Origin of the sequence: Pantoea rwandensis (assembly GCF_000759475.1) — a bacterium.
Classification (GTDB): domain Bacteria; phylum Pseudomonadota; class Gammaproteobacteria; order Enterobacterales; family Enterobacteriaceae; genus Pantoea; species Pantoea rwandensis_B.
Genome location: NZ_CP009454.1, coordinates 748,673 through 805,825 on the forward strand (window position 1 = coordinate 748,673; position 57,153 = coordinate 805,825).

The window sequence follows — 57,153 nt, forward strand, 5'->3', positions numbered from 1 at the left end:
GCCGCTCTCCGGCTGGCTGGTGTCTCGCTTCGGTTGGGAGTGGCCGTTCTTTGTGCTGGGTGGCATTGGCGTGCTGGCGGTGTTTGTGTGGGGTTGGTATATGCGCAGCCCAAAACAGCATCCGCATGTGTCAGCCGCAGAGTTGAAATATATTGAGGAGGGGGGTGCGCTGGTGGATATCGATTCAGCGCAAACGCTGAAAGCCCGCCCACCGCTGAGCAAAGCGATGTTCAAGACCTTGCTCAGCAATCGCATGCTGTGGTGCGCCTATATCGGGCAGTACTGCATCATTGCGCTCAGCTACTTCTTTATCACCTGGTTCCCGATTTACCTGGTGCAGGCACGCGGCATGAACATCATGGAAGCGGGCTTTGCCACCATTGCACCGGCGCTGTTTGGCTTCCTTGGTGGCATCAGCGGCGGTTACATCTCTGACAAATTGCTGGCTAACGGCTGGAGCCTGTCGTGGGCGCGCAAAACGCCCTATATCGTCGGCATGCTGATGGCCGCCTCGCTGATTCTGGCAGCCGTGATCCCGACCAATGCCGGCATTATCGCCATTATGTCGTTTGCCTTCTTTGGCAAAGGCGTAGCGGCGGGCGCGGGAACCTGGACGATTGTTAGCGATACCGCACCGAAAGAAGCGGTGGGTCTGGCGGGCGCGATCTTTAATGGTATCGGGAATATGGCCGGATTTATCACGCCACTGCTGTTTGGCATCATCGTTGGTGTGACCGGTAGCTACAGTATTGGATTGGTGTTCGTTGGCGCGCATTGCATTGTCGCGGCGCTGCTGTTCCTGCTGGTCATGGGCCCGATTGAACGTGTCGGCGACGAGCAGGATTCGTCTGCAACATCCTACGAAACTCAGGGGAAACAAGATGGGATCAAAGCCGTTTAACGTGCTGCTGAAAGGGCCGCTGTTGCCGCAGCGGCTGCAGGATAATCTCGACGCGCATTTCACTACCTCGCGCCTGTGGCAGCAGGAAGACCAGGCGGCCTGGCTGGCAGAACACGGTGCCAGCATCGATGCACTGGTGACCAGCGGTAATGCGCTAATGGGTGCCAATGCAGAATTGCTGGCGCGTTTGCCCAATCTGAAAGTGATTTGCAGTAATGGTGTCGGCTACGACGCCATTGATATCGCGGCTGCCGAAGCGCGTGGCATTGTGGTGACTAACACGCCAGGCGTGCTCAACAGTTGCGTGGCCGATACCGGCATGGCGCTGCTGCTGGATGTGGCGCGCCGCATCAGCGCATCGGATCGTTATGTGCGCGCCGGTAACTGGCAAGCGAAAGGACGTTATCCGCTGACAACGAAAGTCGGCGGGAAAGTGTGCGGAATTGTGGGGCTAGGCGGTATTGGTAAACAGTTGGCGAAGCGCGCGCAGGCGTTTGATATGGAAGTGCATTTTTACAACCCGCGCTCGCGCCCGGATGTGCCTTACACGCGACATGACTCGCTGCTATCACTGGCAAAGCAGGCGGATTTCCTGGTATTGACGCTGCCGGGTGGCGCATCGACGCATCACCTGGTCAATGCTGAGGTGCTGCGTGCGCTGGGGCCACAAGGTTTTTTGATTAACATTGCGCGCGGCAGCGTGGTGGATGAGCAGGCGTTGATTGCGGCGCTGGAAGTCGGTGAGATTGCGGGTGCCGGTTTGGATGTGTTCGAGCACGAACCGGCGGTGCCTGCCGCACTGCTAAAGCGTGATGATGTGGTGATCACTCCGCATCTCGCCAGCAGCACCCATGAAACCATGGCCGCGATGGCGGATCTGGTGTTTGAAAACCTGCTGGCGTTCTCGCAGGGTGAAGCGGTATTGACGCGGGTGGTATAGCTTCTGCTGCATGATAAATAGCGCCGTTACCGATGCATACAGGCAAACGTAGCGGCTGCACAATGCTAAGTTGCTCACAGTTCATATGAAGTTTTCTTGAATCTCAAAATAATTTTGTAATCTCGCTAGAATACTTCATAATATGTTAAATATTGCACTTTGATATTGTGCATTTCGGCGTTAACTTGCCTGCCTGATTTAATTTTCAGGCAGGGAAGCATATGAAGGGTGCAATTAGACATTTTCGGGATGATTGGCTTGAGCAATTTTTTATTTATGCCTTACCACACAGGTGCCTCCCCAAAACAATTGAATCCGCGCTCGCGCGTAAGCTCGATATCATCAATGCCGCTAAAACGCATCGTGACCTGCGCTCGCCGCCCGGAAATCGTTTTGAAGCCCTGAAGCCTCCTTTGCTGGGGTATTACTCCATCCGCGTTAATGAGCAATATCGACTCATATTTCGCTGGATGAATGGCGAAGCCAGCGATCTTTATCTCGATCCGCATTCTTATAAAAACCACCGATAACCACTGCTTGTGGTCGAAAATTACCAGCAAAGAGACACAAAAATGAATCAGGCAAAACGTAAGCCCACCAGTGTTGGTGATGTGCTGCAGTATGAGTTCCTCGAACCCCTTCATCTCAAAGTGAATGATTTAGCTGAGATGCTGAATGTGCACAGGAACACCGCCAGTGCGATGGTCAATAACAATCGCAAACTGACTACAGAAATGGCATACCGTTTAGCGGCCGTTTTTGATACTTCCGTTGATTTCTGGCTCAACCTCCAGCGTTATCAGGACCAATGGGAAGTTGAAAATGATGCCCGCACGCAGGAAGAGTTAAGCCGTGTCATCCCGCTAAGCACTTTTATGGCACAGCGCGGTATGCAGGTTGCCTGACGAGTTATAACCCTAAACCCATACAGAAAAGCGTAGCGGCGCAATTTATTGCGTATCTGTCAGCAGCTCTGCGGCTGTAAACACGTACGATGAATCGTGCCGCCACCGCTCGCTGAGTTTTTTGTCCATCCATCTCCTGAACGGTCGCTCGAGATATGAGCGATAAATCACACCGCGAAAGATCGCACAAATCACTCCTGAAGAATATTTGCTCAGCTGCCGATACCTCTCCTTACCATCCACTGATATTAAGGAGCGATATCGTGATAAAGCTGATTAACGTTGACGAACTGCGGCAGGGAATGTTCATCCACAAACTCGAGGTTTGGTGGCTCAAGGACAAACGCATTCGCAACCAAATGCTGATCACCGATAAACGCCAGATCGCGATGATCCGCAACGAAGGGATCCAGCAAATCTGGATCGATCTCGATAAGTCGGTGCAGGCACCTGCAAAGCCTGCGCCGAAGAAAGCCATTCCGCAAACCCCCTTTTTTAAAGAGCTGGACCAGGCGCAAACCATCTTTAATCAGGGCAAGCCGCAGGTACTGGCGATGTTTAACGAAGCCCGTATGGGGCAGGGGCTGGATCTCGACTATACGATGGATCTGGTGGACGATATTGCCGGGTCGATTACCCGTGAACCGACGGCACTGCTTAGCGTGGCGCGGCTGAAAAATCACGACGATTACACCTATTTGCACTCCATGGCAGTGTGCGGTTTGATGATCTCGTTGGGTAAAAAAATGGGGCTTGATGAGCACCAGCAGCGGCGTGTAGGCATGGGCGGATTGCTCCATGATGTGGGGAAATCGGCGGTGCCGCTTGAAATCCTCAACAAACCCGGCAAGCTCACTGAAGAAGAGTTTACCGTTATGCGTCAGCACCCGATTGTTGGTGCGCAGATGCTCATGGAGGCCGATGCGGGCGAAGACCTGCTGGATATCGCGCTGCATCATCATGAGAAATTTGACGGTAGTGGTTATCCGCATGGCCAGAAAGGGGAAGAGATTTCGCTGTTTTCCCGCATGGCCGCGGTGTGCGATGTCTATGATGCTGTCACCTCTAATCGTCCTTACCGCAAAGGCTGGACGCCCGCCGAAGCGATGCACAACATGCTGAGCTGGCGCGGCCATTTCGATAACACGCTATTGCACGCCTTTGTGCGCACCATTGGCATTTATCCAGTGGGATCGCTGGTGCGACTCGCGTCTGGGCGCGTAGCGCTGGTGGTGCAGGCTGGCGAAAAATCATTGCTGAAACCCAAAGTGCATGTGTTCTGGTCTTTACACGCGCAACGTGAAGTGAAACCGGAAGAGCTGGATCTCGGGGATTCGTTTTGCACCGACAGTATCACGGGGGCCGAAGACAATAGCCTGTGGCAGAACATCGACCTCAATCGTATCTGGGCACTGGAAACCGCCTAATTCGACTGCATTTTTATACTTTCTTTACGCCGGATTCCCGCCTTTTTACCCCTTCTTTATGCCGCGCCGCGCATGCTTGCAGCACTACCAAATCCTCTGGAGGTTGCTGTGAGCGTGGGCGTGATTACCGGCATCGTGCTGGTGTTTATCTTGTTGGGCTACCTGATTTATGCCCTGCTTAATGCGGAGGCATTCTGATGGCTGCGAATGCGTTTTTACTGATTGCGGTGTTCCTGCTGGTGCTGATGGTGCTGGCACAACCGCTGGGACGTTTTCTTGCGGTGCTGGTGGCCGACAAACCGCTGCTGCCACGAACCGAGCGGGCGCTGTGGCGGCTGGCGGGCGTAGAAAACGGCGCGATGCGCTGGCCGCACTATCTGCTGGCGATTCTGCTGTTCAATGCGCTGGGTTTCTTGTTGCTACTGGCAATTTTGATGCTGCAAGGATCGTTGCCACTGAACCCGCAACACCTGCCTAATCTGAGCTGGGATCTGGCGCTGAACACCGCCATCAGTTTTGTCACTAACACCAACTGGCAAGCCTACGCCGGCGAAAGCACGGTGAGCTACTTTAGCCAGATGGCGGGCCTCACGGTGCAAAACTTCTTGTCGGCGGCGACCGGTATCGCGGTGGCCTTTGCGCTGATTCGTGGGTTTGCCAATCGCTCACTGGCTACGCTGGGTAACGCCTGGCGCGACCTGACGCGCATCACCGTCTATGTATTATTACCGATCAGCCTGTTGATGGCGCTGTTCTTCGTTTATCAGGGCAGCATCCAGACGTTTGAGCCATACCACGCACTCACCACGCTGGAAGGGGCACAGCAAACGCTGCCGCTCGGTCCGGTGGCCTCGCAGGAAGCGATTAAAATGCTGGGCACTAACGGTGGGGGCTTCTTCAACGTTAACTCGGCCCATCCGTTTGAGAACCCGACCGCGCTGACCAACTTTGTGCAGATGCTGAGTATCTTCCTGCTCCCCGCTGCGCTGTGTTTCACCTTTGGTCAGCATCTGGGCGACCGTCGTCAGGGCCATATGCTGCTGTGGGCGATGACCATCATGTTTGTGCTGGCAGTGGTGACCGTGATGTGGGCGGAGCTGCGCGGCAACCCGCACTTCCTGACGTTGGGGGCGGACAGCGCCATCAACATGGAAGGCAAAGAGACGCGCTTTGGCATCCTCAACTCCAGCCTGTTTGCGGTAATCACCACCGCTGCGTCGTGTGGCGCGGTGAACGCCATGCATGATTCCTTCACCGCGCTCGGCGGAATGGTGCCGATGTGGCTGATGCAGCTGGGAGAAGTGGTGTTCGGCGGCGTAGGTGCTGGGTTGTACGGCATGCTGCTGTTTGTGCTGCTCGGCGTATTTATTGCCGGTCTGATGATTGGTCGCACACCTGAGTACATGGGTAAAAAGATCGACGTGTGGGAGATGAAAATGACCGCACTGGCGATTCTGGTGACGCCGACCCTGGTGCTACTGGGAACTGCACTGGCAATGATGACCGATGCAGGCCGCGCTGGTATGGCTAACCCCGGCATTCACGGCTTCAGTGAAGTGCTGTATGCCGTCTCATCGGCGGCGAACAACAACGGCAGTGCCTTTGCCGGCTTAAGCGCTAACACGCCGTTCTGGAACCTGTTACTGGCCTTCTGCATGTTGATCGGGCGCTTCGGCATCATCATCCCGGTGATGGCGATTGCCGGTTCGCTGGCGGTGAAGAAAATCCAGCCGGTGGGCAACGGTACGCTGCCGACCCACGGCCCACTGTTTATCGCGCTGCTGATTGGCACCGTGTTGCTGGTGGGGGCGTTGACCTTTATCCCCGCGCTGGCGCTCGGCCCAGTGGCGGAACATCTGCAATTAATTCAGGGATAACGGAATCATGAGTCGTCAACAACTGGCGCTGTTTGATGCGGCGTTAACGCGCACCGCCATGTTCGATGCGGTGAAAAAACTCGACCCGCGCGTGCAGTTTCGCAATCCGGTGATGTTCCTGGTGTGGCTGGGCAGCGTGCTGACCTCGCTGCTGGCTATCGGGATGCTCACCGGCCATCTGAGCGGCAACGCCGGATTTACCGCTGGGGTTGCCATCTGGCTGTGGTTCACCGTGCTGTTTGCCAACTTCGCCGAAGCGCTGGCGGAAGGGCGCAGTAAGGCGCAGGCCAACAGTCTGAAAGGCATCAGCAAAACCAGCGATGCGAAAAAACTGGCTGAGCCGCGCCACGGTGCCCAGTGGCACAACGTGGCGGCCGACACGCTGCGAAAAGGCGATGTGGTGCTGGTGGAAGCCGGTGACATCATCCCGTGCGACGGTGAAGTGCTGGAGGGCGGTGCTTCAGTGGATGAAAGTGCGATTACCGGTGAATCGGCTCCGGTGATCCGCGAATCCGGCGGCGATTTTTCGTCGGTCACCGGCGGTACGCGCATTCTTTCCGACTGGCTGGTGATTCAGTGCAGCGTCAATCCGGGCGAAACCTTCCTTGATCGCATGATCGCCATGGTGGAGGGCGCCAAACGCCGTAAAACACCCAACGAAATTGCGCTAACCATTTTGCTGGTGTCGCTGACCATCGTGTTCCTGCTGGCAACCGCAACCTTGTGGCCGTTCTCCGCTTATGGCGGCACGCCAGTGAGCGTGACGGTGCTGGTGGCATTGCTGGTGTGCCTGATTCCGACCACCATCGGCGGCTTGCTGTCGGCGATCGGCGTGGCGGGGATGAGCCGCATGCTCGGCGCTAACGTTATCGCCACCAGCGGTCGTGCAGTGGAAGCGGCGGGCGACGTGGATGTGTTGATGCTGGATAAGACCGGCACCATCACGCTGGGTAACCGCCAGGCGACGCAGTTTATGCCCGCGCCCGGCGTTACCGAACAGCAGTTAGCGGACGCCGCGCAGTTGGCCTCGCTGGCGGATGAAACCCCGGAAGGGCGCAGTATCGTGGTGCTGGCGAAGCAAAAATTTAACCTGCGCGAACGCGATCTCAGCAGTATGGGGGCCAGCTTTATTCCGTTCTCAGCACAAACGCGCATGAGCGGCGTCAATGTGCAAGACCGCCTGATCCGTAAAGGCGCAGTTGATGCCGTTCGTCGCCATATCGAAGCCAATCACGGTCGTTTCCCCGCTGAAGTTAACGCCAGCGTGGAAGAAGTGGCGCGTGCCGGGGGCACACCGCTGGTGGTGGCCGAAGGGGCGCAGGTGCTGGGCGTGGTGGCACTGAAAGATATTGTGAAAGGCGGTATCAAAGAGCGCTTCGCTGAACTGCGCAAGATGGGTATCAAAACCGTGATGATCACCGGGGATAACCCCCTGACGGCGGCGGCGATTGCGGCAGAAGCGGGCGTGGATGATTTTCTTTCGGAAGCGACACCGGAAGCCAAGCTAGCGTTGATTCGCCAGTATCAGGCAGAAGGGCGCCTGGTGGCGATGACGGGTGACGGCACCAACGATGCCCCTGCACTGGCACAGGCCGATGTAGCGGTGGCCATGAACTCGGGTACGCAGGCGGCGAAAGAGGCTGGGAACATGGTCGATCTCGACTCCAACCCGACCAAACTGCTGGAAGTGGTGCACATCGGTAAACAGATGCTGATGACGCGCGGTTCGCTGACCACCTTCAGTATTGCCAACGACGTGGCGAAGTATTTCGCCATCATTCCGGCCGCTTTTGCCGCGACCTATCCGCAGCTCAATATGCTGAACGTGATGGCGCTGCACTCGCCGAACTCGGCGATTCTGTCGGCGGTGATCTTTAACGCGCTGGTGATTGTGTTCCTGATCCCGCTGGCACTGAAGGGCGTGAGTTATCGCCCAATGAGTGCTGCTGCCCTGTTGCGCCGCAATCTGTGGATTTACGGTGTGGGCGGACTTGTGGTGCCGTTTATTGGTATTAAAGCCATCGACCTGCTGCTGACGCTGTTTGGCCTGGTTTAAGGAGAAGAGAAATGAGTCAGTTACGTCCGGCTATTGTATTGTTAATACTGCTGACGCTGTTAACCGGCGCGGTTTATCCGTTGCTGACCACGGGTTTGGCGCAGTGGTGGTTCCCGTCTCAGGCCAACGGTTCGTTGATTGAGCAAGATGGCGTGGTGCGCGGCTCCGATCAAATCGGGCAAGCCTTTAGCCAGCCGGGACACTTTTGGGGCCGCCCGTCGGCCACCGGCGATACGCCTTACAACGCGTTGGCTTCCAGCGGTAGCAATCTGGCGGCGAGTAATCCGGCGCTGGATAAAGCCGTGGCGGAACGCGTGGCTGCGCTGCGTGCAGCCAATCCACAGGCTCCTGCTGCGGTACCGGTTGAGCTGGTGACGGCATCGGCGAGTGGACTTGATCCGGATATTTCGCCGGAAGCCGCACTTTGGCAGGCACCCCGTATCGCTGCGGCACGCAATATGGCGGTGAAGGATGTGGAAGCGTTGATTGCCCGCAACACCGAACGCCCGCTGCTGCCATTTATCGGTGAAGAGACGGTGAACGTGCTGCGACTGAATATGGCGCTGGATGCGTTGCAGGGATAAGACCCGGTACGCATCAAGGCGTCATTAATACGGTGCGGTTTATAACGAGGTGCGCATCAATGCGTCATTGAATACGTTGCTGTTTATGATGAGGTGCGCATCATTGCGGCATTGAATACGATGCGTTTTTTGACCAGGTGCGCATCAATGCGCGCCCTATAGTTTTTAGGACCGTCATTGATGGCGACCGTTTTGATGAGCGCGCCGATGACGACAACGCGATTTGTCGCACGTTGGTATGACGGATAACGAATGAACGATGAAATCACCCGCCCGGACCCCGATGCGCTGTTGCTCAATCACAGTGACAGCCATCGCGGTAAGCTGAAAATCTACTTCGGTGCCTGTGCGGGCGTGGGCAAAACCTTCGCCATGCTGCAGGAAGCACAGCGCTTACGTGCGCAAGGCCTTGATGTGCTGGCGGGGGTGGTGGAAACCCATGGACGTGAAGAAACCGCTGCGCTGCTCAACGGCCTGGCGGTTTTGCCACGTCGCGCGACTGGGCGTTCACGGCACGCTGAATTCGACCTCGATGCGGCACTGGCACGCCACCCGGCAGTGATTCTGATGGACGAGTTGGCGCACACCAACGTACAGGGTTCGCGTCATCCCAAACGTTGGCAGGACATCGAAGAGTTGCTGGAAGCGGGCATCGACGTGATCACCACCGTCAACGTGCAGCATCTGGAAAGCCTCAACGATGTGGTTGGCGGTGTGACCGGTATTCAGGTGCGCGAAACCGTACCCGATCCGTTTTTCGATAGCGCCGATGAGGTGGTGCTGGTGGATCTGCCACCGGACGATCTGCGTCAACGGCTGAAAGAGGGCAAAGTCTACGTCGGCGATCGTGCTGAACGCGCGATTGAAAACTTCTTCCGCAAAGGCAACTTGTTTGCCCTACGCGAACTGGCGCTGCGCCGTACCGCTGATCGTGTTGACGATCAGATGCGTGCCTGGCGCGATCAGCAAGGCCGCGACAAAGTGTGGCACACGCGCGACGCTATTTTGCTGTGCATCGGTGATGACACCGGCAGCGAAAAATTGGTGCGCACCGCAGCGCGTTTAGCCGCCCGTCTCGGCAGCGAATGGCATGCGGTGTATGTAGAAACCCCGCGCCTCAATCGCCTGCCGGAAGCGCGTCGTCGCGCTATTCTGCGCACCCTGCAACTGGCACAAGAACTGGGTGCGGAAACGGCCACGCTTTCCGATCCCGATGAAGCCCGTGCCGTGCTGCGTTACGCACGTGAGCACAATCTCGGCAAAATTGTCACCGGACGCCAGCCACAGCGACGCTGGCGGCGCGACAGCTTTGCTCAGCGTTTGGGGCAGCTCGGCCCAGACCTCGATTTACTGGTGGTGGCACTGGACGAGCCGGTGCGCGACGCACCGCATCCGCTGGGCGGTAAACCGGCCAACAGTGATAAGTGGCGGCTGCATCTGCGCGGCTGCCTGATGGCGATTGCGCTGTGCATTCTGGTGACGACCGTGGGTCGCTGGCTGCTGGTGGAGTTCGATCCGGCCAACGGCGTGATGATTTATCTGTTAGCCGTGGTGTTAGTCGCGCTGCGCTTTGGTCGCTGGCCTTCGGTGTTTGCCACGGTGATCAACATCCTGGCCTTTGACCTGTTCTTTGTTGCCCCCACCGGCACCGTGGCGGTATCGGATTTGCAGTATCTGGTGACCTTCGCGGTGATGCTGGCGGTAGGAGTGATCGTCGGGAACCTGACAGCAGGCGTGCGCTATCAGGCTAAAGTGGCGCGCTATCGTGAACAGCGTGCGCGCCATCTGTATGAGATGGCAAAATCGCTCGGCAGCGCGCTCACGCCGCAGGATATCGCCGCCACTAGCCAGCGAGTGATTGATGTCACCTTGCAGGCACGCAGCCAGCTACTGCTGCCGGATGAGCAGGGCGAGTTACAGGCAGTGGGTGAGAGCGGTATTGGTACGCCGCCCGATCTCGGCATCGCCAAATGGAGCTTTAGCAAAGCGCAACCCGCGGGTGCAGGCACCGATACCTTGCCTGCGGTGCCGTATCAAATTCTGCCGTTGAAAAGCGGGAATCACTGCCGGGGTTTATTGGTGGTTGAGCCAGAGAATCTGCGCCAACTGATGATTCCCGAACAGCAGCGTCTGGTGGAAACCTTCACGGTGTTGATCGCCAACGCACTGGAGCGCATGGCGCTGTCGCAGAGTGAAGCGGCCTCACGGCTGGCGGCAGAGCGTGAGCAACTGCGTAATGCCCTGCTATCGGCACTTTCACACGACCTGCGAACCCCGCTGACGGTGCTGTTCGGTCAGGCGGAAATGCTGATGCTGGATTTGGCCGGTGAGGACTCAAAATATGTCGGGCAGGCCAATCAGATTCGCGAGCAGACGTTAAGCACCATTCGGCTGGTGAGCAATATGCTGGATATGGCGCGTATTCAGTCCGGCGGTCTTAACCTGCGCGAAGAGTGGGTGGCGCTGGATGAAGTGATTGGCGGCGCGCTGAGCAGTATGGGGCCGTCGCTAACAGGACACGATTTTGCACTCGATTTGCCGCCGGAATTGGTGCTGATCAAAGGCGACAGCGCGATGTTAGAGCGCGTGTTCACCAACCTGATTGAGAACAGCCTCAAATATGCCGGTAACGCCGCGCAGCATGGCATTCGCGCCTGGCGTGATAAAGAGCGGCTGGAGATTGCGGTGTGGGACAACGGTCCGGGCATCGCCGTTGAGAACATGACGCGTATTTTCGACAAGTTTGCGCGCGGTGATAAGGAGTCGGCTGTGCCCGGTGTCGGGCTGGGTTTGGCCATCAGCAAAACCATAATTGAATCCCATCGCGGACGCATCTGGGCGGAAAATCGACCGGAAGGGGGCGCAGAGTTTCGCTTGTCACTACCGCTGCCAGCGGCCCCTGAAATTTCTGAAGAACCGCTGAAATAACTTCACACAAGTTCGGTTATAATCGACCACTTGTCTGTTGATTAATGGGAAATTATGGAACGTTTTATCGAGAACCTGATGTATTCATCGCGCTGGTTGCTGGCACCGGTTTACATTGGACTTTCGCTGGGGCTGCTGGCGCTGACCGTTAAATTTTTCCAGGAAATTTTTCACCTGTTGCCCAACATTCTCAGCATTGCTGAGAACGATCTGATTCTGCTGCTGCTGTCGTTGGTCGACATGACGCTGGTCGGCGGCTTGCTGGTGATGGTGATGCTCTCTGGCTATGAAAACTTTGTGTCCAAGCTGGATATTGATGAGAACAAAGAGAAGCTGAGCTGGCTGGGCAAGATGGATTCCGGCTCGTTGAAGAACAAAGTCGCGGCCTCGATTGTGGCGATTTCATCGATCCATCTGCTGCGTATCTTTATGGATGCGCGCAATGTCGATGACAGCAAGCTGATGTGGTACGTGATTATCCACCTGACCTTTGTGCTGTCGGCCTTTGTGATGGGCTGGCTGGATAATATGTCGAAGGTGGAGAAGAAGTAGTTTCGTGTGCCGGGTGCGCATCAATGCGCACCTTACGAAAAACCCGCACAATTCTCGAAAATCTTCACACTATGAAAAATTCGCATAATTCCCGAAAATCTGCCCCCTATTAGAAATCAGCATCATCCCCGAAAATCTGCACCCTGGTAAAATCAGCATCATTCCGCGTAGGGGCGCCATTCAAGGCACGCTGGTCAAACACCGCAATGATATTACGCCCTGGTTAATCACGGCGAAGCTATTTCACCCTGTTCAAACACCGCAATGATATTGCGACCTGGTCAATCACCGAACCGGCTGTGCCCCGGCCAGTTTTGGCATCACTTCCCTGATCATCGCGAAAAAATGCCGCATTCTGGCGGGATAATAACTGGCCCACGGATAGGTGAGCCATACCGGTAGCGGCGGTGCTTGCCATTCGGGTACGAGCTGAATCAGATGCCCTTCCGCCAAATCTTCCTGCACCACCCACGAAGAGATAATCGCGGCGCCCATGCCCGTCAGGGCGGCTTTGCGGACGGCATATAAACTGTCACTGGCGAGACGGGGCGCAATCGCCAGGTTCATCGGCTGAGCATCACTCAGCCGCTGTAGCGCCAGCTCGTTGCGATAAAAGCTGGTTAATGCCAGCCAGGGCAAGTCGGGGAGTTGGGTGACGTCCTCCACGGGCGGATATTGCGCCAGCAGTGAGGGCGCCGCCACCACAAAGCGTGGGACCTCAGCCAGCAGAATCGCCACCAGCGAAGGATCGTTCACCACGCCAACCTGAATCGCGCAGTCAACATTTTCGCTGATGAAATCTGGCGTGCGATCATTGAGCATCCACTCCACTGTCAGGCGCGGATAGCGCTGCAGATACGCCACCAGTGGGTCAATCAGTTGGTCCTGGCCAAAAGCGTGCGGCGCCCGCACGCGCAGCGTACCGATTGGATCGTCGTTGGAACCGGTGAGCTCATCTTCCAGCGCATGCCAGGTTGCCAGCAACTGTCGCGCCTGGGCATAGCAGCGCTCACCATCATCGGTGAGTTTCAGTGCGTGGGTGGTACGCAGAATCAGCTTGAGACCCAGTCGCTGTTCCAGCGCCTGCAAACGGCGGCTAATGGTGGGCTGTGTGGTGCCCAACTGTGCCGCCGCCGCTGACAGCGATCCACTTTCAACAATGCGGATAAAGGTCTGCATCAATTCAATGCGGTCAATACTGGTTGGATTGCTCATACGTACCACGCATAACAGTTCTGTTATTGATGAGTCTACCGCGTATGGCAGAGTCGCGCTTTAATAAGCGCACTTTCACGGGGGAATTCACTATGTCAGCCATTTCGCAATCTACTGCATTGCCAGCTGAAAAACTGCCAGCGCCGCTGGTGTTCACGCTTGCTGCAGGTGCCGGGCTTAGCGTGGCATCGATTTACTACAGCCAGCCGATGCTGGATATCATCAGCAAACAATTTAACGTCGGTATCGGCAGCGTCGGCATGGTGCCAATGCTGACCCAGGCGGGATATGCACTCGGTATTCTGCTGCTGGCACCGCTCGGTGACCGCCATGACCGCCGCACCATTATTCTGATAAAGGGCCTGATGCTGGTCGCCGCGCTGTTGCTGTGTGGCTTCTCTGGCGGCATTAACGCGTTACTGATCGCCAGCTTTGTCACCGGCTTAACCGCTACCGTGGCGCAGGACATCGTGCCTGCTTCGGCAGCACTCGCGCCAGAACGCAGTCGCGGTAAAACCGTTGGCACAGTGATGACCGGCTTGCTGGTCGGTATTCTGCTGTCACGCGTGGTGAGCGGTGTGGTGGCGGAATATCTGGGCTGGCGCACCATGTACATGGTGGCGGCGGTTGCCGTGCTGATGATTAGCCTGGCGCTGTGGCGTGTGTTGCCGCGCTTCAAACCGGGCACCTTTGTCAGCTATCCGCGTCTGCTGCTGTCGCTGGCACACTTGTGGCAGCATCACCAGACGCTGCGCCGTGCGGCGATAGCACAGGGTTTGCTGTCAGTGGCCTTCAGCGCTTTCTGGTCAACGCTGGCACTGATGCTGAGTGAACGCTTCCATTTTGATAGTGCAATAGCGGGGGCATTTGGTCTGGCGGGTGCAGCGGGTGCGCTGGCGGCGCCGTTGGCGGGAAGCGTGGCGGATCGCATCGGCCCTGCACGTGTCACCCAGTATGGTGCCACGCTGGTGATGGTGTCCTTTGCGCTGATGTTCCTGCTGCCACTGTTGCCGGTTCCGGCTCAGATCGGCCTGATCATCATCAGCACCATCGGCTTCGATTTGGGCGTGCAGGCCACGCTGGTGGCGCATCAGACATTGGTCTACAGCCTGGCGCCAGAAGCGCGTAGCCGACTAAATGCGCTGATGTTTACCGTGGTATTTATCGGCATGGCGACCGGTGCGGCACTCGGAAGCCTGGCGCTGGCGCACTTTGGCTGGACCGGCGTGGTGGCGCTCTCCACACTTGCCGCTGCGCTTGCGTTAATGATTCGTCTGGCGAGTCGTCACTTGAAAAACTGATCGTCAATCCTGTGCCAGGCTTAAGGGAGAATATTATTTAAAAACGGAGCGTTATGAACTTCCTGGCCTGGACCGCCGCCACCGGTGGTCTGTTACTTCTGATGTCACTGGCTTCCGGTTGGATACACCGTGGGCCAGTGACTTCGTTTGGGCTTTACCTGCTTGCGGGCATCTTATGTGGCCCGTGGGTCTTCAATCTGCTGCAAATCGACATCATCGGGCACGCCAATCTTGCCGCCCACCTCACCGAAATCGCCATGGCAGCCTCGCTGTTTATCACCGGGCTCAAGTTACGTCTCCCGCTTAACGCACATGCCTGGCGTGTCGGCGTGCGATTGGCCTTCCCCGCGATGTTGCTTACCGTAGGCGGTATGACGCTGCTGGTGCATTGGATGACCGGCTTCGACTGGGCGCTGTCACTGGCATTTGGTGCCATCGTCGCACCGACCGACCCGGTACTGGCCAGCCTGATATCGGTCAACGATGCGCGTGATGATGATGCACTGCGCGTGGCACTTTCCAGCGAAGCCGGGATGAATGATGGTTCCGCTTTGCCGTTGCTGATGTTGGCGCTGCTGTTGCTGGCACCTGAAAGCATGGATATCAGCCATTGGGGCACATGGGCGTTAAAAGACGTGCTGTGGGCTATCGCGGGCGGGCTGGGTATCGGTTATTTACTGGGACGTTTGATCGGGCAATTAGCAACCCAACTGCGCAGCGCCCACGAGGATATTGCCCCCAACGATTTTCTCGCACTGGCCCTGATTGCGCTGAGTTATGCAGCGGCGCAAGCCGTGGATGCTTCTGGCTTCCTCGCCACCTTTGCGGCGGGCGTGGGGCTTCGACGCGCTGAATTGCGCGTGGTGAAGCACTATCCGCAAGAGGAGTTGTCAGAAGAAGAGCAATATCTGCCCGCCGAGGCACGCGTCAATCCTAATCAGCGACTATCGCATGGCGGTAGTGGCATGGTGAAATCGGTCGGTTTGGTGATCGGCGATGCGCTGTCATTTGGTGATACCATCGAGCGCTTGTTGGCCGCAGGCATGATGGTGGTGCTGGGTATCACGCTAGCGCAGCACTGGAATCTCACCGGTATTGGCTTAGCGCTGCTGCTGTTTGTGGTCGTGCGTCCGCTGGCGGTGTGGATCACCACCTGGCGCTGCGAAATTCCCCTGATGCGCCGCCTGCTGATTGGCTGGTTAGGGATTCGCGGCATCGGCAGTATTAATTACATCGCTTATGCCTGGGTGCACGGCATGCGTGGCCCGCAGGCAGAGCAAATGGTGGATATGGCGTTGACGTTAGTGGTGTGCAGCATCGTGCTGCACGGCATCACGGTGACGCCGTTATTAAACTGGCGTGCCGCCCGTCAGGCGGCGCGTGCGCAACATCATCAAAAGTGATTTTCTGGAAATTACTGGAGTCTGTTATGAAAGCCATATTGATCGCCCTTGTTGGGCTCTCGCTTTCCGCCCCTGTCTTCGCCGCCGACGGTGATAACACCAGCGAAGAGAATGTGTATGCCAGCCAGCTGTGCCATCTGGTGAGCACGGAAAAAAAGACCAGCGATCTGGATACCTATACCGCGAAGATGAAGTCTCAGCTGGCCGCCAGCCAGTCTTCTTCGGCGATGGATAAGCCTGAATTTAATGAAGAAACTGCGCAGGAAGTGATCAGCGCCTGGATGGAACTGGGCGAGGATGAGCGTGCGCAGCTGCGCCATAATCAGCAGCAGTGTGAGCAAACTGTGATGACCCAATTCCAGCAACAGGATTAAAAGTTTTTATCGCCAGAATACGCGCCTTTTCTGGCGCGTTTTTTAATGGATCTTTTGTACAAAATGCGTACATAATCGCCAGCGTTGAAATCAGACACGCATCACATAACGAGACGCAGCCCACAAGGCTGACATGTTTTTTTCAATACTGGCTACTGGGCATGAAACTTACACGGCGTCACTTTTTGTTGGCAACCGGGGCAACCGCGCTCTCGATGACCACAGGCAAACTGTTTGCCCGTGATGACATCATCCCATTGTGGCCTGACGATCCGCCGGGCGGCGGCGGGCCGTCTGGACTATTAAAAGTCAGCATGAACGGCTCCTGGACAAATATCGTTTCTCCAGCCATTCAACGTTTCCGGCCTGAAAATCCTAATGGCGAAGCGGTGATTGTGGCGGCTGGCGGCGGCTACCGCTTTATCGGCATGGGGCGCGAAGCCTGGCCCGTTGCGCGTTGGTTGAATGCCAATGGCTATACCGTTTATGTGCTGAGTTACCGCTTGCCAGGAGAAAAGTGGCAGGCGGGCAACCTCGCGCCGCTGCAGGATGCGCAGCGCGCTATTCGTCTGGTGCGTTCGATGGAACGTAAAGTGCACTTGCTCGGCTTCTCTGCCGGCGGACATCTGCTGGGTATGGCGGCGGCGCGCCCCGATTTCACCACCTATCCTGCGCAGGACCCGCTTGACCAGATCCGCCCAACGGCCGATAGCGTTGGCCTGATCTACCCGGTCATCACCCTTGAAGCGCCGTATCAGAACACCAAGACGCATCTGATGATGGTAGGCGATCACGCGACGCCAACCCAGGAAGCGAACTGGTCAGTGCAGAATTATGTCACCCGACAATATCCACCGACGTTCCTCGCCCAGGCGGAAGATGATCACACCTCCAATCCCCATAACACTGAAATGATGCGCGATGCCTGCCGTCGTATGCAGGTGCCGGTCGAGTTGATTGAACTCAGCAGTGGCGGGCACGGGTTTGGTCTGGGTAAAGCGGGTTCGCCTGCCGCGCTGTGGGATCAGGCGTATGTACGTTGGCTGGATCTGCACAGTTAATCGGGATTGGGTCGTCATGAATGGCAACCCTACGACGAGTTTTTGCGGTTTTCGTAGGGTGCGCATTCATGCGCATCAGGCATATATACGCATCAGGTCAAATTAAAATAGCGATCCGGCTGATGCGGTTCCGGCAGCGGGAAATCGTTATTCATCGCCTTCAAATTACGCTCGATATTGACGCACAGCGCATCCAGCGGCAGATGATTAGGCGCAGTGCCGAACGGATCTTCCAACTCTTCTGCCAGTGACTCCAGCGACAGGAAAGTGTAGGAAATAAACACCGACACCAGCGGCGTCATCAGATGCAAATCCGCCACCAGCGCAAACGGCAGCAGGGTACAGAACAGATACACGGTGCGGTGCAGAATCAAACTGTAGGCAAACGGAATCGGCGTGCTGGCCAGACGATCGCAGCCTCCCAGATATGCCGACAGCAGATTGAGATTCTCATCAATACTCTGCCAGACAATATCCGATACCAACCCATCATCGCGCCGCTGCGCCAACCACTCGCCCATACATAACAGCGTCTGCGAGGTCGGCATAGGATGGCCCAGCACCGCGCGTTGCCATTTTTCCGGCAGCAAACGCGTTAAGTCAGCCTGCGCATCGGTTTTGCGCAGTCGGTGTTTCAAGGCCCAACTGAATGCCAGCTGCAATCCAATAAACTCCTGCACCTGTTCTTCACTGACGCCACGAATCGTTTTTATCTGACGCAGCAGCGAGCGCTGGGCGATGTGCATATTGCCCCACAGCGTGCGTGCCTCAATAAAGCGTGCATAGCTGGCGTTGTTGCGGAAGCCGAGAAACACCGCGATCGACACACCAATCAAGCTGAACGGTGCCGTGGTGAGGTGAATGCCGAACGTGGAATACCAGGGATAACCGATGATGGCTATCACCGACATCAGCAGGTTGAGTGACAGGCGAAATACAATGCTTACCAGTACCGAGCCATGCCAGTCGAACAGCCGGAGGAACCAGTGTTGATGAGGACGTACGATCATTTTTGCGATGGTGTTTTTTTATGATTTAGTCAGCACAGGTTACGCCCGTCATTGCCGTATAAGCAATGCGAAAGTCAGGTATTTTCACCACAAATACAGACTCTGTAAGCTGATTTTATCTTTATAAATCAATCTTCTAAAAACAGTTTGAACAAGTTGTAAAATTCTTTGCGTTATCTCTTCGCGGCCCCTTTCTCTAAAGTTCATTCCAGCAGCACAACACCCAAATTTAAAAACACTTTAGAGGAATACATCATGTCTAAACTTGACCTGCTCGACCCACAGAACTCTACTCTGATCTTTATCGACCACCAGCCGCAGATGGCCTTCGGCGTCGCCAATATTGATCGCCAGCAGCTCAAAAATAACACCGTCGCTTTGGCAAAAGCGGGCAAAGTTTTCGACGTGCCGGTGATTTATACTTCTGTAGAGACCGAAAGCTTCAGCGGCTACATCTGGCCAGAACTGCTGGCCGTGCATCCGGAATCCAAGCCGATTGAGCGTACTTCCATGAACTCATGGGAAGATGCCAAATTCGTCGAAGCGGTGAAGAAAACCGGTCGTAAGAAGCTGATTATCTCTGCGCTGTGGACGGAAGTGTGTCTGACTTTCCCGGCCCTGATGGCACTGAAAGAGGGCTTTGAAGTGTACGTGGTGACCGATACTTCAGGCGGCACCAGCGTCGATGCCCACGAGCGTTCGATTCAGCGCATGGTGCAGGCCGGTGCGGTGCCAGTGACCTGGCAGCAAGTATTGTTGGAGTACCAGCGCGACTGGTCACGCAAAGAAACCTACGATGCGGTGATGGATCTGGTGCGTGAGCACAGCGGCGCATACGGCATGGGCGTGGATTACGCCTACACCATGGTGCACAAAGCACCACAGCGTCAGGCTTGAGTTACGACTGGCGCGGCAGGCTGATTTTCAACGCATCGATAAACAGCCGCAGCGCCATCGACTGATGCTGGTTGGGCGGGAACCACAAGGCCATCCCCGCCGACTGCACCCGCCAGTCGGCGAGCAGTTCCACTAACAGACCCGATTGCAGCGCCGCTTCGGCGTAAAGCGAGGGTACATAAGCAATGCCCAATCCGCTGATGGCCGCGCTGGTCATCAGCGCGTTATTGTCCAGCGTAATCAAGCCCGGCACATCGATCTCACTGCTCTCTCCCGCCTTTGCATACTCCCAGCGATAGCGCTTGCCGCTTGGCAGCCGGTGGCGAATGCACTGCTGCTGCAGCAAATCCTGTGGCTGCTGCACCGGCGGGTGTGAGGCCAAATATTCGGGGGAAGCGACGGTGATAAAGTGCAATGGACCACCCAGCGTAATCGCCACCATATCCTGCGGCACATCTTCCATTAACCGAATGCCGGCATCGAAACCGGCTGCGGTGATATCCACCAGTTCACCTTGCGCGGCTAGATCGAGCTGGATATTGGGATACTCGGCGCAAAATCCCGGCACTACCTTTTCCAGCAGGATACTAATTGCCGCATCGCTGGCGCTGATGCGCAAGGTACCTGCGTGCTGCTGGCGGCGAGCGCTGACATCGTGCAGCACTTCATCCATTTCATTCAGGAGTGGAGCGAGGCGATCGATAAGCTGTTGCCCGGCATCGGTGAGCGATACGCTGCGGGTCGTGCGCTGAAAAAGCTGTACCCCCAGATTCTGCTCCAGCGTTTTCACCAGATGGCTGAGTGAAGAGCGCTTCAGGCCGAGCATCTCAGCGGCGCGACGGAAGCTGCGTTGCTCACCCAGGGTTTTGATGGCCTGCAATTCATGCCAGGAAGGTCTTCTCATTGGTGGATTTTCCTCACCAGGTCATGCGCGATTAGGGAGACGATAGCCACCAGTAAAGCGAACTATCATCGGGTTTTCAACCGGAGGACGACAAAATGAAAACCTGGTTAATTACCGGTGCCAGCAGTGGGCTGGGCCGTTTGATGAGTGAAGATTTACTGGCGCGTGGCGATCGCGTGCTGGCCTGCGTGCGCCGCACTGAGGCAATGGCAGATCTGCAAGCGCGATACGGTGAGCAGTTACAGGTCATGATGCTGGATTTGGCGAACACTGCCAGCATTGCGCCAGCCATCGCGCAGGCATTTGCCAGCGTTGAACGCGTCGATGTGGTGGTGAGCAATGCCGCCTATGGTCTGTTTGGTGCTGCGGAAGAGCTGAGCGATGCGCAGATTGATCGCCAGATCGCCACCAATCTCACGGGCTCCATTCAGCTGATTCGTGCCGTGATTCCATTGTTGCGCCAGCAGGGCGGCGGTCGCATCGCGCAGGTTTCCTCTGAAGGTGGGCAGGTGGCTTATCCCAACTTCAGCCTTTATCACGCCAGCAAGTGGGGCATTGAAGGATTTGTTGAAGCAGTACGGCAGGAAGTGGCCAGCTTTGGCATCGATTTCCTGCTGGTGGAGCCGGGGCCAACCGCCACTAATTTCGGTGCCGGGCTGGATATCGCCGAGCCGCTGGATGCTTATCACGACTCAGCTTCAGGTCAGCTGCGTCGCGCGATCTTGTCGGGTGATTTCGCGATTAAGGGAGATGCCGCAAAATCTGTCACCGCCATGATCGCCACACTGGATCAGCCTGCCATGCCACTGCGCTTAGCGCTGGGCAGCACAGCGTATGACAATATTGAGGCCGCACTGGAACGGCGCCTGGCTGAGTTACGCGCGCAAAAAGCCGCCGCGTACGGGGCGGATGTTTAACCCAGCAGTTTCTGCAATACGGTAATGTGGCTCTGCTGATCGAGTTTGGTGGCGGTCAGCAGCGTCACTTTTTGCTTTTCCATCCGCTGTTTCAGCTCGGCGAGCGCTGCGTTTTGTTGCAACTCGGCACGATACTGCTTTTCGAAATGGGCGAAATCAATGGTTTCGCTGTGTAGCGCTTGACGTAATTCGGCAGAAGGCGCGATCGCCTTCAACCACTCATCGTACTGCAGATCGGCTTTTTTCATGCCGCGCGGCCACAGCCGATCCACCAAAATCCTGTAGCCGTCCTGCTCACTGATCTCGTCGTAGACCCGTTTCACATCAACCATGATTGCCCCCCTGTAACCGCACATTGTAGCAGGCAGGGAATGCGCATCGCTGCCACACTTAGCGCACATTCCAGCTATGCACCGACAGTAGCGGCGCAATGTATTGCGCACCTGCCGCGATAATTGATGAACATCTTGATAAGGAGAACAGCAATCATGCAAGCGATGATCCTGAAACAGCCCGGTGGTTTAGCGCATTTGCAACTGGCGGATCTGCCCGATCCGGGTAAACCCGCCGCCGGGGAGATCCGCGTGGCGATCCACGCGACGTCACTCAACTTCCACGACCTGCTGGTGGCTGATGGATCGATTCCCACCGAGCAGGATCGCATCATGATGGCGGACGGCGCGGGTGTGGTCGAAGAGGTCGGGGCAGGCGTCACGGAATTTAAGCCCGGTGACCACGTGGTGTCCTGCTTTTTCCCGCAGTGGCAGGACGGTTTACCCTTTGCTCAAGTCGGCAATTTCACCCAGACACCCGGCGATGGTGCAGACGGCTTTGCCGCCGAAGTGGTGGTGCGTCCGGCCCATCACTTTACGCTCGCCCCACGTGGCTGGCGCCATGCCGAAGCGGCAACCATCACCACGTCCGGCCTGACGGCGTGGCGCGCATTGGTAGGGGATGCACAAATCAAAGCGGGCGATACCATCGTCACGCTCGGCACCGGCGGCGTGTCGATCACTGCACTGCAAATTGCCAAAGCGATGGGCGCACGGGTGATTGTCACCTCCTCGTCAGATGAGAAGCTGGCAAGGGCACTGGCGCTCGGTGCCGATGCGGGCATCAACTATCGCAGCACGCCAGAGTGGGGAAAAGCCGTTCAACAGCTGACGGATGGCAAGGGGGCAGATGTGGTGATTGAACTCGGTGGGCCGGGCACCATGGCGCAGTCGATTGAGGCAGTGCGCGTCGGCGGTCATATTGCGCTGATTGGCGTACTGACCGGGCGCGAAGGGGTGATCCCCACCTCGCTGTTAATGGCAAAACAGGCACGTATTCAGGGCCTGATTGTCGGGCATCGCCGTCAGCAGCAGGACTTTGTGCGGGCGTTAGAGCAAACCGGTATTCGCCCCGTGATCAGCGACAGCTACGGTACCTTGAGCGACCTGCCTGCGGCATTTAAACATCAGCAGTCAGCAGGGCATTTCGGCAAGATTACGGTGGAGTGGTAATAAGGTGAGCCTGTTTCCTCTATGAAGAAACAGGCGTCAGCACATCAGTAGTAATCACCGTGGCGGTAATCCCATGATGGGAAGATATCTGACAGCAGCGCCATGATTTTATCGACATCCAGACCTTTACGAATCAGCACCGGGCACGGCGTGATTTTACGTTCGCCGTTTTGCTGCGGGATCAGACGACCTTCGCTATCCACCATCGACACCATCACACCCTGCTCGTAGCGCACTTTATTTTCGTCGTTAGGCTGAATGGATTTCACGTAGTCATTGGCTTCAATAATTAAATCAGCACGTGCTTCAATACGTTCGCCAATACCTTCAACCAGACCACGGTTTCCCTGACCCGATGGGTTGGCGGAGCTGGCAAAGGAGAATTTCCCGTGGTCTTCCCACAGCGCTTTCGCAATATTTTCACCGGGACGGCCAAATTTAATCACGAAGCAGCTGGTCTGGCGTCCATCCATCATCAGTTCTTTAGAGCCGTCTGCCGGAATACGCGCCAGCGCCTCTTCGCGCCACGGTAAAATACAGCCCAGCAGGATATCTTGATCCCAATGTTGCTGATAAAGCTGGTCAATTTCCGGCGTCAGTTGAGCCAGTGAACGCAGTTGTTCCAGCGAGCCACAGAGCACCACGCCAGGCTTGTTGCGCTTGCGCTGCTTGGCTTCAAACTTGCGTTCCAGCCCGGCTTTATCAGAGGTCATGATGATGTAGCCGACTTTCGTTGGGCTCACAATCATGCCGCCGTCTTGTGACAGAATGTCGATGGCTTCAGGTTGTAACCCGCCATTCCACGTTATTTGTTTACCGCTCATGGATCTACCCTACCTGCGTATCAATAGATGACGTGCAGGAATATTACCTGCAATGAAATTAAGGAGTTAATTAACCGGATATTAAGTCGGGATTAATTATTTTTGCAAAATCATGCTGGCGATAATAGTACGATATTTAAAGGCTTTGCAACTGATGAAAATAACGATGGAATGTATAGGGTTAATTTAAAATAACACGCGGGAATTGTAGTGTTATTTAAACAGGGCGCTGAATAATCCTTTCAGCGCCAGGGTTAATTAAAATATCAGGGCGTGTGCCACGCCGCGTAGCGCGATGCCAAGAATAATGCCCGGCACGGCGAAACGGAACAGACGCGGGAAACGGCTCGACAGACCCAGGAAGATGCCAATGCCTGGCAGGTCAAAGGTCTGAATCAACCAACCCGCCGAGGCATTAATGTTATGCGCGCTGTAGAGTCCCTTCTCCACCAATCCCGCCACCACGCCGTAATACGCAGTACCGCCTGCCAGACATTTGGTCAGGGCAGGCAGAATGTAGACTTCAGAGATGTTGAGCCTATCCAGCAGCGGAGAAACCAGCCGGGTGAGCATCTCAATGCCACCGGATTCTTTCAAAATGCCGACCACCGAAAGAGACAGAATCAGCATCGGCAGTGAGCCCAGCGCCAGGCGAATCGCATCCGCACCCGCACTGTTGATGATGGCAATCAGCCCCATCTTGCTTTCATTATTCGCAACGGCTTCATCTTCATTGAGCAGCGCCGCATCAGAAAGTTTGCGGCCAAAGAAGTGGTAAGTGGCCGCTGCGGCCAGCACGCCGCCGCAGATGGAGATCAGCAGTGCCGCAGTCCAGTTCAGTCCTGCGGGAATCAACGGATAAAATGCGTTGGCTTGCCCCATAGCAAACAGCATCGCCAGCGTGGCCGCCATATGGCGGTCGGAGGTGCCGCGTTTTTCCATAATCGCTAATGCCGCTAACGGCGCAGCGAAACTGACAAAGTTCAGCTGGATCAGGGCAAATAACGCCAGTCCGGTAATACCCAAAGGTTTTAATAACGGAGTGGAATGACGAACCACAAAATCCAGCACGCCTTTAACTTCCAGATATTTCATGATGAATAACATCACCACCATGATAGGAATAAGCGTGTACAACGCGACATCCACCGAGGCTTTGCCCGCAGACATAATAATGCTGATGATATTCATGTGGATGCCTGAACCTCGAACCACGGCTTAATACCGATAAACATGCTGCTCCCCTTGCCTTAAAAAACGCATAAAAATGCCAGCGCGAAGGGCGCTAGCTAAGGGATAAATAGTATCCCGGTGGCGTAAGCTTGAGTAGTGAAGAAATTAAATTTTATCTTGCAGGAAATGGCAGGGTGAAATAACCGTGCGCCGACGTTTGTGCGGCGCACGGAAATATTATTCGACGTTTATTCGCTTATCTGACGAATATTACGCGCGGTACTCTGCAATAATTTAAATGCATCATAACGGTGCTGATGCAGTGGCGAAACTGACGGCTCCGGATGCCAGCGCTTTTCATCGGTAGTCATGTTGGCCATCGCCGAGGTGACGTCGGAATACACGCCACTGGCGGCAGCGGCAAGAATCGCTGAACCCAGTAATACCGGCTCAGGGCAGTGGGTGGATTGCACAGGAAGCTGGCAGCTGTCCGCCAGCAGTTGGCGTACCAACGAGTGTTGCCCCGCGCCGCCGCTGATGACAATCGACTGCGTGACAATGCCTTTGCTGGTTTGCGCCTCAATGATTTGGCGCAGGCCGTAGCCGAGGCTGCACAAGCCAGCGATATACAGTGCGATCAGGCTGGCTTCGTCATTATCCATGCCCAAACCGCAAATCACCGCTCGCGCGTAAGGGTCGCCAAAGGGGGCGCGATTACCCGCAAATTCCGGCACGATATGCAGACCTTCGACTAAATCCACCGTTGCTGATTCACCGCGAGCGTGCTGCAAAGCCTGTTCCGCGAGGTACACCGGCAGTGAAAGGCCAGCGGTATCGGCGGCCTGCTGTGCCCTTGCAGCCGCTGGATGCATCTCCAGCAGGCGATCGATGGCGGCGCCCGCCGCGCTTTGTCCACCTTCACTCAACCATAAACCCGGCACCATCGCCGAGTAATACGGGCCCCACACACCTGGCACAAATGCGGCCTCACGCGTGGGTGTCATGGTGCAGGATGAGGTGCCAAATACGTAGGCGAGTTTGTCTTCCGGGCTGCCATCTGCGCCCAACGTACCGACGCCACCTGCATGGGCATCGATTAACCCAGCGGCCACTGGCGTGCCTGCGGGTAAACCGAAGTCGGCGGCGGCCTGAGTGGTTAAACCGCTTCCACATGGCGTGCCAGGCTCGACGATGCGTTGCCCAATGCGCGCAAACTTTTCCTGGGCGAATTCCGGTAAACCAATGGCGTGGAAGTAGTCGCTATCCCAGCGCTGTTCATGCGCCAGATAGTTCCATTTACAGGTGACGGTGCAGGACGAACGGGTACTATCGCCCGACGCGCGCCAGCTCAGGTAATCGGTCAGGTCAAAGAAGTGAGCGGCGGCCTGGAACGTCTGCGGGTTGTATGTTTTCAGCCACAATAGCTTTGGCATCTCCATCTCCGGTGAGATGCGTCCGCCCACATAGTCGAGCACCGGATGTTTCGTCGCGTTGATGGCATCGGCCTGCTGCGTCGCGCGATGATCCATCCACACAATGATATTGCGCTCCGCCTCGCCATCCGGGCTAACGGGCAACGGTTGCCCCTGTTCATCGATCACCACCAGCGAGCAGGTGGCATCGAAGCCAATGCCCGCCACCGCAGCGGGATCGATAGCGGCAGTGGCCACCGCCTCGCGCACGCAGCGGCTGACCGCCTGCCAAATCTCATTGGCGGATTGCTCCACCACATGACCGTGGGCGCGGAAGGTGGTGATGGACTGCTTTGCATGACCGAGCAGATTTCCCGCGCGGTCAAACACGCCCGCACGAGCGCTGGCCGAACCCACATCGACACCAATCAAATATTTTTCGTTACTCATGCTGCTGCACCTCGGCTGGTTACAGGTCAACGCTGTTGGGGAGGATAACGATATCGCGCACCGTGACACCCGGCGAACGCGTCACCATAAACAGCACCGATTCCGCTACTTCAATGGGCTGCATCAGGCTGCCATTGGCCAGCGCGTCCTCCAGCTTCTCCTGCGGCCAGTCATCGAGCAGGGCAGTGACCACCGGCCCCGGCAGCACTGCACCGACGCGCACACCATGCTGCGCCACCTGACGACGGGTTGAATGCACAAAAGCCTGCACCGCAAATTTGGATGCGGTGTAGATCGGTTCCCAGACCACTGGCACCACGCCCGCAATCGAACTGGTGAAAATGATGTCACCCGATTTCTGCGCGATCAGATGCGGCAGCACCGAACGCACACAGCGAAAGGCCGCGCTGGTGTTGAGTTTCAGTACGCGATCCCAGATATCGGGATCGCCTTCCGCCACCGGTCCGCCAATGTAGGCACCGGCATTGGCGTGGAAAATATCCAGGCGGCCCGCCAGCTTGAGAATGTCATCGAGAATCCCGTCAACCTGTTTGCCGTCCATCAGGTCAATCTGCAGCGGCAGCGCCTGTGGGCCCAGTTCCGCCACCAGCTGCTGCAACTTGTCGCCGTCGCGATCGATCAGGACGACTTTCGCCCCGGCCTGCAGCAGCACTTTGCTGCATTCCAGACCAATACCGGAGGCAGCGCCCGTAATGGCGGCGACTTTTCCGTTGAGAGGGTTATGCATGGAGAAGAGGTTCGAGTTCATCTTATAATCCTTTATCAATGGCGTTTTAGGTGGAGCTCAATCGATGGAGCTCAATCGATGAAGCACAACTATCACCCCGACTTTTAACCAGCAACAAAAAGTGCAATAAAGGGATGGGTTCTGTGACGGGGATCGGCAAAAACAAGAAAACCACCATTTATGACCTCGCGGAACTCACGGGGGTTTCGGCAAGCGCGGTGAGCGCGATTTTAAGCGGCAACTGGAAGAAGCGGCGCATCAGTGCCAGCACTGCCGAGAAAGTGAGCCGGATTGCGCAAGAGCAGGGCTATGCGCTAAATCGACAGGCCAGCATGCTGCGTACTACGCGCTCGAAAACCATCGGGATGATCGTGCCCAAATACGACAACCGTTATTTTGGCTCAATCGTGGAACGTTTTGAGCAGATGGCGCGCGATCGCGGCCTGTTCCCGGTGATTACCTGCACGCAGCGCGATCCGGACCTGGAACTGGAAGCGGCGCGCACCATGCTCTCCTGGCAGGTGGATTACATGGTAGTGACCGGGGCAACTGATCCGGATCGTATTACTACACTCTGTCAGGACGCGGGCGTACCCTCGCTGAATCTTGATCTGCCCGGTTCGCTGGCCCCTTCAGTGATTTCGGATAACTTCAATGGCGCATTGAGCCTGACGCGCAGCCTGCTGGAAAAGCGCCCGCAGCCGCTGATTTTTATCGGTGGGCGTGCCAGCGATCACAACAGTAAAGAGCGGCTGCGCGGCTTTTTGGCGGCACATCAGGAACGAGGCATTTCTGTGCCGGAGGAGAATTTGCTGCTGTGTGGCTATGAGCCGGAAAAAGCGCAAACGGCGTTGAAAAATCACTTTCAGCAGCATGTAACGGGGCAATTTGGTCTGTTTGTGAACTCGACCATTTCGCTGGAAGGGGTGGTGCAGTTTCTGCGTGCTGAGGATCTGTTATCTGATGATAAACATCCGGCGATTGGCTGTTTCGACTGGGATCCGTTCGTCGCGCTGCTGTGTAAAGACATCAGCATGGTGAAACAGGATGTGGCAGGCATGATGGAAACGGTGTTCCGCCTGATGGAGAGCGGCGAGCAGGAAGTGACAGTTGTAGAAGTGCCGGTGCTGCAGATGCAGTAAAAAGGGCGGCAAATGCCGCCCCATTCATCAACGCATAGTGACAAACTCTTCCGCCGCCGTCGGGTGAATCGCCACGGTGTTGTCGAAATCTTTCTTGGTAGCGCCCATCTTCAGTGCCACTGCGAAGCCTTGCAGCATCTCATCCATACCGTTGCCGATACCGTGAATGCCGACAATCTTCTCCTCCGGGCCGACACACACTAGCTTCATGCGGCACGGCTGGCGATGCTGCGTGACAGCGGTGTACATCGCGGTGAAGGAAGATTTATACACTTTCACCTGGTCGTCGCCGTACTGCTCACGTGCCTGGGGTTCGGTCAAACCAACGGTACCAATCGGTGGATGGGTGAATACCACGGTTGGCACATTGCTGTAATCCAGGTGCTCGTCGGGCTTGTTGTTGAACAGGCGTTCTGACAGACGACGCCCTGCGGCGACGGCCACTGGCGTCAACTCCACAGCACCGGTGTTGTCACCGACCGCATAAATGCCTTTCACGTTGGTGTTCTGGAACTTATCAACGTTGATATAGCCTTTCTCGTTCAGCGCCACGCCGGTCACGGAGAGGTTGAGATTATCGGTAGCCGGTTCGCGACCAATCGCCCACACCAGGCAATCGACGGTTTGCTCATGACCGCTTTCCAGTTGCAGCGTCAGGCTGCCGTCAGCGTTCTTGATCACCGCTTTTGGAATCGACTCGGTATGCAGCGTTGGGCCTTCGGCCTGCATCACTTCTACCAGCGTATCGACAATCAGCGGATCGAAGCTGCGCAGCGGCGCGTGTTTGCGCACAAACAGATGGGTTTCGGCACCCAGTGCGTTGACCACACCGGCCAACTCCACCGCGATATACCCTGCGCCCACCACCGCAACACGCTTCGGCAGCGCATCCAGCTCAAAGAAGCCGTCAGAGTCGATACCGTATTCCGCGCCAGGCACTTGCGGATGGCTTGGACGGCCGCCGGTGGCGATCAGGATGTGATCGGCCGTGATGGTTTCGCCGTTCACTTCCACGGTATTAGCATCAATAAAGCGGGCGAAGCCTTTAATCACTTCAACGTTGTTTTTACCCAGCACGTTATCGTACGAGGTGTGGATGCGATCGATATAGGCGCTGCGGTTTTTCACCAGCACTGACCAGTCAAAGTGGTTCACGGTGGTATCGAAACCGTAGTCCGGGCCGTACAGGTGGATGGCTTCGGCAATCTGTGCCGCATGCCACATCACCTTTTTCGGTACGCAGCCGACGTTGACACAGGTGCCGCCCAGCTCTTTGGCTTCAATCAGCGCGCACTTCTGGCCATGCATCGCCGCACGGTTAATCGAGGCGATACCGCCACTGCCGCCGCCGATGGCGAGGTAGTCAAAATGTCTGGTCATCCGGAATGTCCATCTGTTGGAAGAAAATTGGCATAGAGTGTAACGCTGCTTGTGCAAGCCGCGCAAAGGTTCGGCCTATGATTATGATAGGGTTAAATCTAGGTTCCGCTTACATGGAAGACATTATGCATCTGACTTTTCTCGGCACCGGCGCGGGTGCGCCGAGCCTGCAACGTAACGTCACGGCGATTGCACTGACGCTATCGAAACGGGGCGACACCTGGCTGTTCGACTGCGGTGAAGCCACTCAGCACCAGTTTATGCGCTCTGCACTCAAGCCGAGCAAGCTGGAAAAAATCTTTATCACCCATCTGCACGGTGACCACATTTTTGGCTTGCCGGGCTTGCTCACCAGCCGTTCGATGGCCGGGCTGCTGGAGCCGATGACCATTTACGGTCCAAAAGGCATCAAACTGTTTGTCGAGACGGCGCTCAGTCTCAGTGGCTCTTACACCGGCTTCCCGCTGGAGATCGTAGAGATTGAAGCGGGCGAAGTGCTGGATGATGGCGAGTTCCGCGTCATTGCTTATCCAATGAATCATGTGGTCGAGTGCTATGGCTATCGCATTGAGCAGCATGACAAGCCGGGCTTTCTTGATGCGCCACGACTGAAAGCAGAGGGCGTGCCGCGTGGGCCCTGGTATCAGGATTTGAAAGAGGGCAAATGCATCCGGCTAGAAGATGGGCGTGAGATTAACGGCGCGGCGTATCTCGGCCCGGCGACCAGGGGCAAAGTGGTGGCGATATTCGGTGATACCGGTCCGACCGAAGTGGCGCTTGAGCTGGCGGCTGGTGCGGATGTGATGGTGCACGAAACCACGCTGGAAGCCGCAATGGCCGAAAAAGCCAATGGTCGCGGCCACTCCACCACGATTCAGGCTGCCGAAGTAGCAAAACTGGCGGGGGCGAAACGCATGATTGCCACGCACTTCAGTTCGCGTTATTTATCGAGCGATCGGGAGAGACTGCTGGCGGAGTGCCAGTCGGTGTTTGCGGCGACCGAGCTGGCACGGGATTTCGCGGTGTTCGAGATTTAGTGCTGCAATGCCGGATAGGTGAAGAACAGCAGGTGCGTCATGTTGAACAGGAAGTGGACGCCGGTGGCGATCCACACGCGCCCGCTCCAGTGCCACGCCAGGCCGTAAATCAATCCGGCCAGAGTCGCGAAGACCACTAACATCATGCCGCCAGGGAAATGCGCCAGTCCAAACAGCACTGACGCAATCAACAGCGCCGCCACGCCACCGATTTTCTGGCGCAGGCGCTGTTGCACATAGCCGCGGAAGAACGCCTCTTCTGCCAGCGAGACAAAGAACAGGTTTGCCAGCATAAAGCTGCCGAGCCAGTCCGGCCAGTGTGGCTCAATCGCCAGTCCACCCAGCAGCACGGCGACGTACAGCAGCAGCGGGATCGCCGCCAGTAACAGCAGCCACAGAATTTTGTGTGGCGCAGGAAACTTCTGCGTACGGAACAGCGTAGGCAATGCAGCCAGCAGCACAAAGGGAATCAGCGCTTTATCAAAGTTGTAGTAGAAGCTGAACGGCACACTGTTGGGGCCAACCTGCATCTCCTCGATCTGGCGCGGGTTGTTAAAGCCCGGCAACAGGTGCAGGAACAGGCCACCGGCGATCAGCACCAGCAGCGCTTCGCTGATGAGCAACACGGCACGGTTGGTGGGATTCTCCACCCGCACCCACGCCAGCAAAGCGATAGCACCTAAAATGGCGAGAGCAGGCCAGTCCAGCACATCCTGGAACAGGCCCATTATCGTCGCCAATAACAGCAGTAGTACGGCAAGGCGTTTGGCAGGCGACAGCACAGTGAGTGCGCCAGCCAGAATGATCCACATAAAGAGTGTCCTTAGAAGGGCAACGGCAAAGGGCGGCCGGGGAGCCGCACCCGACAAGCCGGTTATTCTGGAACGATCTGCGTCACGCTGTAGTGACCAGTACCCGCCGGCACCAGCTTCTTATGCAGCCACGGCAACAGTTCTTCCATCTGCGCTTTCAGTTTCCACGGCGGGTTAATCACGATCATGCCGGAGGCGGTCATACCGCGTTGATCGCTATCAGGACGCACCGCCAGTTCAATCTGCAGAATGTTGCGGATGTTGCTGGCTTCGAGGTCTTTAATCATGTGTTTGATTTGCTGGCGCAGCACCACTGGATACCACAGCGCATACACACCGGTGGCAAAGCGTTTGTAACCTTCCTGAATGCCTTTCACCACGTCCTGATAATCGCTTTTCATTTCGTACGGCGGATCGATCAGAATCAGACCACGGCGGCTCTGCGGAGGCAATTTGGCTTTTAACTGCTGATAGCCGTCGCCACGCGCTACGCGTGCGCGCGCATCTTTACTGAATTCAGAACGCAACAGCGGATAGTCGCTGGAGTGCAGTTCGGTCAGCTCCAGCTTGTCCTCTTCACGCAGCAGGTAGCGGGCGATCAGCGGTGAGCCTGGATAGTAGCGCAAGGTGCCATGCGGGTTAAGGTTGCGAACGGCCGTCAGATAAGGCTTCAGCAGTTCTGGCGCGTCCGGCTGCTGCCAGATGCGCGCAATGCCTTCCAGATATTCACCGGTACGCTCGGCGTGCTCTCCGCTCAGCTGGTAACGTCCGGCACCGGCGTGGGTATCCAGATAGAGGAAAGGTTTTTCCTTCTCCATCAGAGCGGTGAGGATCAGGCTTTCAACGGTATGTTTGAGCACGTCGGCATGGTTGCCGGCATGAAAACTGTGGCGATAACTCAGCATAAAAAAGAGGGGTCCGCGGTTGGATCAAAGGAGATAAAAACATCGTGTGTGGCGCGATTATAGCCGCGCTGCGTAAAAATTGCTGACGTTTCGGCGCTCGCGCTTTTTTCTTTACCGGTCCATTCTCAGTAGCATTGATTTTCACGTTCACTGACCGCATGTTAGAAAGATTGCGTCGCGCCTTTGCGCGCCACCCCCACTCCATGAAGAAAGGACTGCGCTTATGACCAATCCGTTACTCACCCCTTACACGCTTCCGCCGTTTTCCGCGATCAAACCTGAGCACGTGGTTCCTGCTGTGACTGAAGCGCTGAACAACTGCCGCGCTGAAGTTGAACGCGTTGTAGCACAGGGTGCACCTTACACTTGGGACAATTTAGTGCAGCCACTGGCGGAAGTGGATGACCACTTAAGCCGCATTTTCTCACCGGTGAGCCATCTCAACTCGGTGAAGAACAGCCCGGAACTGCGTGAAGCTTACGAGCAAACGCTGCCGCTGCTGTCCGAATACAGCACCTGGGTAGGCCAGCATGAAGGCCTGTATCAGGCTTATCGCGATCTGAAACAGGGCGACAACTATGCCGCGCTGGATATCGCCCAGAAGAAAGCGGTGGATAACGCACTGCGTGATTTTGAGTTGTCCGGTATCGGTCTCGATAAAGAAAAACAGAAACGCTATGGCGAAATCGCGGCGCGTCTGTCTGAACTCGGTTCGACTTACAGCAACAACGTGCTCGACGCCACTATGGGCTGGAGCAAGCTGATCACCGACGAAGCGGATCTGGCGGGCATGCCGGAAAGTGCGCTGGCGGCGGCGAAAGCGCAGGCCGAAGCCAAAGAGCAGGAAGGCTGGTTGCTGACGCTGGATATCCCAAGCTACCTGCCGGTGATGACCTACTGCGACAACGCGGCGCTGCGTGAAGAGATGTACCGCGCTTATTCAACGCGTGCTTCTGAGCAGGGTCCAAATGCCGGTAAATGGGATAACGGCCCGATCATGGGCGAAGAGCTGGCATTGCGTCACGAGCTGGCACAGCTGCTCGGTTTTGACTCCTTCGCGCATAAATCACTGGCCACCAAAATGGCGGAAAATCCGGCGCAGGTGATCGACTTCCTGACCGACCTCGCTAAACGTGCGCGTCCGCAAGGTGAGAAAGAGTTAGCCCAGCTGCGCGCCTTCGCCAAAAAAGAGTATGGCGTTGACGAGATGAATCCCTGGGATCTCACTTACTACGGTGAAAAACAAAAACAGCATCTGTACACCATCAGCGATGAGCAACTGCGTCCGTACTTCCCGGAAGAGCGTGCGGTGAGCGGTCTGTTCGAAGTGGTGAAACGCATTTATGGCATTACAGCCAAAGAGCGTAAAGACGTCGATGTTTACCACCCAGACGTGCGCTTCTTCGACCTGTTCGATGAAAGCGGCGAGCTGCGCGGCAGTTTCTATCTTGACCTGTATGCGCGTGAGCACAAGCGTGGCGGGGCGTGGATGGACGATTGCGTCGGTCAGATGCGTAAAGCCGACGGCAGCTTGCAGAAGCCAGTGGCGTACCTCACCTGTAACTTCAACCGTCCGGTACAGGGCAAACCTGCGCTGTTTACCCACGATGAAGTCACCACCTTGTTCCATGAGTTTGGGCACGGCTTGCACCACATGCTGACGCGCATCGAAGCACCGGGCGTATCTGGCATCAGCGGTGTACCGTGGGATGCGGTCGAGCTGCCAAGCCAGTTTATGGAAAACTGGTGCTGGGAGCCGGACGCGCTGGCGTTTATCTCCGGCCACTACGAGACCGGCGAACCGTTGCCGAAAGATCTGCTGGATAAGATGCTGGCGGCGAAGAACTATCAGGCGGCGCTGTTTATCCTGCGTCAGCTGGAGTTCGGCCTGTTCGATTTCCGTATGCACACCGAATTCAATCCGGAAAAAGGCGCGCAGATCCTCGAAACCCTGCGTGAAGTGAAGAAGCAGGTTGCAGTGGTGCCAAGCCCGGAGTGGGGCCGTTTCCCGCATGCGTTTAGCCACGTCTTCGCTGGCGGTTATGCCGCAGGTTACTACAGCTACCTGTGGGCAGATGTGCTGGCAGCGGATGCTTACTCACGCTTTGAAGAAGAGGGTATCTTCAACCGTGAAACCGGCCAGTCGTTCCTCGACAACATCCTGACGCGTGGCGGTTCCGAAGAGCCAATGGAGCTGTTCAAACGCTTCCGTGGCCGTGAACCACAGCTGGACGCGATGCTGGAACACTACGGAATTCAGGGATAAGCCTGCTTGTGAAAATCGGTTTAATCGATGAATCAGGCGCCGGAGACGGCGCCTTATTACATCTGGCGCAGCGCTGGGGCTTACAGCATGACGATCAGGCCGTAATGGCACTGGTGCTGACGCCGGAGCGCCTCGAGCTGCGCAAACAGGATGAGCCTAAACTGGGCGGCATCTTTGTGGATTTTGTCACCGGTGCCATGGCGCATCGCCGCAAGTTTGGTGGCGGTCGCGGCGAGGCGGTGGCGAAAGCGGTGGGCATTAAAGGTGGCTATTTGCCGGACGTGATCGACGCGACGGCAGGATTGGGGCGCGATGCCTTTGTGCTGGCAGCGCTGGGTTGCCGGGTGCGCATGCTGGAACGCCATCCGGTGGTTGCGGCTCTGCTGGATGATGGTTTGCGTCGTGGCTATGAAGATGCGGAGATCGGCGGCTGGCTGCGCGAACGGCTGACGCTGCTGCATGTGGTGAGTCAGCAGGCGTTGAGTGATATCACGCCCGCGCCAGATGTGGTGTATCTCGATCCGATGTATCCCCATCGTCAAAAGAGCGCGATGGTGAAGAAGGAGATGCGGGTGTTTCAGTCGCTGGTCGGTGCCGATGATGACGCCGATGCGCTGCTGGAACCCGCTCGCCGTCTGGCGAAGAAACGTATTGTGGTGAAACGCCCGGATTACGCGCCGCCGTTAGCGGGCGTGGCAACCCAATCGGCGGTGGTCACCAAAAGCCATCGCTTTGATATTTATCCGCCGTTGGTATGAGTCTGCCTGCTGGCGTCGCGACGTGATTATCGCGCGGGGTTTAAAGACGCGCGATGCATTACGCCACTACCAAAAAAACAGGGCCATTACTGGCCCTGTTTTTATTCGTCTTCTTCGTCACGCAGCGGCACAATCAGCATATCAATATGTACCGTGTTGATCAGCTGGCGCGCGGATGACATCAGCTTGCTCCAGAAATCCTGATGGTGGCCACAGACCACTAAATCCACTTCATATTTCTTAATCGCATCCACCAGCACCTGGCCAAGATCGCCACTGCCGCTCAGGGTTTCACTGATCGGATAACCGGCGTTGGTAGAAAGCTCTTTCAGCGCGGTGTGCGTCTCTTCAGAAATGCGTTTCTGCATGTCGCCCAGATTGACGTCAATCAGCCCGGTGTAAAGGTCTGAGTAATTCACATCAACGTGGATCAGCGAGATTCTTGCATCATAAGGACGGGCCAGAGAAACGGCTTTATCAACCAGCAACTGGCTTTCCGGGGAAAGGTCTACTGCAATCAGGATATGTTTATAAGCCATGATAAAACTCCTTCTCAAGATTCTGGGGCTACCTGAATTCCCGCCGCTTGGCGAACGAAATCCTTTGCGCGAAACAGCGATGAAGCGCCACCAACCACAATTTATGCCCTGCAGGCGTTATGTTGTTATGTGTTGAGTATAGCCAGAGTTGTTAACAAATGCTGCAATCCACGGCTCGCTTGTGAGGAAGATCAAGCGCTATCGCAATTTTCATTCGCGGCGAACGAAAATCATCGCTGGAAAAAAATTGAACAGATCTCCTACACTGAAAATGAGTGCCACTGCCGTCTGGGTAACGCGCTCGGGTTCGCATAACAACAATGCAATTCGATTCATCTGTGGCTGGTTAATTTCCCGTGGGGCGTCTACAGCATTTCCCCGCTGCCTTCGACGTCATTGCGGCTCCAGCTGGGAGGGGAACATGATCAGCACTATCGCGCTTTTTTGGGCTCTGTGTGTGGTTTGTCTGGTGAATATGGCGCGCTACTTCTCTTCTTTGCGCTCGCTATTGGCTGTGCTGCGCGGTTGCGATCCGCTGCTGTATCAATATGTGGATGGGGCGGGTTTCTTCACGTCTCATGGTCAGCCGAGCAAGCAGGTGCGACTGGTGCGTTATATCTGGGATAAACGCTATCGCGATCATCACGACGACGAATTTATTCGCCGCTGCGAGCGCGTGCGCAGGCAGTTTGTCTTGACCAGCGGGCTCTGTTTTTTGGTGGTGGTGAGTCTGGTTGGCCTGGCGATCTGGCATTAAATAGCGGCAATAAAAAAGGGCGACCTGTGTTGAACAGTCGCCCTCTTGTTTGCCGTTGACGGCTTAGATAATTTTCAGCGCGATCCAGTAGAGCGAACCTGACAGCACAATACACACCGGCAGGGTGAACACCCACGCCATGGCGATGTTTTTGATAGTACGGCTCTGTAATCCACCACCATCAACCAGCATGGTTCCGGCAACCGATGACGACAGAATATGCGTGGTCGAAACCGGCATTCCGGTATAGCTCGCGACACCAATCGACACGGCCGCAGTGACCTGCGCTGACATGCCCTGCGCATAGGTCATGCCTTTTTTACCGATTTTCTCACCGATGGTGGTCGCCACGCGACGCCAGCCAATCATGGTGCCAATGCCCAGCGCTAACGCCACGGCCATAATGATCCAGATCGGTGCGTACTCTACGGTGCCCAGCAGATCGCCCTTCAGCTTGTTGAGGAAGCGCTTATCGTCCGGGGTGGTCTCTGGCAGCTTCGCCGCTTTATCGGCCGTGTCCGAGACGCACATCAGCAGGCGACGCATCTGACTGCGCTGATCAACCGTCAGTTGGTCATAGCTGTTCAGATTGGTCAGCAAGAGTTGGGCACGATTAATAGCCTGCAGCGCACGGCTGCTATCGCAATGGAACTCATGCGGACCGCCCACAGATTCTTCCGGCGTTGGCACCGCTGGTGGCGCCATCTGGACGATATGCGTGAGTGAATCGCTATGCTGCTGGTAATACTGCTCCAGATGATTGACCGCATCGCGCGTCCGGGTGATGTCATAACCCGAAGCGTTCATGTTGACCACGAAACCAGCGGGTGCCACACCAATCAGCACGAGCATAATCAAGCCAATGCCTTTCTGACCATCGTTCGCACCGTGAGAGTAGCTCACGCCAATTGCCGAGACGATCAAGGCGATACGCGTCCAAAACGGTGGCTTCTTCTTGCCATCGATCTTTTCACGGTCAGCCGGTGTCATATGGATGCGCGAACGTTTAGGGGTTCCGCTCCAGTAACGACGCAGGATGAAAATCAATGAACCCGCAATCACCAGACCGACAATCGGTGACAGAATCAGAGACAGGAAAATATTGATCACTTTCGGCAGGTTAAGCGCATCAACCACCGAGGTGCCGGTCATCAGTGCATTGGTGAGACCAATACCGATAATCGCGCCGATCAAGGTGTGAGAACTGGATGCCGGCAAGCCCAGATACCAGGTGCCAAGGTTCCAGATAATGGCTGCCAGCAGCATGGAGAACACCATGGCGAGGCCGTGTGCAGAACCTACATTCAGCAGTAAATCCGTTGGCAGCATATGCACGATGGCATAGGCCACGCTTAAACCACCCAGCAAAACGCCTAAGAAGTTGAAAACACCCGCCATCACAACCGCCAATTGCGCCCGCATCGCGCGGGTATAAATGACTGTAGCGACTGCGTTAGCAGTGTCGTGGAAACCGTTGATTGCCTCATAGAACAAGACAAACAGCAGAGCTAATACCAAAAACAGGCCGGTACTGAGGTCAAGACCAGCGAACAGATGTAGCATAAACGTTACGCCATTTTTTGGAGGACATGAACGCGGCGCATTATCGGCGACAACCCGCATGATGTGAAAGGAAAATATAGCCCTTTTTTGTCTTAAAATTGCCACAAACCCGGTCAGATAAGGTAAAAAGACTGAAAAATAAGCGAGTTACAATATGACACATTTACGGCATTTTTTTGACGCTGGCGCGAAATGCCGCAGATCTCTACAATCACCGCCTTTCAATTATGTGGATTAATCACTGTGGACAAGTTTGACGTTATCGTAATAGGTGCAGGCGCTGCCGGCATGTTCTGTGCGGCGCAGGCAGGGCAGTTGGGTCGTCGTGTGCTGTTGCTGGATAACGGCAAAAAGGCGGGACGTAAAATCCTGATGTCCGGAGGTGGCCGCTGTAACTTCACCAATATGTACACCGAACCGGCGGCGTATCTCTCGCATAACCCGCATTTCAGCAAGTCGGCACTGGCGCGTTACACCCAGTGGGACTTCATCGATCTGGTGAATCGCCACAAGATTGCATATCACGAGAAAACCCTTGGCCAACTGTTCTGCGATGATTCGGCGCAGCAGATCGTGGATCTGCTGTTAAAAGAGTGCGAAGACGGACAAGTCACCGTGCGTTTGCGCAGTGAAGTGCTGAGCGTGACGCGTGATGAAAATGGCTACAGGCTACAGTTGAATGGCTCCGAGGTGCAGGCAGAAAAGCTGGTGATCGCGAGTGGGGGATTATCGATGCCGGGGCTCGGGGCAACGCCGTTTGGCTACAAAGTGGCCGAGCAGTTTGGTTTGAAAGTCTTTCCGACGCGCGCTGCACTGGTGCCTTTCACCCTGCATAAGCCGTTGCTGGAGCAGTTAAATACGCTGTCGGGTGTGGCGCTGCCCACCACCATTACGGCGCAGGACGGCACACTGTTTAAAGAAGCGATGCTGTTTACCCATCGCGGCTTGTCGGGTCCGGCGGTGCTGCAAATTTCCAGCTACTGGCAGCCAGGGGAATTTGTCACCATTAATCTGTCGCCGGAGACCTCGCTCGATGATTTCATCAACGTGCAGCGCGAGGCACATCCGAACCTCAGCCTGAAAAACAGCCTGGCGAAAATTTTGCCAAAGCGACTCGTGGAAGTGTTGCAGGAGCTGAAACAGATCCCGGATGTGACGCTGAAGCAGCTCAACAGCAAACAGCAGGCCGAGTTAGTCACCACGTTGCATCAGTGGCGCGTGCAGCCAAATGGTACCGAAGGCTACCGTACCGCCGAAGTGACGATGGGCGGCGTCGATACCACGCAGCTCTCTTCCAAAACCATGGAAGCGCGTGACGTGCCCGGCCTTTACTTCATCGGCGAAGTGGTGGATGTCACCGGTTGGCTCGGTGGATATAACTTCCAGTGGGCGTGGAGTTCAGCGTGGGCGTGCGCGCAGGCGCTGTAAATTATCACGTCGCCATAAATGGCGATGCTACTGCGCGAATACGAAGTTCAGCTTGATGGTGAGGTTACAGCGCTAATGCCTGGCGCTGCGTAACGGCGTCGCTACAGTACTAACGCAAGGTTTTGCCTGATAGCGACGTTGCAACCCACATCCACGGATTGGGGGTTCGGCCACGAAACACCCCCATTGCGCGTTTTTTTGCAGTGTGCGCATTGATGCGCACCTGGCATTATTGAGCGGCCTTACCCGCTAACGTCGCTGCAGGTGTCAGGTTTTTCGGCTGCTCGTGCAGCAATACTTGCCCCAGCAGGCTATCGCTGTTGACCACACCGTATTTCAGATGCGTCGCGATATATTTGCGGTCAAAGCTGGTGAGTTTGTACACCGGTGGCAACACCTCTGGTAAAGCATCCACCATCAGCATGCGGCTCAGTTTCACCGGACGCCAGCCGCTCAGCGTTTGATACAATAACGCCCCGGCTTCCGCTTTGCGTAAGTAGAAGTTGTAGTGATTCTTTTCCCGCAGCGCCTGCTGCTGAGCGATATACACCACCAGATAATCCGGCGTCTTGATGCCCTGCAGAATCGTGTCGTAGTTCGGCAGCGCCAATAATTGCTGGAAGAAGGCCTCTGAGCCTAACTCCACAATCGGGCGGAAGCAGTGCAGCCAGCGGCCGATAAAGGCATTGTTTTTCGGCGCGGCGAGAAACCAGGATTCCATCACCGGATAAGCGCGATCGCGGGTGGATTCCTCGCGATAAAAAGCCACCAGGTCATAACGCTCATCCGCATTCACCGCTAACAGCTCATCAAGGCTACGATTGAGGATAATGGTGGCATCCATCCAGATTCCGCCATAACGATGCAGCAGCTCCAGGCGAATCACATCGCTTTTGTGCGAAGCCCGCATCCCCGCGTGGACAAACTTCAGGTCGGGTAAATAGTCGTGCAGATTGAGATTGTTAATCACCGTCAGCGTATAGCCAGGGTTTTCACGGGCAATCTTGTCGACAAAAATCTGGACTTCAGCCGGGAGCTTTTCACTTTCCCAGTACATCCAAACCTGACGCGGAATGGGCGCAGGCGGATTAGCGCGAGCCTGCAAGTTAATATCCTGCTCGGCTGTGGGGTGGTAGGCGGGAAGGCGTTTGCGTGTGGTCAGCTTTTTTTCCGCCAGCAACGCCAGCGAAATCAAATGCATTTTAAGTTTATGGTTGGACATCATCATTCCTGTAACCCTGTCGGCCGCTATCCCAGCTTTTGCCGCTTTAAGGCGAAAAACTGGCCCTGTGACAGCGGGCACGATGAAGCGCGAATGGCGCGAAAAGTGGCTCAAAATTAACAAACAGCGCCGAACCGCTCAATAAATAAACTCTGAAAACGCTACTTTAAGAGAATACGCAGGCGGCGTTCATTTGCCGTGGGTGTTTAAGGGCTGTTAACCGATGAATCTGTTAAGATCGCCGCGTTTTTTCAAACAGGCCCATGATTCCATGTTCAAACTTAAATTCCTTCTGCCCGTGCTTATCGTCATCAGCGCGGCTGTCTGGTGGCTGATGCCGCACTATAGCGATGAAGACAAAGGCTATTACATCGCCATGTTCTGCACCTTGACCCATGACGGGCGCGACAACTCACCCCAGGCAATGCAGCAGATCATTGAAGGCAGCAACTCGGACTATGCGCTGCAGAAAATTCATTTCCAGTCAGGTCTGGCAGAACATCTGCAAAGCGTGTGGCAGGATTTGTCAGTGGGGCAGCAACAGCAGGCGCGGCAGGACAGTCTGTCCTGCCGCAAGGTGATGTCTGAAAAGTTATTACCGGGTAAAGCAGTGCAGTGATTAATGAACGGGCAGCGCTAATACCGCGTCGGTGGTTTTGATCTCGGCAAACACATCAGCAACGCCTGCCAATGCGCTCTGCTGCAGCACCTTGTGATCGACCACCTTGTTATCCCAGGTCGCCAGATCGCGCGTGGCGGTGGCATCTTCCGGGATGATGACCGAGTAGCCAAGCGGTACGGCATCACGTGCGGTGGACGACACGCACATATGGGTCATCAGACCGGTGACAATTAACTGCTTGATGCCCAGACTGTCGAGTTGTTGTTTCAGATCGGTTCCCACGAAAGAACTCGGTGTGGCTTTGGTAATGACACGATCATTTTTGCCCGGCTGCAAATCCTTGTGGAATTCAGCGAAGCGGCTACCTTTGGCGAACAGCGGGCCATCTGCCGCGCCTTCATGGCGGACGAAGAACACTGGCATGCCATGCTTGTGTGCAAACTCAACCAGGCGCTTACTGTTTTGCAGCGCTTTCATACCGTCTGGAATGGGCATTTTGCCGCCAGCGAAGTATTCGTTCTGAATATCAATCACGATGACCGCGGTTTGATTGGCCGTCAGCTGGCTGGTGGCGGTGGCACCGCTCATTGTACGAATGGTCGGTGCATTTTCAGCTTTGTGTTCTTCGGCAATAGCACTGCCAGAAATTGCCATCGCTAATGCTAAGGTTCCTGAAGCAAAAAAGTTTTTCATCGCTAATAATCTCTTTGAGTAAGAAGTCAGGGTGACTTCCGATGCACAGCAGTATGGCGATTGTGCCGAAAGTGAAGGAGTACTGCGCATGACAAATAACGTTCACTTTGCGCCAAAAATGGCGCACCTGGATGCGCCCATCAAGGTCGGTGTTGTGGTGTTTGACGACATCATCCCGTTTCATCTTTCCGTTCCCTGTGCGGTGTTTGAGAAGGCGGAACGCGAAGATGGCCGAGCTTGCTACCAGTTAATGATCTGTGCCACCCACGCCGGTCCGCTCCGCACCAACAGCGGTTTTTCGATTGTCGCGGAGCATGAACTGGCTATGCTGGCCGAAGCGGATATGGTGGTGGTGCCCAGCTGGAGCGATCCTGCCGTTGCGCCACCGCCCGCGTTGTTGCAAGCGTTACAGCAGGCTGCCCAGCGTGGTGCTCAGATTGTTGGCTTGTGTCTTGGCGCCTTTGTGCTGGGAGCCGCTGGCTTGCTGCAACAGCAGCGTGCCACGACACACTGGCGTTGGATGAGTGATTTTGAACGGCTTTACCCCGATGTGACGATTGACCGTGACGTGTTGTATATCGACGAAGGGCAGATCGTGACCTCAGCGGGCACTGCAGCGAGTATCGATTGCTGCCTGCATCTGGTGCGTGAACAGTGTGGAGTGGATGTGGCCAACAGTGTGGCGCGCATGCTGGTGGTACCGCCGCATCGGCAGGGCGGCCAGGCGCAATATATTGAGCAGCCGGTCTATCACTCGGCGGGCAACGATCGATTTATGTCGGCGCTCAGTTGGGCCACCGAAAATTTGCAGCAGGCCCTTACGCTGGATCAGTTGGCGGAGAGAGCGTTGATGAGCCGTCGCAGTTTTAACCAAACCACCGGCAGCTGTTTCAGTGATTGGTTAGTGAACCAGCGCCTGGCATTGGCGCAGCGATTTTTGGAAAAAACCGACCAACCGGTTGAGCTGATCGCTGAAAAAGCCGGATTCTCTTCGCCGTTGATGTTAAGACGACATTTTAAAAAGAATTTGAATACGTCTCCGTTACAATATCGGAAAACATTTCGTGGTCGGGTGTGAATTAATGGTTTGTAAATCAATCTATTGATAAGAATGCATTGAAAATAGGGCGGCTAAAATTATTCCCGGCTCATTTTTGACAAGCTATCTGATGAGAAGAATATTTCAGCGTGGTCAATGAGGGTTATTCTTAACAACGGATGGCGAACCATCCGTTGTTATGCAAATCCTGCAAAGAAAAATAGTTACGTGGTTTATTAACGCATCACACAATCAATGCGTGAGGGAAATTGACCTGAACGCAGCGATGGCGTTCTCACCTCTTTCATTTTCTCACTGCTGTTAAATCCATGCTTACGGCAAATCACGCAGGGATCAGTGCTCTCTTTCAATTGCTGCTCGGCTTCGCTCCCCAGCTGACGCTTACGGCAGTAGAGTGGGGTGCAACCCATCACTTGCTTAAAGGAGCGAGTGAACGATTGCTGGCTTTCAAAATGGTATTTTACGGCCAGGCTGATGATCGGTGCGTTGCTGTATTTCAGCTCGCTGACACAGCATGCCAGTTTCTTTTTACGGATATACCGAGCCAGCGTTTCATTATGATAGCGGGCAAATAATTTCTGCAAATACCATTTGGAATAACCCGATTTCACGGCGATATCATCAATGCTCAAGCGCTGATCCAGATTGTCCATAATCCATTTGGTCACCGAATCAATAACCCCTTCGTTGTATTTTTGCGGCATCTTTTTGATCCTCCATTAGCTGGACACAGTGTAAAATAATTAATCTTTCCATTCATCCGATTAACGTAAAGTTTTATAAGGAATTGGCTGTTTTATTATTTGTCATCAAGACTGGTCTTGCTTTTAGTGAAATAAAGGCCGTTTATGTTGAACCGATGTTGAATATTTAGCGTAATCACGTACGTTATTTTTAACTCAAATTCCCCATCGCTTTGCCGGGCTTAACAGTTTGAGAAAACGTGGCGCTGGCACACCTCATCAATACGTCCTGGCGATTAACGTGCCAGACTGATGGTTTTTTCATAGCTCAGGAGCAGTGCGCATGGCTTTTCGTTTCCCGATAAAACAGTCACTTGCCGTGATATTGACGGCGATGGCAGCGCTACCCACCCCCTCTGCATTGGCGGCCAATGTGTATGGCGAACAGCTTGAAGGTTTTCATTACCCTTACACACTCGAGCATTTTTATTTCTCCTCTCAGCAGCAACCGCTGAGCATGGGGTATATGGATGTCAAACCCGCGCAGCAGGCCAATGGTCAAACGGTGGTGCTACTGCACGGTAAGAATTTTTGTGGTGCGACCTGGGAAGACACCATCAAAGCGCTTAGCCAGCAGGGATATCGGGTCATTGCGCCGGATCAGATTGGCTTTTGCAGCTCGACGAAACCTGCCAATTACCAATACAGCTTCCAGCAGCTGGCGCTGAATACCCATCAACTGTTAGCGCATCTTGGCGTGGCTAAAGCGGTGATGGTCGGGCATTCAACCGGTGGGATGCTGGCGACGCGCTACGCGCTGATGTATCCACAGCAGACACAGAAGCTGGTGCTGGTAAATCCGATTGGGCTTGAGGATTGGAAAGCCAAAGGTGCGCCATGGCGCTCGGTGGATCAGTGGTATCAGCGCGAACTGAAGCTCAGTGCGGCGGGCATTAAAAAGTATGAGCAGACGACTTACTACAGCGGTGAGTGGAAGCCGGAGTACGACAAGTGGGTGGATATGCTGGCAGGCCTCAACAGCGGGCCAGGCCACAAGAAGGTGGCGTGGAACTCTGCGCTCATTTACGACATGATTTTCACCCAGCCAGTCTATTACGAATTCAAAGACCTGAAAGTGCCGACAACGCTGATGATCGGAACCGCCGATACCACCGCGATTGGCAGTGATATCGCTCCGGCTGCGGTCAAAGCGCAGTTAGGTCATTACAATGTGTTGGGCAAACAGGTGACAAAGATGATTCCGGGGGCACATTTAATTGAGTTCCCAGGTATGGGACATGCGCCGCAGATGGAAGAGCCGCAGAAGTTTAATCAGACACTGATTAGCGATCTGGCGCGTCCACTGTAAGGTGCGGTGGCAGAGGGGCGTGCTTATCACGCCCTGGCATTACTGTGCCTGCTTTTTTTTGCCGTTTTTGGCTTCGTACATCCGCGCATCGCTGCCTTCCAGCAGCTGTACCAGCGACAGCGGATGGTCGGGGTCAAACTCTACGATGCCTGATGAGAAGTGCAGTGCGTAGCGGCGGTCGAGATCCTGAGTTTGCTTTTGCAGGAAGCCATCAAAGCGCGCCAAAACGCCCTCAGCATCGGCCTGCTGTAAGCCGTTAAACAGCACAACAAACTCATCGCCACCCAGGCGGGCAAAGATATCAGCGTGGCGGAAACTCACTTTCATCGCATCCGCAAAATCCATCAATGCACGATCCCCCTCGCGGTGGCCGAGCGTATCATTGATGGCTTTAAAACGGTCGAGGTCGAGGAAGGTCAGACTGGCCGGGAGTTGTTTGGCTTCGCACTCATTCAGCGCAAGCTGTCCCAGCGTCATAAATCCGCGTCGGTTGGTGATTTGCGTCAGTTCATCTGAGGTCGCTGTCTGGAACGCCACTAACTCTGCTTCGGCCATCGCGGCCAAATCGCGCAGCGTATTCATATCATCCGCATTGAATTCGCGCGCATGGTGGTCGACGATACAGAGCGTGCCCACTTTGGCACCCGCGGGCGTACGCAGCGGACAACCGGCATAGAAACGCAGGGGATTCTCTGAGGTATTCACCAACGGATTATCGTGGAAGCGCTCATCTTCGAGGGCGTTTTCCACCACCATCACATCGTCTTGCAGGACGGCATGACCACAGAACGACGTATTACGGGGTGCGGTCGCCGCGCTTTGGCCTGCGATGGATTTGAACCACTGGTGGTCTTCCTCCAACAGGCTAACCAGCGCAACCGGCACGCCGAATAAACGACGGGCAAGGCGGGTTAAACGGTCAAAACGCTCTTCTGCAGGCGTGTGCAGAATGTTGAGCGCACGTAACTGGGCCAGACGACGTGACTCGTCCGCAGGCAGTGCAGGTGCTTTCATCGCGTTACTCTTTCTTTTGATTTATTCGGGTACAACTTCACTGGTGTTTTGCTGCCATAACGGCATAAAGCGCTTAGCAACGGTTGCGATGCCCATTGCTAAGCGTAACGATTATCAGAGCACTTTTTGCTCGGCGAGATCAAGGGCAAAATAGCTGAAAATCAGGTCAGCACCGGCACGTTTAATCGCACCAAGACTCTCCAGAACCACATTACGTTCGTCGATGGCACCCGCCTGCGCGGCGAATTTGATCATCGCGTATTCACCACTCACCTGGTACGCAGCCAGCGGCAGAGTAGTGCGTTCGCGGATATCACGCAGGATGTCGAGGTAAGCACCCGCCGGTTTTACCATCAGTGAATCGGCCCCTTCGGCTTCATCGATCAGGGACTCGCGGATCGCTTCACGGCGGTTCATCGGATTCATCTGATAAGTTTTACGATCGCCTTTTAATGCCGTTCCCGCTGCTTCCCGGAACGGACCGTAGAATGAAGAGGCGAACTTGGTGGAGTAAGACATGATGGCCGTATCGGTGAAGCCTGCGGCATCCAGTGCCTGACGAATGGCTTTCACCTGGCCATCCATTGCCGCTGAAGGGGCGATAAAATCCGCACCGGCTTGCGCGGCGACCACGGCTTGTTTGCCGAGGTTAATTAATGTCTGGTCGTTATCCACGCCGTGATCGCACAGCACGCCACAGTGGCCGTGGCTGGTGTATTCACAGAAGCAGGTATCGGACATCACGATCATTTCTGGCACGGTGTCTTTGCAGATACGCGACATACGCGCCACCAGGCCATTCTCATTCCATGCATCGCTGCCGGTTGCATCCGTGTGATGCGAGATACCGAAGGTCATCACTGAGCGAATACCGGCTTTGGCGATACGCTCAATTTCATAAGCGAGACGTTTCTCAGGAATACGCATCACACCCGGCATGGCGTTAATCGGCACGTAATCGTCCACGCCTTCTTCAACGAAGATTGGCAGGGCCAGATCGCTCAGACGAAGGTGGGATTCCTGGAACATTTCACGCATTGATGCGCTTTTGCGCAGTCTTCTTGGACGTTGGAGAAGATTGAATTCAGACATGTTCGTACAACTTTTGCTGGTGAAAAAAGTGACAACAGTTTACCCCTTTTCGCCAGCGGGGATGAAGGATTGTGTGCGGAAACGAAAACTCCCGCCGGGCGGCGGGAGTGGGGAAGATTACTCGTTGATGTCCGGGTGCTGCTGCACCAGGTTTTTACGTTTCGCCTCGAGCTTAGCGATCTCATCATCAATATCTTCGATTTTCTGCTCAATGTTGTCGTGATGCTCCTGCAGGATTTCACGCGCTTCTTCAATATCCGACGCCGCCGGTGTGGCACCGCGCAGCGGCTTGTTGGCGGTCTCTTTCATGTAGATACCGGTGATCAAACCAATCACCGCGACCACCATCAGATAATAAGCCGGCATATACAGATTGCTGGTTGTCTCAACCAGCCACGCGGCGAAAGTCGGAGTTAAACCGGCAATCAGTACCGAGATATTGAAGGCACTGGCCAGCGCACTGTAACGAATGTGCGTTGGGAACATCGCCGGCAGCGACGAAGCCATCACGCCGGTAAAGGCATTGAGGATCACCGCCAGCAGCAGCAGACCCGCAAAAATCAGCCCCAGCACGCCGCTGTTAATCAACATAAAGGCCGGAATCGAGAAGGCGAACAGCGCGATACTGCCGATGATGATAAACGGACGACGGCCAAAGCGGTCACTCAGCATGCCCATCACCGGCTGCACAAACAGCATACCCATCATGATGGCGATAATGATCAGTACGCCGTGATCTTCCGAGTAGTGCAGGTTATGCGACAGATAGCTCGGCATGTAGGTCAGCAGCATGTAGTAGGTCACGTTGGTGGCAATCACCAGACCGATACAGGCCAGCAGACTTTTCCAGTGCTTAGTGGCGATCTCTTTGAACGATACTTTCGGGCCATCACGCAGACCTTCACGATCGCCTTGTTCCAGCTTATCAACGTGCTGCTGGAACGCCGGTGTCTCTTCCAGTGCGTGACGCAGATACAAACCGATGATACCTAACGGCAGCGCGAGGAAGAACGGCAGACGCCAGCCCCACTCAAGGAATTTCGCTTCGCCGATGACGGTGGAAATCAGCACCACCACGCCCGCACCCAGCACGAAGCCGGCGATGGAGCCAAAGTCGAGCCAGCTGCCCATAAAGCCACGCTTACGGTCCGGCGAATATTCCGCGACAAAGATCGAGGCACCGGTATATTCACCGCCCACCGAGAAGCCCTGCGCCATTTTCGCCAGCAGCAGCAGAATCGGAGCCCAGATGCCGATGGTGGCATAAGAGGGGATCAGGCCGATACAGAAGGTACTGATCGACATGATGACAATGGTAATGGAGAGGATTTTCTGACGACCGTATTTGTCGCCGAGCATACCAAAGAACAGACCACCCAGCGGGCGAATCAGGAAGGGAACAGAGAAGGTACCCAGTGCAGCAATCATCTGCACGCTTGGCGACGCATCCGGGAAGAACACTTTACCCAGCGCATACGCGACAAAGCCATAAACACCGAAATCAAACCACTCCATCGCGTTGCCCAGAGACGCGGCGGTAATGGCTTTTCGCAAACGGGCGTCATCGATAATCGTGACGTCATCCAGCCCGATAGGTTTTACACGCTTCCTACGTAGTTTCATGATGTAACCCTGTATTGGAAATCGAAAAATCCTCAACGCTGCAGACTACATTTTGTGGCCAGTCCACGCCGTTGAGAAGATTTAAGCATAGCCGTGAAAGAGGATTTTATCCGGCATAGCAACGGTAATAATTAGGGGCGAAATGATTACGTCCCGCGACAGAGTATACCGATTTTGTGTGATATTTGTCATGTTTCAGCCAACAACTGGCTATTTTTTGGCTAAAACTCTGGCGGAATGGCGGAGGAAACGCAGCTTATAAAATCCTGGTTATCGCGCGTCAGGCCGCGTAATGCGTGCGTTTCAGCCAGGAATGCATCAAAAGGGAGGCAAAGGGTGTCATTTATTTTTTCTGAAAAAACGCGGAGAAAATTTTGATGATTATCAGCGATATCAACTGCGCATCGCTGATTGATTAATCCATTATTCTGACAAGTGGCGGCTTGATTGCCATACCTGATTGTTGCGCAAATAAATAAGAATTTCTTATCATTAAGCGAAGCGGTAAGTTTGCTTGCCAGCTTGTCATCATTCGGTAATACTCTGCCGCCTGGCTCAGGTGGAGTGTTCATGTCGAGAAAAAACGCCCGATTGTTTGAGAATCCCTGGCTGTCGCAAATTGACAGTGTAGAAAGGAATCTTATCAATTATGCGCCTGATGCACGGCGAACGCTTGCCGATCCTGTGGCACCGATTGGCTGGATTGACTGCGGTGAACGCGCCGATGCCCAATTGGCGTTACTGGCCCAACAACCGGATGAACTGCTGAAACGCCTGAAAACCTGGCGGCAAGCGGGATTGCTCACCAGCCAGGCGGCTGAGAGTTTGCGGCAGCTGCAACGCCTGACGCAAACCAGCATCGCGCGTAATCAACCCATTACCCAGCTTGATGAGTATCAGCAGTTGGTGGGACAGCTGACGCCGACCCTGGAACGTATTAACCAGCGCCTGAATGGCCAGCGCCCGCCGGTCACGCTGGCGGATGACACTCTGGAAGTGGCGCTGCGTATCGCCGAAAAACGGCGTCGCTCAGAGTAGCGAGCGCAGTGGTGCGCCGCTTATCCATCCCTGAATATCTTCCACTGCCTGCGTGAAGTAGGTGCGGTAATTGCTGTCGGCGACATAGCCAAGGTGCGGCGTGGCCAGCACATTGGGCAGATGGCGCAACGGGTGGTCAGCAGGTAGCGGTTCCTGTTCGAACACATCGATTCCGGCCCCAGCCAATTGACCGGATTGCAGCGCGGCAATCATCGCTTGCTGGTCGACAAGTGCGGCGCGTGAGGTGTTGATCAACAGCGCGCCCGGCTTCATTTGCGCCAGTGCAGCCCGGTCAATCACGTGGCGCGAGCGCTCGCTGAGCACCAGGTGCACCGAGACAAAATCGCTCGCTTGCATCAAGGCGTGCAGCGAAGGCATCCGTTCTGCGCCACATTCGGTCGCGCGTGAGTCGGTGAGATTCTGACTCCATGCGCAAACGCGCATCCCAAAGGCCTGCGCCACTTTGGCCATCTCGCCACCGATTTTACCCAGCCCCACTAAGCCCAACGTTTTGCCCTGCAAACCGAGTCCCACCGTTTGCTGCCACGGCCCGTTATTGCGCAGTGCCTGGTTTTCTAACCCAATGTGGCGTGCCAGCCCAATCAGTAAGCCCCAGCTGAGTTCCATCGGTGCAGCGCTGCTGCTGGCGGTGCCGCACACGGCGATATAGCGTTCGGCACAGGCGTGCAGATCAATCGAGGCATTACGCATGCCGGAGGTGACCACCAGTTTCAGGTTAGGCAAGCGACCAATCAATTCGGCCGTGAGCGGTGTGCGCTCGCGCATGATGACCAGAATATCGGCGTGTTCGATGTGACGAATCAGCTCGTCTTCATGATCAAAATGCCGGGTCAGTGCGGTGGTGTGGACAGTAGGTTGCAGCGATGCCCAATCGGCCAGCGACAGGGCAACGTTTTGGTAATCATCAAGAATGACGCAATTCAGGCTCATGGGATTCCTCAACGAGAAGTGGCTGGCGCCCTTGCTCATTGAGCCAGGCGCGGAGCCGGTCATTATCCATCGGACGGGCATAATAGTAGCCCTGAATCAGCACCACGCCACGCTGCCGAAGGTATTCATATTGCAACGAGGTTTCCACCCCTTCACCCAGTACATCCAGCTTGAGTTTGTGGCACAGATTAATGATGGCATCCAGCACCGGTGTTTCTGCCTCCAGACCTTCAATGGCGTTAATGAAGCCGCGATCGATTTTCAGGTAATCCAGCGGGAAGGTCAGCAGATAAGAAAGTGAGCAGTGGCCGGTACCAAAGTCATCAATCGCCACTTTCATGCCGTGTGACTGCAGGTAGCGGAGTTTACGCGCCACCAGTTCGCCGTCATCAATCAGGCTGCGCTCAGTGAGCTCCAGCGTCACCACCATCTGCTTGTCTTTAATGCGGCGGGCAAAGCGCTGAATGTCCTGCACGAAATCGGCATGTTGCAAGTGTTCTGCCGCCACGTTCAGGCCAATATGGAAACCGGGCTCAACCTCCCAGCCCTGAATATCTTCCGCCATCAGATCCAGCAAATGCTGGGTCAGTTGCACAATTATCCCTTCAGATTCGGCGTGGCTGATAAAGATATCCGGACGGATCATCTCACCATTCGGCAATTGCCAGCGCAACAGGGCTTCCGCGCCTTTACAGCGCTCGATTTCCGTGCTGTAAACCGGCTGGTAATGGACCGAGAATTGACGGCTACGCATCGCGCGGCGGATTTCATCGGCCCACGAAATGCGGCGGCGCAGCCAGTTGGCGGTCAATACCATCAGCAGGATAGAGAAAATTGCCGCCATCGGCAGGAAGATAAACAGCGCCTGACGCCAGGCCTTCAGCAACTCGGAGGCGGGCACGGTGACATTCACGCTAATGGGGTAGCGGCTGGATTCGGCCTGATAAGGCTCGCTTTTTAAATACAGCTCGGGTTCGATATCGGCAGGGCCACTGGTAATCGGTGCGCCGCCGCTAAAGCGCAAGCTCATTTGATAGCCACGTGACTCACCAATGGCGTGCATAAAATCCATCAGATACTGGCCATCAATTACCGCCCAGAAACCGGTAGTGTCTGGGAGTTGACGCACGAACACCACGGCGGGTCGATTGGGCACGCCGTAAGTGCCACGAATCGAGATACTCCACCAGGCTTTGCCGGTGATTGGCGGCGGTTGCATCATCATCTGGGTCAGTGTGCCATTGGCTAAACCAAAGGCAGACGAGCAGCTAATGTTCTCGCCACTCAGCAGACCGACGGAACGGAAATAGGCGTTGAGGGTGCCAGCGCGCTGCAGCTGATCCTCGATCTTCGCACAAGGCTGATAATGGTACTGACGCAGTTGGGTGATCATATCCCAGGCGTTATCACTCATTTTTTCGGCTTGAGTGAGTAAGGAGTTAGCGGTGGAGATCTGCTGCTGGCTCACCGTGTGCCGCGCTTCAATGGCCGTACAAAGGATGCCCAGTACCAGCGGTAATAACCCGGCACAGACAATTAACAGCCAGCCAAAATCGCGATTTTTTCTTTGCGGTGGCACCTGACTTTCCTCGGTCATTTTAAGCAGCAGATGAGGGCTAAGCTGCGGCGTCAGCAGCATAACACTTCCAGGGGCCGTGCATATTAGCGTTTTGCTTTTGCTCTGGACTGACTCAGGTCAAATATCGGCGTCGCTTTGCGTTAATTGACAATGTTTTGCCGTTATTGGCATTTCCCAGCGGGAAAAGCGCTGTGCCACGATGATGGGAAAGCATATTGACCTGAAATGAGGAGCGAAAATGAGCACTGAAACCCTGGATGTGGCTTCCCTGCGCCAACGCATCAGCGAAGGCGAATGGCAGGCGCGTGTGAAGCTGGCGCAGGCCTATCACCTGGCGGCCAGGCTGCGCTGGACTGACCATATCTACACCCACTTTTCTCTGCGTGTCCCGGGCGATCAGCCCCATTTTCTGATTAACGCTTTTGGTCAAACCTTCGATGAAATCTCGGCGGAGACGCTGGTGAAAATTGATATCGACGGAAACATCATTGATGACCCGACGGGGCTGGGAATTAACCACGCGGGATTTGTGATTCACAGCGCCATTCACCGTGCGCGTCCGGATGCGCATGCCGTGCTGCATACGCATACGGCGGCGGGCATTGGTGTCTCTGCGCAGCGCAACGGTTTGCTGATGATTTCGCAGCACAGCACGCGCTTCCACAATCGCCTTGGCTATCACGATTACGAAGGCATTGCGCTGGATCTTGATGAGCAGCAACGCATTGTCGCCGATCTTGGCGATCTTAACGCGTTGATTCTGCGCAATCACGGTTTACTCACCAGCGGTGGCAGCATCGAAGAAGCATTCTATAACCTTTACTACCTGGAGCGTGCTTGCCAGGCGCAGCTAGCGGCTCAGTCGGGCGGTGCGGATTTGATCATCCTGCCGGATGCGGTATCCGAGAAAGCGGCGCAAGCTTTCGACAACAGCATCCGTAACCACAAATATCAGCTGCACTGGGATGCTTACATCCGCCAGCTCAACCGCAACGCACTCTGAGAATCCCCTATGAAATGGATGAAACCGGTTGTTTCGACGCTGTTGCTGTGCGCGGCGTTTAGCAGTCAGGCGGCACCTGATTTAAGCAAAGTCACTCTGGTGCTGGGCGATCAGGCGCGCAATCTGCGTTCGCTGATTGAGGCCGCCGATGTGATGAAAGATGCGCCCTATCAGTATCGCTGGGCGAATTTCCAGGGTGCGGCACCGCTGTTTGAAGCGCAACGTGCGGGGGCAGTCGATACCTCTTACGCCGGTGATCTCCCGGTACTGATGGCGGCATCCGGTGGGGTACCGTTGAAGATCATCGCCACCAACGTCGGCGATGCCGGTTCGAACGGGGTGATCGTCCCGGCTGATTCACCGATTCACAGTGTGAAAGATCTGGTCGGAAAGGAAGTGGTGGTGTCATCGGCGCGCGGCAGCATTTCCCAGCATCTGCTGTATGAAGCGCTGGAAGAAGCGCAGGTAAAACGCGATACGGTGCCGGTGCGATTTGTTTTACCAACCGATGCCAGCGCAGCGTTTAATTCAGGGCAGATTGCCGCCTGGGCCACGTTCGATCCCTATCTGGGGATTGCCGAACAGCACGGTGCACGCCTGCTGCGCGATGGCAAAGGGTTAACCACGGCACTGTCGTTTGTCACTGCCACGCAGAGTTCGCTGGACGATCCCGCTAAGCGGGCGGCGATTGTCGATTTCACTCATCGTTTAGCCAAAGCCCGCGAATGGGCGCTGGAGCACCCGCAGCAGTACAACGCAGTCTATGCCCAGTTAACACGTCTTTCGCCGGAAAATGCGCAGAAGATTACGCCGCGCATTTCGCACGGCGTTCGGGGGGTGACGGCAGAAGATGTGGCGAAAGTGCAGAAGGTGTCAGATCTGTTTAGCGAACTGAAGATTTTGCCGAACAAAGTCGATGTGCAGGCGATTACCGATAACAGCGTGTTTACGCATTGACTGCTCCCCGCCCTAATGGGCGAGGATTCCCACTTCAACGCAACCTACCTAAACCACCTTAAGCGGCTTTAGGGTTTACAGTCGCTCCATGGGCTAACGCGGCCAGCCCGACCGCTTTTATATTCTTCGCCGCGTTTACGTCACGATCATGGTGAGCCCCACATTCAGCGCAAGTCCATGACCTGACATTAAGCGCCATTTTTGGCAGGGTATAGCCGCAACCGCTACAACGTTTTGAGGACGGGAAAAACCGGTCAATGGCGACCACGGATCGCCCCGACCATTCGCCCTTATATTCAAGCTGACGAACAAATTCGCCCCAGCTTGCGTCTGCTATCGCCTTGGAGAGTTTCGAATTGCGGATCATGTTTTTCACTTTAAGGGATTCGATGCAAACAACTTGGTTATCGTTAATGAGTTTGCGGGATAGTTTGTGCAGATTATCCATACGGCAATCAGCAATTTTTGCGTGAATGCGGGCGACTTTTACACGGGCTTTAGCGCGATTTTTTGAGCCTTTTTTCTTCTTGCTCAATCGACGCTGGAGCAGCGCGAGGCACTTCGCATATTTAGCGGTGTGGCGGGGATTGCCTGTTTTGTATCCGTTATCGGTGACGAACAAATCTGTTAAACCAACATCAATGCCGACCGTTTTAGCGGTGATCGGCAGTGATACAGGTTCAAACTCGCACAGGCACGACACGAAATAGCGCCCCGCTGAATCTTTAGATACGGTGACGGTAGACGGCACGGATGGCAAAGGGCGACTCCAGCGCACGTCTAAAGGCGCTTTGCTCTTTGCCATAAACAACTTGCCATCACGCTATTTAAACGCGGCATCGGTCAGCGTAGCCGTCTGTTTATGGCGCTTGCTTTTGAATGTGGGATATTTCGCCCGACCGGCAAAGAAGTGAGAAAAGGCGGCTTGTTGGTGGCGTAGCGCCTGCTGCAATGGAACGCTGGAAACGTCATTGAGCCATGCAAAATCTGGCTCTTTTTTGAGAGCGGTTAGTCGTGCGCTGGCTTGCGTATAACCGATCTTTTCCTGGCGGTCATAGTATGCGTCAGTGCGCCAGCGCAGAATGCTGTTATAGACAAAACGCACACACCCGAATGTTTGAGCCAAAAGCTCAATCTGATCGGGGATAGGATAGAATCTGTATTTATATGCGCGCTTCATATCTTACATATTACGGAACATCATTTAAGAAACTCAAGGGATGTTACGCAGTTACCGCGCTTATATCCCCGCCCGATTGGGCGAGGTCTTACGCGCAAATTGATAAACACCAATCTGGCGAGATGTATCGTGCCAGATTGGTTATGTGCGCATTAACGCGGACGCGATCCCGGTCGGCCATTGCCTAACATAATCGCCAGTCGGCTGCCACCCGGCGTGGTCTCCATCAATATCTTAGTGACGCTGGTCAGTGGTACTGACAGCAGCATGCCCACCGGCCCCAACAGCCAGCCCCAGAATATCAGCGACAGAAACACCACCAGCGTCGAGAGCCCCAATCCGCGCCCCATCAGCTTTGGCTCCAGCATATTGCCAAACACCATATGAATCGCGCTGAACAGCGCCACCACAAACAACGCATCGTAAGTTCCGTTCAATACCAGTGCCTGAATAAATGGCGGGATGCCGGCGATGATCGGCCCGATGTTGGGTACAAAGTTAAGGATAAAGGCCACGACGCCCCAGAACAGCGCAAACTTCACGCCGATAAGTTCCAGCACCAGCCAAACGGCGAGACCGGTCATCAGGCTAACCAGGGTTTTTAGCGCCAGGTAGTGGGTCACGCCTTTGAAGGCGCGGTGTAACCCCGCGATGCGGATTTGCGGATTCACCATAGCGTTACGCATTTTGTAAGGCAGATGACGCACTTCAAACAGCATAAACACCACGGTGAGGATCAGCAGCAGCACGTTGGTCATGGCACCGGAAAACTGTTTCAGCAGCGTGGTGGCCATATCCATCATCACATTCGGGTCGAGCCGGGCGGCTAAGGCTTCCGTGGAGATATTGATATGAAAGCGAGCGGCAAAGTGCTGCACCACGCCGAGCTTTTGTTCCAGCATGCTACGGATTTGCGGATAGGTATCGCTGAAGTCACTGGCCGAACTGGCCATCACGCCCACCAGCAACAGAATGACGATAAATATCACGCTGATCACCGCTGTGATGGCCAGACCACGCGGCACGCCGCGACGCATCAGCAGGGTGACCAGCGGATTCAGCACAATCGCCAGAAAGCTGGCAAGCAGGAAGGGCACCAGAATCTCTGACGCGGCG

General features: G+C 55.3%; 53 protein-coding genes and 1 pseudogene (2 of these 54 only partly in view). 30 read left to right on the forward strand and 24 right to left on the reverse strand.

Features of this window, described 5'->3' with window-relative positions:
- The 11 genes from LH22_RS03330 to LH22_RS03380 all read left to right on the forward strand — a co-directional run.
- Positions 1–901, forward strand: the 3' portion of a protein-coding gene (locus LH22_RS03330) for an MFS transporter (protein WP_038644205.1). Its footprint begins 494 nt before the window's first position; only the last 901 of its 1,395 coding nucleotides appear in the window; the start codon falls outside the window, past its left edge; the stop codon is at positions 899–901.
- Positions 882–1,841 carry a 2-hydroxyacid dehydrogenase gene (locus LH22_RS03335; protein WP_038644206.1) on the forward strand — a complete coding sequence of 320 codons (960 nt, stop codon included), beginning with the start codon at positions 882–884 and terminating at the stop codon, positions 1,839–1,841. The genes LH22_RS03330 and LH22_RS03335 overlap by 20 nt, the downstream gene beginning before the upstream one ends.
- A gap of 221 nt (positions 1,842–2,062) precedes the next feature.
- Positions 2,063–2,371, forward strand: a complete 309-nt coding sequence (locus LH22_RS20010; RefSeq protein WP_071845581.1) for a type II toxin-antitoxin system RelE/ParE family toxin — start codon at positions 2,063–2,065, stop codon at positions 2,369–2,371.
- A 42-nt stretch (positions 2,372–2,413) separates the two neighbouring features.
- Positions 2,414–2,746: a HigA family addiction module antitoxin gene (locus tag LH22_RS03345; protein ID WP_038644208.1), complete on the forward strand. Its 333-nt coding sequence runs from the start codon at positions 2,414–2,416 to the stop codon at positions 2,744–2,746.
- A gap of 263 nt (positions 2,747–3,009) precedes the next feature.
- Complete coding sequence (locus LH22_RS03350) at positions 3,010–4,173, forward strand: HD-GYP domain-containing protein (protein ID WP_038644209.1); 1,164 nt, start codon at positions 3,010–3,012, stop codon at positions 4,171–4,173.
- A gap of 108 nt (positions 4,174–4,281) precedes the next feature.
- Entirely contained in the window at positions 4,282–4,371 is a 90-nt protein-coding gene (gene kdpF, locus LH22_RS20015; protein WP_064511346.1) for a K(+)-transporting ATPase subunit F, read from the forward strand.
- On the forward strand, positions 4,371–6,050 hold the full coding sequence (gene kdpA, locus LH22_RS03355) for a potassium-transporting ATPase subunit KdpA (RefSeq protein ID WP_038644210.1): 1,680 nt from the start codon (positions 4,371–4,373) through the stop codon (positions 6,048–6,050). The genes kdpF and kdpA overlap by 1 nt, the downstream gene beginning before the upstream one ends.
- A 7-nt stretch (positions 6,051–6,057) precedes the next feature.
- Entirely contained in the window at positions 6,058–8,106 is a 2,049-nt protein-coding gene (gene kdpB, locus LH22_RS03360) for a potassium-transporting ATPase subunit KdpB (protein ID WP_038644211.1), read from the forward strand.
- Positions 8,107–8,117: 11 nt separating this feature from the next.
- Positions 8,118–8,690: a potassium-transporting ATPase subunit KdpC gene (kdpC, locus tag LH22_RS03365; protein WP_038644212.1), complete on the forward strand. Its 573-nt coding sequence runs from the start codon at positions 8,118–8,120 to the stop codon at positions 8,688–8,690.
- Between the two features lie 252 nt (positions 8,691–8,942).
- Complete coding sequence (kdpD, locus tag LH22_RS03375) at positions 8,943–11,618, forward strand: two-component system sensor histidine kinase KdpD (RefSeq protein WP_038644214.1); 2,676 nt, start codon at positions 8,943–8,945, stop codon at positions 11,616–11,618.
- Between the two features lie 54 nt (positions 11,619–11,672).
- Positions 11,673–12,170 (forward strand): TIGR00645 family protein, encoded by a 498-nt coding sequence (locus LH22_RS03380; protein ID WP_034819827.1) that lies wholly within the window; start codon positions 11,673–11,675, stop codon positions 12,168–12,170.
- A gap of 285 nt (positions 12,171–12,455) precedes the next feature.
- Here the strand turns inward: LH22_RS03380 and LH22_RS03385 are convergent, their stop codons facing one another.
- On the reverse strand, positions 12,456–13,385 hold the full coding sequence (locus LH22_RS03385) for a LysR family transcriptional regulator (protein WP_038644215.1): 930 nt from the start codon (positions 13,383–13,385) through the stop codon (positions 12,456–12,458).
- Positions 13,386–13,477: 92 nt separating this feature from the next.
- Here LH22_RS03385 and LH22_RS03390 point away from each other — a divergent pair, with 92 nt between their 5' ends.
- From LH22_RS03390 to LH22_RS03405, 4 genes are all read left to right on the forward strand, one after another.
- Positions 13,478–14,686, forward strand: a complete 1,209-nt coding sequence (locus LH22_RS03390) for an MFS transporter (RefSeq protein ID WP_038644216.1) — start codon at positions 13,478–13,480, stop codon at positions 14,684–14,686.
- A gap of 53 nt (positions 14,687–14,739) precedes the next feature.
- Positions 14,740–16,089, forward strand: a complete 1,350-nt coding sequence (locus tag LH22_RS03395; RefSeq protein WP_038644217.1) for a cation:proton antiporter — start codon at positions 14,740–14,742, stop codon at positions 16,087–16,089.
- Between the two features lie 26 nt (positions 16,090–16,115).
- Positions 16,116–16,463 carry a YaeQ family protein gene (locus LH22_RS03400; RefSeq protein WP_038644218.1) on the forward strand — a complete coding sequence of 116 codons (348 nt, stop codon included), beginning with the start codon at positions 16,116–16,118 and terminating at the stop codon, positions 16,461–16,463.
- Positions 16,464–16,678: 215 nt separating this feature from the next.
- Positions 16,679–17,524 (forward strand): alpha/beta hydrolase, encoded by an 846-nt coding sequence (locus tag LH22_RS03405; RefSeq protein ID WP_038649806.1) that lies wholly within the window; start codon positions 16,679–16,681, stop codon positions 17,522–17,524.
- 92 nt (positions 17,525–17,616) lie between these two features.
- Here the strand turns inward: LH22_RS03405 and LH22_RS03410 are convergent, their stop codons facing one another.
- Positions 17,617–18,534, reverse strand: coding sequence for a bestrophin family protein (locus tag LH22_RS03410; protein ID WP_038644219.1), 918 nt, complete (start codon positions 18,532–18,534; stop codon positions 17,617–17,619).
- 255 nt (positions 18,535–18,789) lie between these two features.
- Here LH22_RS03410 and LH22_RS03415 point away from each other — a divergent pair, with 255 nt between their 5' ends.
- Positions 18,790–19,431: a hydrolase gene (locus tag LH22_RS03415; protein ID WP_034819796.1), complete on the forward strand. Its 642-nt coding sequence runs from the start codon at positions 18,790–18,792 to the stop codon at positions 19,429–19,431.
- A gap of 1 nt (position 19,432) precedes the next feature.
- Here the strand turns inward: LH22_RS03415 and LH22_RS03420 are convergent, their stop codons facing one another.
- Entirely contained in the window at positions 19,433–20,335 is a 903-nt protein-coding gene (locus LH22_RS03420) for a LysR family transcriptional regulator (protein WP_038644220.1), read from the reverse strand.
- Between the two features lie 95 nt (positions 20,336–20,430).
- Between LH22_RS03420 and LH22_RS03425 the strand changes: the two genes are divergently transcribed.
- Entirely contained in the window at positions 20,431–21,252 is an 822-nt protein-coding gene (locus LH22_RS03425) for an SDR family oxidoreductase (RefSeq protein WP_038644221.1), read from the forward strand.
- Here the strand turns inward: LH22_RS03425 and LH22_RS03430 are convergent.
- Positions 21,249–21,584 (reverse strand): DUF488 domain-containing protein, encoded by a 336-nt coding sequence (locus LH22_RS03430; protein WP_156102773.1) that lies wholly within the window; start codon positions 21,582–21,584, stop codon positions 21,249–21,251. The two genes, LH22_RS03425 and LH22_RS03430, sit on opposite strands and share 4 nt — an antisense overlap.
- A gap of 156 nt (positions 21,585–21,740) precedes the next feature.
- Here LH22_RS03430 and LH22_RS03435 point away from each other — a divergent pair, with 156 nt between their 5' ends.
- A complete protein-coding gene (locus tag LH22_RS03435; protein WP_038644222.1) occupies positions 21,741–22,757 on the forward strand; it encodes a zinc-dependent alcohol dehydrogenase family protein in 1,017 nt (338 codons plus the stop codon).
- 44 nt (positions 22,758–22,801) lie between these two features.
- Here the strand turns inward: LH22_RS03435 and LH22_RS03440 are convergent, their stop codons facing one another.
- The 4 genes from LH22_RS03440 to LH22_RS03455 form a co-directional block, all read right to left on the reverse strand.
- Positions 22,802–23,581, reverse strand: a complete 780-nt coding sequence (locus LH22_RS03440) for an L-threonylcarbamoyladenylate synthase (RefSeq protein ID WP_038644223.1) — start codon at positions 23,579–23,581, stop codon at positions 22,802–22,804.
- Positions 23,582–23,839: 258 nt separating this feature from the next.
- On the reverse strand, positions 23,840–24,772 hold the full coding sequence (locus LH22_RS03445) for a nucleoside recognition family protein (RefSeq protein ID WP_038644224.1): 933 nt from the start codon (positions 24,770–24,772) through the stop codon (positions 23,840–23,842).
- Between the two features lie 230 nt (positions 24,773–25,002).
- Positions 25,003–26,616 carry an FGGY-family carbohydrate kinase gene (locus tag LH22_RS03450; protein WP_038644225.1) on the reverse strand — a complete coding sequence of 538 codons (1,614 nt, stop codon included), beginning with the start codon at positions 26,614–26,616 and terminating at the stop codon, positions 25,003–25,005.
- A 19-nt stretch (positions 26,617–26,635) separates the two neighbouring features.
- Entirely contained in the window at positions 26,636–27,385 is a 750-nt protein-coding gene (locus LH22_RS03455; protein WP_167540443.1) for an SDR family oxidoreductase, read from the reverse strand.
- A gap of 122 nt (positions 27,386–27,507) precedes the next feature.
- On the opposite strand from LH22_RS03455, the gene LH22_RS03460 reads away from it, so the two are divergent.
- A complete protein-coding gene (locus LH22_RS03460; RefSeq protein WP_038649815.1) occupies positions 27,508–28,506 on the forward strand; it encodes a LacI family DNA-binding transcriptional regulator in 999 nt (332 codons plus the stop codon).
- Between the two features lie 27 nt (positions 28,507–28,533).
- Here the strand turns inward: LH22_RS03460 and gorA are convergent, their stop codons facing one another.
- Complete coding sequence (gene gorA, locus LH22_RS03465; protein ID WP_038644226.1) at positions 28,534–29,886, reverse strand: glutathione-disulfide reductase; 1,353 nt, start codon at positions 29,884–29,886, stop codon at positions 28,534–28,536.
- Between the two features lie 125 nt (positions 29,887–30,011).
- Between gorA and rnz the strand changes: the two genes are divergently transcribed.
- Complete coding sequence (gene rnz, locus LH22_RS03470) at positions 30,012–30,923, forward strand: ribonuclease Z (protein WP_038644227.1); 912 nt, start codon at positions 30,012–30,014, stop codon at positions 30,921–30,923.
- Here rnz and LH22_RS03475 read toward each other — a convergent pair.
- Together LH22_RS03475 and LH22_RS03480 are read right to left on the reverse strand one after the other, a co-directional pair.
- The gene (locus LH22_RS03475; protein ID WP_038644228.1) at positions 30,920–31,735 is read right to left on the reverse strand and encodes a CPBP family intramembrane glutamic endopeptidase; all 816 of its coding nucleotides are present in this window, start codon (positions 31,733–31,735) and stop codon (positions 30,920–30,922) included. The genes rnz and LH22_RS03475 overlap by 4 nt on opposite strands.
- 62 nt (positions 31,736–31,797) lie before the next feature.
- The gene (locus LH22_RS03480) at positions 31,798–32,640 is read right to left on the reverse strand and encodes a 23S rRNA (adenine(2030)-N(6))-methyltransferase RlmJ (protein WP_038644229.1); all 843 of its coding nucleotides are present in this window, start codon (positions 32,638–32,640) and stop codon (positions 31,798–31,800) included.
- 223 nt (positions 32,641–32,863) lie between these two features.
- On the opposite strand from LH22_RS03480, the gene prlC reads away from it, so the two are divergent.
- Both prlC and rsmJ read left to right on the forward strand, forming a co-directional pair.
- On the forward strand, positions 32,864–34,906 hold the full coding sequence (prlC, locus tag LH22_RS03485; protein WP_038644230.1) for an oligopeptidase A: 2,043 nt from the start codon (positions 32,864–32,866) through the stop codon (positions 34,904–34,906).
- An 8-nt stretch (positions 34,907–34,914) separates the two neighbouring features.
- Positions 34,915–35,664, forward strand: a complete 750-nt coding sequence (rsmJ, locus tag LH22_RS03490) for a 16S rRNA (guanine(1516)-N(2))-methyltransferase RsmJ (RefSeq protein ID WP_038644231.1) — start codon at positions 34,915–34,917, stop codon at positions 35,662–35,664.
- A 101-nt stretch (positions 35,665–35,765) separates the two neighbouring features.
- Here the strand turns inward: rsmJ and uspA are convergent, their stop codons facing one another.
- Positions 35,766–36,203, reverse strand: coding sequence for a universal stress protein UspA (gene uspA, locus LH22_RS03495; RefSeq protein ID WP_038644232.1), 438 nt, complete (start codon positions 36,201–36,203; stop codon positions 35,766–35,768).
- A 421-nt stretch (positions 36,204–36,624) separates the two neighbouring features.
- On the opposite strand from uspA, the gene uspB reads away from it, so the two are divergent.
- Positions 36,625–36,960 carry a universal stress protein UspB gene (gene uspB, locus LH22_RS03500; RefSeq protein ID WP_034819764.1) on the forward strand — a complete coding sequence of 112 codons (336 nt, stop codon included), beginning with the start codon at positions 36,625–36,627 and terminating at the stop codon, positions 36,958–36,960.
- Between the two features lie 63 nt (positions 36,961–37,023).
- Here uspB and pitA read toward each other — a convergent pair whose 3' ends face one another.
- Positions 37,024–38,523, reverse strand: coding sequence for an inorganic phosphate transporter PitA (gene pitA / locus LH22_RS03505; protein WP_038644233.1), 1,500 nt, complete (start codon positions 38,521–38,523; stop codon positions 37,024–37,026).
- Positions 38,524–38,766: 243 nt separating this feature from the next.
- Here pitA and LH22_RS03510 point away from each other — a divergent pair, with 243 nt between their 5' ends.
- On the forward strand, positions 38,767–39,951 hold the full coding sequence (locus LH22_RS03510; RefSeq protein ID WP_038649818.1) for an NAD(P)/FAD-dependent oxidoreductase: 1,185 nt from the start codon (positions 38,767–38,769) through the stop codon (positions 39,949–39,951).
- A gap of 229 nt (positions 39,952–40,180) precedes the next feature.
- Here LH22_RS03510 and LH22_RS03515 read toward each other — a convergent pair whose 3' ends face one another.
- Positions 40,181–41,179, reverse strand: a complete 999-nt coding sequence (locus LH22_RS03515) for a glycosyltransferase family 32 protein (protein ID WP_240474689.1) — start codon at positions 41,177–41,179, stop codon at positions 40,181–40,183.
- Positions 41,180–41,444: 265 nt separating this feature from the next.
- On the opposite strand from LH22_RS03515, the gene LH22_RS03520 reads away from it, so the two are divergent.
- On the forward strand, positions 41,445–41,792 hold the full coding sequence (locus LH22_RS03520; RefSeq protein ID WP_038649821.1) for a hypothetical protein: 348 nt from the start codon (positions 41,445–41,447) through the stop codon (positions 41,790–41,792).
- On the opposite strand, the gene LH22_RS03525 is transcribed toward LH22_RS03520, so the two are convergent.
- Positions 41,793–42,488 (reverse strand): cysteine hydrolase family protein, encoded by a 696-nt coding sequence (locus LH22_RS03525; RefSeq protein ID WP_038644235.1) that lies wholly within the window; start codon positions 42,486–42,488, stop codon positions 41,793–41,795.
- Positions 42,489–42,576: 88 nt separating this feature from the next.
- On the opposite strand from LH22_RS03525, the gene LH22_RS03530 reads away from it, so the two are divergent.
- Positions 42,577–43,566: a GlxA family transcriptional regulator gene (locus LH22_RS03530; protein ID WP_038644236.1), complete on the forward strand. Its 990-nt coding sequence runs from the start codon at positions 42,577–42,579 to the stop codon at positions 43,564–43,566.
- 197 nt (positions 43,567–43,763) lie between these two features.
- Here the strand turns inward: LH22_RS03530 and LH22_RS03535 are convergent, their stop codons facing one another.
- A complete protein-coding gene (locus LH22_RS03535; protein ID WP_038644237.1) occupies positions 43,764–44,252 on the reverse strand; it encodes a helix-turn-helix domain-containing protein in 489 nt (162 codons plus the stop codon).
- A 322-nt stretch (positions 44,253–44,574) separates the two neighbouring features.
- On the opposite strand from LH22_RS03535, the gene LH22_RS03540 reads away from it, so the two are divergent.
- Entirely contained in the window at positions 44,575–45,600 is a 1,026-nt protein-coding gene (locus LH22_RS03540; RefSeq protein ID WP_038644238.1) for an alpha/beta fold hydrolase, read from the forward strand.
- A gap of 39 nt (positions 45,601–45,639) precedes the next feature.
- On the opposite strand, the gene LH22_RS03545 is transcribed toward LH22_RS03540, so the two are convergent.
- From LH22_RS03545 to LH22_RS20500, 4 genes are all read right to left on the reverse strand, one after another.
- A complete protein-coding gene (locus LH22_RS03545) occupies positions 45,640–46,614 on the reverse strand; it encodes a GGDEF domain-containing protein (protein WP_038644239.1) in 975 nt (324 codons plus the stop codon).
- A 114-nt stretch (positions 46,615–46,728) separates the two neighbouring features.
- Entirely contained in the window at positions 46,729–47,706 is a 978-nt protein-coding gene (hemB, locus tag LH22_RS03550; RefSeq protein WP_034819746.1) for a porphobilinogen synthase, read from the reverse strand.
- 117 nt (positions 47,707–47,823) lie between these two features.
- Positions 47,824–49,329 carry a glycine betaine/L-proline transporter ProP gene (proP, locus tag LH22_RS03555; RefSeq protein WP_038644240.1) on the reverse strand — a complete coding sequence of 502 codons (1,506 nt, stop codon included), beginning with the start codon at positions 49,327–49,329 and terminating at the stop codon, positions 47,824–47,826.
- 221 nt (positions 49,330–49,550) lie between these two features.
- Positions 49,551–49,901 (reverse strand): hypothetical protein, encoded by a 351-nt coding sequence (locus tag LH22_RS20500; RefSeq protein ID WP_156102774.1) that lies wholly within the window; start codon positions 49,899–49,901, stop codon positions 49,551–49,553.
- On the opposite strand from LH22_RS20500, the gene LH22_RS03560 reads away from it, so the two are divergent.
- On the forward strand, positions 49,900–50,367 hold the full coding sequence (locus LH22_RS03560) for a hypothetical protein (RefSeq protein ID WP_038644241.1): 468 nt from the start codon (positions 49,900–49,902) through the stop codon (positions 50,365–50,367). The genes LH22_RS20500 and LH22_RS03560 overlap by 2 nt on opposite strands.
- Here LH22_RS03560 and LH22_RS03565 read toward each other — a convergent pair.
- Both LH22_RS03565 and LH22_RS03570 read right to left on the reverse strand, forming a co-directional pair.
- A complete protein-coding gene (locus tag LH22_RS03565) occupies positions 50,359–51,318 on the reverse strand; it encodes a D-2-hydroxyacid dehydrogenase family protein (RefSeq protein ID WP_038644242.1) in 960 nt (319 codons plus the stop codon). The two genes, LH22_RS03560 and LH22_RS03565, sit on opposite strands and share 9 nt — an antisense overlap.
- A complete protein-coding gene (locus tag LH22_RS03570; RefSeq protein WP_038649824.1) occupies positions 51,293–52,897 on the reverse strand; it encodes an EAL domain-containing protein in 1,605 nt (534 codons plus the stop codon). Before LH22_RS03570 ends, LH22_RS03565 begins: the two co-directional genes overlap by 26 nt.
- A 238-nt stretch (positions 52,898–53,135) precedes the next feature.
- On the opposite strand from LH22_RS03570, the gene LH22_RS03575 reads away from it, so the two are divergent.
- Both LH22_RS03575 and LH22_RS03580 read left to right on the forward strand, forming a co-directional pair.
- Positions 53,136–53,900: a class II aldolase/adducin family protein gene (locus LH22_RS03575; protein WP_038644243.1), complete on the forward strand. Its 765-nt coding sequence runs from the start codon at positions 53,136–53,138 to the stop codon at positions 53,898–53,900.
- Between the two features lie 9 nt (positions 53,901–53,909).
- Positions 53,910–54,857 carry an ABC transporter substrate-binding protein gene (locus tag LH22_RS03580; protein ID WP_038644244.1) on the forward strand — a complete coding sequence of 316 codons (948 nt, stop codon included), beginning with the start codon at positions 53,910–53,912 and terminating at the stop codon, positions 54,855–54,857.
- Positions 54,858–54,915: 58 nt separating this feature from the next.
- Here LH22_RS03580 and LH22_RS03585 read toward each other — a convergent pair.
- Both LH22_RS03585 and LH22_RS03590 read right to left on the reverse strand, forming a co-directional pair.
- Positions 54,916–56,037: pseudogene (locus LH22_RS03585) on the reverse strand (RNA-guided endonuclease InsQ/TnpB family protein).
- Positions 56,038–56,189: 152 nt separating this feature from the next.
- Positions 56,190–57,153 carry the 3' portion of an AI-2E family transporter gene (locus tag LH22_RS03590; RefSeq protein ID WP_038644245.1) on the reverse strand. Its footprint extends 83 nt past the window's final position, so 964 of the gene's 1,047 nt are visible here — the last part of the coding sequence; its start codon lies beyond the right edge, outside the window; its stop codon occupies positions 56,190–56,192.

What these genes read in the sequence shown, in the direction of transcription:
- LH22_RS03415 (WP_034819796.1), top strand. Translation starts at nt 18,790, where the DNA reads ATGTCTAAACTTGACCTGCTCGACCCACAGAACTCTACTCTGATCTTT.
- kdpC (WP_038644212.1), top strand. Translation starts at nt 8,118, where the DNA reads ATGAGTCAGTTACGTCCGGCTATTGTATTGTTAATACTGCTGACGCTG.
- hemB (WP_034819746.1), bottom strand. Translation starts at nt 47,706, where the DNA reads ATGTCTGAATTCAATCTTCTCCAACGTCCAAGAAGACTGCGCAAAAGC.
- LH22_RS03575 (WP_038644243.1), top strand. Translation starts at nt 53,136, where the DNA reads ATGAGCACTGAAACCCTGGATGTGGCTTCCCTGCGCCAACGCATCAGC.
- proP (WP_038644240.1), bottom strand. Translation starts at nt 49,329, where the DNA reads ATGAAACTACGTAGGAAGCGTGTAAAACCTATCGGGCTGGATGACGTC.
- gorA (WP_038644226.1), bottom strand. Translation starts at nt 29,886, where the DNA reads ATGACCAGACATTTTGACTACCTCGCCATCGGCGGCGGCAGTGGCGGT.
- LH22_RS03530 (WP_038644236.1), top strand. Translation starts at nt 42,577, where the DNA reads ATGACAAATAACGTTCACTTTGCGCCAAAAATGGCGCACCTGGATGCG.
- LH22_RS03435 (WP_038644222.1), top strand. Translation starts at nt 21,741, where the DNA reads ATGCAAGCGATGATCCTGAAACAGCCCGGTGGTTTAGCGCATTTGCAA.
- LH22_RS20010 (WP_071845581.1), top strand. Translation starts at nt 2,063, where the DNA reads ATGAAGGGTGCAATTAGACATTTTCGGGATGATTGGCTTGAGCAATTT.
- LH22_RS03450 (WP_038644225.1), bottom strand. Translation starts at nt 26,616, where the DNA reads ATGAGTAACGAAAAATATTTGATTGGTGTCGATGTGGGTTCGGCCAGC.
- LH22_RS03380 (WP_034819827.1), top strand. Translation starts at nt 11,673, where the DNA reads ATGGAACGTTTTATCGAGAACCTGATGTATTCATCGCGCTGGTTGCTG.
- LH22_RS03520 (WP_038649821.1), top strand. Translation starts at nt 41,445, where the DNA reads ATGTTCAAACTTAAATTCCTTCTGCCCGTGCTTATCGTCATCAGCGCG.
- LH22_RS03440 (WP_038644223.1), bottom strand. Translation starts at nt 23,581, where the DNA reads ATGAGCGGTAAACAAATAACGTGGAATGGCGGGTTACAACCTGAAGCC.
- kdpB (WP_038644211.1), top strand. Translation starts at nt 6,058, where the DNA reads ATGAGTCGTCAACAACTGGCGCTGTTTGATGCGGCGTTAACGCGCACC.
- LH22_RS03545 (WP_038644239.1), bottom strand. Translation starts at nt 46,614, where the DNA reads ATGAAAGCACCTGCACTGCCTGCGGACGAGTCACGTCGTCTGGCCCAG.
- uspB (WP_034819764.1), top strand. Translation starts at nt 36,625, where the DNA reads ATGATCAGCACTATCGCGCTTTTTTGGGCTCTGTGTGTGGTTTGTCTG.
- LH22_RS03455 (WP_167540443.1), bottom strand. Translation starts at nt 27,385, where the DNA reads ATGAACTCGAACCTCTTCTCCATGCATAACCCTCTCAACGGAAAAGTC.
- LH22_RS03535 (WP_038644237.1), bottom strand. Translation starts at nt 44,252, where the DNA reads ATGCCGCAAAAATACAACGAAGGGGTTATTGATTCGGTGACCAAATGG.
- LH22_RS03430 (WP_156102773.1), bottom strand. Translation starts at nt 21,584, where the DNA reads ATGGTTGATGTGAAACGGGTCTACGACGAGATCAGTGAGCAGGACGGC.
- uspA (WP_038644232.1), bottom strand. Translation starts at nt 36,203, where the DNA reads ATGGCTTATAAACATATCCTGATTGCAGTAGACCTTTCCCCGGAAAGC.
- LH22_RS03385 (WP_038644215.1), bottom strand. Translation starts at nt 13,385, where the DNA reads ATGAGCAATCCAACCAGTATTGACCGCATTGAATTGATGCAGACCTTT.
- LH22_RS03515 (WP_240474689.1), bottom strand. Translation starts at nt 41,179, where the DNA reads ATGATGATGTCCAACCATAAACTTAAAATGCATTTGATTTCGCTGGCG.
- LH22_RS03335 (WP_038644206.1), top strand. Translation starts at nt 882, where the DNA reads ATGGGATCAAAGCCGTTTAACGTGCTGCTGAAAGGGCCGCTGTTGCCG.
- LH22_RS03475 (WP_038644228.1), bottom strand. Translation starts at nt 31,735, where the DNA reads ATGTGGATCATTCTGGCTGGCGCACTCACTGTGCTGTCGCCTGCCAAA.
- LH22_RS03445 (WP_038644224.1), bottom strand. Translation starts at nt 24,772, where the DNA reads ATGAATATCATCAGCATTATTATGTCTGCGGGCAAAGCCTCGGTGGAT.
- LH22_RS03540 (WP_038644238.1), top strand. Translation starts at nt 44,575, where the DNA reads ATGGCTTTTCGTTTCCCGATAAAACAGTCACTTGCCGTGATATTGACG.
- LH22_RS03400 (WP_038644218.1), top strand. Translation starts at nt 16,116, where the DNA reads ATGAAAGCCATATTGATCGCCCTTGTTGGGCTCTCGCTTTCCGCCCCT.
- LH22_RS03480 (WP_038644229.1), bottom strand. Translation starts at nt 32,640, where the DNA reads ATGCTGAGTTATCGCCACAGTTTTCATGCCGGCAACCATGCCGACGTG.
- kdpD (WP_038644214.1), top strand. Translation starts at nt 8,943, where the DNA reads ATGAACGATGAAATCACCCGCCCGGACCCCGATGCGCTGTTGCTCAAT.
- prlC (WP_038644230.1), top strand. Translation starts at nt 32,864, where the DNA reads ATGACCAATCCGTTACTCACCCCTTACACGCTTCCGCCGTTTTCCGCG.
- kdpA (WP_038644210.1), top strand. Translation starts at nt 4,371, where the DNA reads ATGGCTGCGAATGCGTTTTTACTGATTGCGGTGTTCCTGCTGGTGCTG.
- LH22_RS03410 (WP_038644219.1), bottom strand. Translation starts at nt 18,534, where the DNA reads ATGATCGTACGTCCTCATCAACACTGGTTCCTCCGGCTGTTCGACTGG.
- pitA (WP_038644233.1), bottom strand. Translation starts at nt 38,523, where the DNA reads ATGCTACATCTGTTCGCTGGTCTTGACCTCAGTACCGGCCTGTTTTTG.
- LH22_RS03425 (WP_038644221.1), top strand. Translation starts at nt 20,431, where the DNA reads ATGAAAACCTGGTTAATTACCGGTGCCAGCAGTGGGCTGGGCCGTTTG.
- LH22_RS03420 (WP_038644220.1), bottom strand. Translation starts at nt 20,335, where the DNA reads ATGAGAAGACCTTCCTGGCATGAATTGCAGGCCATCAAAACCCTGGGT.
- LH22_RS03390 (WP_038644216.1), top strand. Translation starts at nt 13,478, where the DNA reads ATGTCAGCCATTTCGCAATCTACTGCATTGCCAGCTGAAAAACTGCCA.
- rnz (WP_038644227.1), top strand. Translation starts at nt 30,012, where the DNA reads ATGCATCTGACTTTTCTCGGCACCGGCGCGGGTGCGCCGAGCCTGCAA.
- LH22_RS03560 (WP_038644241.1), top strand. Translation starts at nt 49,900, where the DNA reads ATGTCGAGAAAAAACGCCCGATTGTTTGAGAATCCCTGGCTGTCGCAA.
- LH22_RS03580 (WP_038644244.1), top strand. Translation starts at nt 53,910, where the DNA reads ATGAAATGGATGAAACCGGTTGTTTCGACGCTGTTGCTGTGCGCGGCG.
- LH22_RS03525 (WP_038644235.1), bottom strand. Translation starts at nt 42,488, where the DNA reads ATGAAAAACTTTTTTGCTTCAGGAACCTTAGCATTAGCGATGGCAATT.
- LH22_RS03395 (WP_038644217.1), top strand. Translation starts at nt 14,740, where the DNA reads ATGAACTTCCTGGCCTGGACCGCCGCCACCGGTGGTCTGTTACTTCTG.
- LH22_RS03565 (WP_038644242.1), bottom strand. Translation starts at nt 51,318, where the DNA reads ATGAGCCTGAATTGCGTCATTCTTGATGATTACCAAAACGTTGCCCTG.
- LH22_RS03345 (WP_038644208.1), top strand. Translation starts at nt 2,414, where the DNA reads ATGAATCAGGCAAAACGTAAGCCCACCAGTGTTGGTGATGTGCTGCAG.
- LH22_RS03405 (WP_038649806.1), top strand. Translation starts at nt 16,679, where the DNA reads ATGACCACAGGCAAACTGTTTGCCCGTGATGACATCATCCCATTGTGG.
- LH22_RS20500 (WP_156102774.1), bottom strand. Translation starts at nt 49,901, where the DNA reads ATGAACACTCCACCTGAGCCAGGCGGCAGAGTATTACCGAATGATGAC.